Genomic DNA, 55,974 nt, shown 5'->3' with positions numbered 1-55,974 from the left:
CAGCCAGTCCCCAACAACATCACCGGCTGGCGCCTAGACCGCGCCAGCCCTGCAAATTGACGCGCGCTTGTCAGAGGGAGCCGAGCTTGCCCAGGTCCTTCGCAACTAGGTAGTAGAAGGTAACCCGGCTCTTGGTGTTATCGGCCGCCATCGCCTTGCAGGTCTTTTCGATGGCTGCGTCGGCCTTGCCGGCATCGGCGATGCCGAGCTTCTTGGCGACCCAGTTGTCCCTGACACGACCGAGTTCCTTTGGGTCGGTGCAGGATACCAGCGAGGAATCACGGTTCCTGAGCGCGATGCCCAGGTGCTTTACGATCTTTTCGACCGCATCCGCACTGGCGCCAGCGTCGTATTTCTTCACGTCTGCAAGATAGTCGGCCATCAAAATTCCCCTCGTCGGCGCCACGGATCCGAACGATGAGGGCTGTGGCGCGCTGCTGCAACTTGTGCGCTAGGTCGGTAACTCCTCACCGTGGCAAAGCTTCGGTTGAGACCGCGCCCAAGTCAACCCTTAGGAGATGCGGTTTTGACACGGGGACAAAGTGCCATTGCGGCCTTTCATTTCTTGCGATGGCCCCCTATATTCGGTGTGTCGGCTTGACCGACTATGGCGATAAATGGGCGATGAAATAAGCCGTTCGGACCCGGGGGCGGTACCCGGCGCCTCCACCAAAAGCCGCTGTCGGCGACAGAGCGGTTTTTGCTGGGGGCGAAATAGGATCGACGAAGGTGTAAAGATCGTACTTTTGCCCGGCATGGTACCACCGTCATCGGGCTAAACCTGTAGTTGCAAATGACAACTATGCGGAAGCACGTCTCGCCGCGTAAGCGGTGCGATAGCTTCAAATCAAGCCCTAGAGGTTCGCACTTCTAGGCGGGGTTCGGAGGTACCTGGCAACAGAAACCTCCACTTCTCCCCTCCTTCGATATGCGTCACGCGCAACGGCAACTCCCGCTGGCCAGACCTTCGGATGGCCAATGGCCGCGAAGGCGCCCCGCCGCGTGCCCTTCTCTAGGGACGAAACATGCAAAACGATTCCGATCGATTCTTCGTGCTGACCGGCGGTCCCGGCTCCGGCAAGACCACTTTGATCGAAGCCCTGCGCCGGGCAGGCTTTGCCACCTCGCTCGAAGCCGGGCGTGGCATTATCCGCGACCAGTCCGACATAGGCGGGACTGCTTTGCCCTGGCGCGATCGGGCGCTGCTTGCCGAACTGATGCTGTCGTGGGAGATGCGCTCGTATCAGGCTGCGCGCGAACAGACCGGGCGCCCTGTCTTTTTCGACCGCGGCGTGCCGGACACGCTTGGCTATCTCAGGCTGAGCGGCCTGCCGGTGCCCCGGCATGTCAGCTCCGCCGCCGAGCGCTTCCGCTACAATCCGCGCGTCATCGTCGCTCCGCCCTGGCCGGAAATCTTCGCGCATGATGAGGAGCGCAAGCAGACGCTTGAGGAGGCCGAGCGCACCTGTCATGCGCTGATCGGCGTCTACACGGAACTGGGTTATGAACTTGTCCCGCTGCCTTTGGCGCCGGCCGAGGAGCGGCTGCGCTTTGTGTTGGCCGAGACGGGATTGGCATGAAAAAGGCCGGGTGAACCCGGCCTTTTTCATTTGTTTGTGGTCGCTTATTCCGCCGGCGCCTCGACGGCTTCGCGCCAGCGGCCGAGCGTGACTTTGGCCAGCGTGAACGAGATCACCGCGCACAGCGTTATGCCGGCCACCATCGGCAGCGGCGTGCCGTCGAAGAACACGCCGGCAACACCCATGGCGAGTGCGCCGATGGCGAAATGCAGCGTGCCCATCAGCGCCGAAGCCGTGCCGGCGATCTCGCCATGCTCTTCCATGGCCAGCACCGAAGTGGTCGGAATGACCAGGCCGAGGAAGCCGTAGCCGACGAACAGCAGTGCCGCCATCACGTCGAGCCGGTCGATGCCGGTCGCCATCACCGCAAACAGCACTACCATCGTCGTGGCATAGCCGGTCACCGCGACGCGCACCACGCGCCGCAGCCCGAAGCGCTCGGCCAGCAGTCCCGTCATTTGCGACATGCCGATGAAGGCGACCGCATTGATCGAGAAGAACACGCTGTAGACCGAAGGCGACAGGCCGTAATGGTCGATCAGGATGAACGACGAACTCGACAGATAGACGAAGAAGCTCGCAATACCGAAGCCGGCGATCGCCGTCAGGCCGAGGAAGTTCCGGTCGCCCATCAGCAAGCGATAGGCCGACAGCGCGGTACCGAAGGAGGATCCGGCGCGGTCTTCCACCGGCCGAGTCTCCTTGAGCGAGGTCGCCAAAAGGATTGTGGCCAGCAGAGCAGCGCCCGTCACCGTCCAGAACACGGCGCGCCAGCCGAAATTCTCGATGATCACGCTGCCGGTCAGCGGCGCCAGGATCGGCGACACCGAGAACACCAGCATCAGCAAGGACATCAGCTTGGCGGCCTCATTGCCGGTGTGCAGATCGCGCACGATGGCGCGCGGAACGGCCATGCCGGCGCTGGCGCCAAGGCCTTGCAGGAAGCGGAAAGCGATGAGCCATTCGATGGTCGGCGCCATTGCCGAACCGATGCCGCCGACCATGAACAGCGCGAGGCCGCCATAAAGCGGCAGCTTGCGGCCGACCATGTCGGAGATCGGCCCGACGACGATCTGGCCAAAACCCATCGACAGGAAGAAGATCAACAGGCTCATCTGCACGGCAGCGGTGCCGGCATGCAGATCGGCGCCGATCGACGGCAGCGCCGGCAGATACATGTCGATGGCAAACGGGCCGATGGCGGACAACAGGCCGAGCACGACCGCAATGCGGAGGAATTTGGGACTCATGATAAAGGTTTCTTTCAATCTGGTTGCCGCCGCCGGGCGACGTCTAACCCTAGGACGTTCCATCCCATGAGGTTCCGACACTCCACGAGCGAATTCTATTCGTCCCATCGTGAAATCTGTTAATCTTGTGTCCACAAATTTAGACACTCTTGTCTAAATCGTCAATCGCCTCTATATAGTTTTTCATGAAGCTGCACGTTTCTCCTGACATTTTCCCGCCACGTGGCCATGAGGCCAAGCGCCTGTCGATCGTCGACTCCGCCGCCACCGTGTTTTGCCGCGAAGGTTTCGCCGGCGCCAACATCGATCTGATCGCTGCCGAAGCCGGCGTCTCGCGCCAGACCATCTACAACCATCACGGCGACAAGGAGAAACTGTTCGTCGCGGTGGTTCGTGATCTGACCGAACGCTGCAATGCCGGCATCTTCGCCACCATTGCCACCTTCCCCGATCAGCCCAACGATCTTGAGGCGGATCTGATCGGCTTTGCCGTGCGCTTGAACCAGAACTGCATCTGCAACCGCGACGGAAAATTCCTGCGCAAGCTTATCCAGACCGAAGGCGAGCGCTATCCCGAACTGTTTGCCGAATGGCACGAACAGGGACCGGGCAGGACATGGCCGGCAATCGCCGCGCGCTTTGCCCGCCTCGCCTACGGCGGTTACCTGTCGATCGCGGACCCCGACGTGGCGGCACGCCAGTTCCTCGGCCTGGTCAATGCCGAACTGCAGACCACCTTCATGCTCGGCGGCACGCCGCGCGAGGACGAGGTGGTGCAATCGGCGACGAATGGCGTGCGCACCTTCCTGCGCGCTTTCGGCAAGCGCCCTGCCCCGAGCAGCGCCAAGAAACACACTGCGCTGGCTAACGCATAACATTTGCGCTTGCCGGCAAGCCGCCTTGCCGATCAAATCGTTGGCAATAGTCCTCGCTTCGACGCGGCGGCGCGTCTATATCAGGTTTACGCCGCCCTCAAGCTTGATTACAGCTATGCGGACGATTCAACGGAACCCGACCGCCACATGGCCGACGACCACATCCGCTACGATATTCTGGCCCAGGAGGCGTTGCGCGGCGTCATGCGCAAGGTCCTGGCCGAGGTCGCGCGCACCGGCCTCCCCGGCAACCACCACTTCTTCATCACCTTCCTGACGGGCGCGCCGGGCGTGCGCGTGTCGTCGCGGCTGCGCGAGCGCTATCCCGAGCAGATGACCATCGTCATCCAGTTCCAGTATTGGGACCTGAAGGTGACCGACACCGGCTTCGAGGTCGGCCTGTCCTTTTCCGACGTGCCGGAAAAGCTCGAAATCCCGTTCTCGGCCGTACGCGGCTTCTATGATCCGTCGGTCAACTTCGAGCTCGAATTCGACGTCAAGACGGACGGTGCAGCCGAGGAACCAGCCGCCCAAGCCACGCCCGAGCCGTTGACCATCGTCTCCGAGAAAAAGCCGAAGGCCGAGAAGAAGGCCGCCGCCGAGGCGGAGAAGAAGCCCGCGGCGGCGGACGCCGCCACCAAGGGCGCCGAAGTGGTCTCGCTCGACGCCTTCCGCAAGAAATAGGCCTTCGGATCACGCCATGGCCGACATCGTCAATCTCCGCCAGGCTCGCAAGCAGAAGGCGCGGGACGAGAATGTGCGCGTCGCCGAACAGAACCGGGCGTTGTACGGCCGCTCCAAGGCAGAGAAGCAACGCGACCGCCTGGTCGCCGACAAGGCCGAGACCTTCGTCGCTGGGCACCGCCGCGAGCCATCCGGCGCCGAAGACCACCAGTGAGCGCGGTTGAAAAGCGTTCGGTGACCATTCGCGGTCACCGCACCAGCTATTCGCTCGAAAAGCCCTTCTATGCCGACCTCGTCGCGATCGCGGCCGCCCGGCAATTGACGCTCGCCGCTCTTGTCGCCGAAGTCGACGAGACGCGTCCGCGCGACACCAACCTGTCCTCGGCGCTGAGGCTCCATGTCCTGGAGTGGGCGAAGCGCGGAACGCGTCTCTAAAGGCCCTCGACCACGTCTTCCGTTTTCCTGCGTCTGGTGCGGAAGCCAAGCAAGGTCGAACGCTCGCGCTCTTCGGCCTGTTTCCTCGACCGCACGCGCATAAGATCCTTCCAGCCGACATAGCCGACCAGTTGCGACCCTTCGCGGGTGACGACCGGCAGATGGGAGACGTTGGCCGTCAGTAGCTTGTCGGAGAGGCCCTCCAGATATTCATCCGGATAGGCGAGCGTCACCTTGCTGCCGGCCAGCAGCGCACCAAGCGTCGTGGTGCGGTGGGTACCGGCACGGCGCCAGCGCAGGATCGCCGGCGGATCGATGAGGCCGAGCACATGCCCGTTCTCATCCACCACCGGAAAGCTCGGATGCCGTGTCTCTGGCGCGGTCAGGAAGGCTGCTGCGCCATGCAGAGTCATCGTCGCCGGCACGCTTTCGACCTTAGAAGTCATCACCTCACGCACCCTCGTCAGTGCGAAAGGGTCGACACGGTATTCGCGCACGAGGTGGTGCCCTCGCCTGGCGATCTTCTCGGTCAGGATCGACCGCTTCATCAGGAGCACGGTGACGGCGTGCGCCGCCGCGCAAGCCGCGATCAGCGGCACCAGAACATGGGTGTTGCCGGTCAACTCGACCGCGAAGAAAGTAGCCGTCAGCGGTGCACGCATGGTGCCGCCCATGGTGGCGGCCATGGCCAGCAGTGCCCAGAAGCCCGGGTCCGCCGCCGGCAGAATTCCGGCGAGCACCGCCCCCATTGCGCCACCCATGATCAACAGCGGCGCCAGTACGCCTCCGGATGTCCCCGACCCGAGCGCCACCGACCAGATGATGGCCTTGACCACAAGCAGGATGAGTGCGGCGGTGGCAAGCGTGCGGCCGTCCAGCATGTCGGCGATGTTGTCATAGCCGACGCCCAGTGCGTGCGGCTCGATCAGCCCGCCAATGCCGACCACCAGACCGCCCAGCATCGGCCACCACATCCAGTGAATGGGCAGCTTCTGAAAACCGTCCTCGCAGGCATAGACCATCTGCGTCAGCAGCCCCGACAACAGGCCCGCCGCGACACCGATCGCCGCCCAGCCGGCAAGACCGACAAAGGACACCTCCATACCGCCCTGGAACGGAAAGATCGGTCCGGGCAGATGCAGCATGGTGCGTTCCACCTCGGCGATAACAGCCGCGACCGCGACGGGAATGAAGCTGCGCGGGGTCCATTCGAAAAGCAGCAGTTCGACAGCCAGCATGATGGCGGCGATCGGTGTTCCGAAGACCGTCGTCATGCCCGCTGCCGCACCTGCCACCAGCAGCGTCTTTCGTTCATTGTCGCTGACCGGCAGCATCTGTGCGATCAGCGAGCCGATCGCGCCGCCTGTCATGATGATCGGACCCTCGGCGCCGAACGGCCCGCCGGAGCCGATCGAGATCGCTGACGACAGCGGCTTCAGGATCGCCACCTTGGCGTCGAGTTTTGAGCGTCCCAGCAGGATCGCCTCGATGGCTTCCGGAATGCCGTGGCCGCGAATCTTCTCGCTGCCGAAGCGCGCCATCAGGCCGATGATCAGCGCGCCGATCACCGGCACGATGACAGCGGCAAGCCCAAGCGGCGTATCCTCGAGTTTCAGATCGGCAAGCGAGAACTGGCCGAAATAGGCGATGTTGGTGGCAAGTCGGATCAGCTTCAAAAGTGCGATGCCGGCAAACACGCTGGCTGTAGCCACCACCACCGCAATGGCGGCAACGAGCAGCACCCTGACGTCCGTGGTGAAATCTCGCAGATGCTCCGGGTTCGAGTGATGGGTCTTCATGGCAAAATCTGCTTCCTGGCGGCGGGCCGTATGTCGGATATACGGCAAGGTCGATAAGGCCAGCCGGATTTGTCGGTGGCTATGTATCGTAACACGATACAAATATTCAAGCCGGTTTCGCTCGAAAACCGTTTGAGCTTTCGCGGAAAACGAACAAATGTCCGGTATGTCGCAGCCACAAAAATCACGCCCCGCCATCAGCCAAGCCGACTACCAGCGGCTGTCGGAGTTTCGCTACCTCATCCGCCGCTTCCTCGAATTCAGCCAGATCCAGGCGGAAGACGCCGGCCTGACCCCGCGCCAGCATCAGGCGCTGCTTGCAATCAAGGGATTCCCGGGCGGCGGCCCGGTGACGGTTGGCGACCTCGCGGAACGACTGCGCATCCGCCACCACAGCGCCGTCGAACTGGTCAACCGCCTCGGCGAGGCAGGACTGGTCGCAAGGGATCAGGACAAGGACGACCATCGCCGCGTGCTGCTGCAACTGACCGGGCGCGCCGACGATTGCCTGGCCGAGCTGTCGGCGGCACATCTCGACGAGCTGTCACGCATCGAACCGATGCTGCGGCGGCTGCTCGACAGCAAGTGACACTCGGGCGTCTTTGCGAGCGACACGAATTATTTCCCAGTGCCCGAATCCTTTCGTCTCACGACAGCGTCTCGAAGGTGAGCAACCGCAAAGGCGCAGGGCAACCAAGAGGAACAACCGCGATGAAACGCCACCTGATACGTTACAAGACGAAACCGGAACGGACCGACGAGAATGAACGGTTGGTCAAGGCCGTGTTCCAGGAGCTGCGGGAAAAATCGCCGGAAGGCGTTCGCTATATGACATGGCGGTCTGACGACGGGACCTTTGTTCATCTGGTCGAGACGGAAACCGAGGCCCATTCCGACATAATCACCGGGCTGGCGGCATTCGAGGCCTTTCAGAACGGCATCAGGGATCGCTTGATCGAGCGTCCGCAGCGCGAGGAAATGACCGTGGTGGGCCACTACCGGATGCTGGACCAGTAACGGCGAACAGAGGCGTATGAACATTCCTAGCGAGATCCACGAACCTTTTGCCCGCCTGTTCGGCGAAATGCGCCCCAAGCTGCACCGTTACTGCGCCCGCATGACCGGCTCGGTGATCGACGGCGAGGACGTGCTGCAGGAAGCGCTGACCAAGGCGTTCGAAGCGCTGCCCAACGCCGGCCCGATCGCCAACCCGGAAGGCTGGCTGTTTCGCATTGCCCACAATGCCGCCCTCGATTTCCTGCGCCGGCGAGCCCGTGAAAAGGCCTTTGCGGATGAGGACCCGGACATGATCGTCGACCCGGTAAATCCCATAGTCGAGCGTCAGGCAGCGGCGGCCGGCCTGCATACCTTCATGCGCCTTCCCGTCACACAGCGAAGCAGCGTCATCATGATGGACGTTCTGGGATATTCGTTGCAGGAGATCAGCGACATGCTCGACACCAGCATCCCCGCCATCAAGGCGGGCCTGCATCGCGGCCGCGGCCGGTTGCGCCAGCTTGCCGATGAGCCCGACGACCGCCCGGCTCCCAGGCTCAGCGCGCCTGAGCGCCTGCTGCTCGATGCGTATATCGATCGCTTCAACGCCCGCGACTTCGACGCCGTGCGCGACATGCTGGCCGACGAGGTGCGGCTGGAGCTGGTGGCCAGGACGCGGCTGAATGGTCGCAAGGAGGTCGGCACCTACTTCCACAACTATTCTCAGGTGCGGAATTGGTGTTTCGTGCCGGGCTTCGTCGAAGACAGGCCGGCAGTCCTCGTCCGCGATAGCGATGATCCGGCGGCGCGGCCATCCTATTTCATCCTGCTGGGCTGGCGGGGCGGCAGACTCTTGACCGTCCGAGATTTCCGCCACGCCCGCTACGCGGCAGAGAGCGCACAACTGCTTGTCCTCTGAATCGGCTGCTTCGCGGATCGTCCATCAGGAAGGCGTTGGGGTCCTACTGCAGCGACTTCAGCAGATTGTTGAGCGTGAACGGATTGGACTTCGGCTTGGCCGGCGGCGGATTGTCGTTGGCCTCCGGCAGCGGCGCATGCTCCACCTTCGGAGCCTGCTGCACAGCCTTGCGTTCAGCCTCGAGCTTTGCCTTTTCGATGCGCATCGCCTCTTCCGCCTTCTGCCGCTCCTGCTCGTTGGCCTGTGCCTTGGCCGCTTCGTCGGCGGCCTGCTGTTCGGCAGCGGCCTTGGCGTCCGCATCCGCCTTGGCTTTGGCATCCGCGTCCGCCTTGGCTTTCGCCTCCGCGTCTGCCTGAGCTTTGGCTTGGGCGTCGGCTTCGGCTTTCGCCTGGGCCTCCGCTTCGGCCTTGGCCTTGGCGTCAGCCTCGGCTTTCAGCCGTGCTGCTTCCTCCTGCTTGCGCAATTCCTCGGCGGCGTTGTCCCGTTCGGCCTGCAGCGCCGCGTAATAGCGCACCTCGCGCCGCAGCCGCTGCTTCTCGAGCAGAGCGGCCTGCATCGCCTCGACGCGCTGCTGCTCCTTTTCCAGCGCGCGCTGAGTCAGGAACTGTGCCAGCGGCTCGCTGTCGAACTGCCGCTTCACGGCGCCGAACGGCCCCTCGGCGGTGAAATTCATGATCGGCTCGGAGCCGATCAGTGCCTCGTCGCCCGGGCGATAGGTGATCGCCCCCTTGGCGGAAACCATGGCTGTGTTGAGGTCCGCCGTAATGTCGGCAGACAAGGTCGCCGCCGGATTGTCCAGGTTGATCGGCGGCGCCCTCAGCATGCCGCCGGCAACCGTGAAGGCGATGTCGGTGTCCTTGGCGGCAAGACTTCCACCGGCGGCGATATCAGGCGCGAAGCCGGCGGTCTTGGCCGCATCGATATCACGTCCGATCGCATCCGCCTTGGCGAGGAACGCATTGAACGCATCGGGATTGACGCCGGCGACCCGCAAGCTCTTCAGCGTCGCCGTGCCGGAGCCGGACAAGGCGGCCACCATCCCCTCGACCGACTTGCCGCTGCTTGACAGCGCCGTCGAGAAATCGCCGTTACCGCTGATGCCGGCATCCGGCAGCACGGTCGCTAGATCGGCACCCGCCAGTTTCATCTGGCCGGTGAAAAGTCCGGTGCCGTCATTGTTCTTCAGCTCGAACAGGCCGGTCAGCGCCCCGCCGAGCAATTTCGCCTTCAGGTCCGAAACGCGGATGCCTTCCTGGTCGAGCTTCAGCGAAAAGGCGGCATCATACGCGGTGGCGAACCGACCGGCGGCGAGCGCTGCCGTCGTCAGGTCGAGGTCGGCGGTGAACGGCAAGCTGGATTTCTGGCTGAACGGTGTGGCCGGCCACACCCCACTCTTGTCAGCCCCGTCCTTGTCGGCAAGAAAGGCGGAATCGCCGAACAGCGCCACCGCCATCGGATCGAGGTCGAGTTCGTCGAGCGCCAGCGCGCCGGCGAGATGCGGCACGCCACCCTTGCCGTCGACCCCCTCCTTCACATCGATATTGACGTCGCCGGACACCGCCGCTTCGTTGATGGCGCCGTTGAGCTCGTCCAGCACCAGCAGCCCGTTGCCATAGTCGCCTTGCGCCGAGAGCGACGCCGACATGCCAGCCCCCATGCCCGGCAGGCCGATGCCTGATGTCATCAGCCACGGCTCGATGTCGGCCGCGTCGAGGTTGAGCTTGCCCTTGGCGGCAAGGCCTTGCGACGTGTCGGCGACGGTTCCGTCGAAGCTTGCCTTGAAGTCTTCGCCGGCGAGGCTGACCGTCGTCGCCAGGCCCCCGCCAAGCGTGCCCTTGGCCTGGACGTCCGTGCTTGCCTCGCCCAGCATGCCGAGCGGCAGCGCCGGCAGGCCGTAGAGGGCCAGCAGCGCGGTGGCATCAGGGTTTTTGGCGTTGAAGGTCAGCGCCACCGGCGCTTCGAGAAGCTTGTCCACCGCCCCCTTCCCCGACAGCGACGCCGAAAAGGCCGAGCCGCCGGCCTTGCCTTGCCCGCTCACCGCCAGGCCCGTGGTGCCGTCGCCATTGTCGGCCGCACTCGCCACCAGGTCGACGCGCGCATCCTGGAACAGCTCGGGATAGGCGGCGGCACGGCTCGCCAGTCCCTTGAGCACGGCACTGTCGGGATAATGCTGGGCGGCGACGTCGATCAGCGGCTTCAGGTCGACGGCAACCACCGAGGCATCAAGCTTGCCGGTCGGGCTCGCCGGGAAATCCTTGATCCTGCCGGTGGCGCTGATCGAGGCACCGGCCAGCCCGCCCACCGACAGCCGGTCGATTTCGAGCAGCCCGTCGCGCAGCCTGAGCGCGGTGTCGACCGTGTCGGCGGTCAGTCCGCCGGCATTGACCGGCCCGGCCTTGATCTGGAAATCGAGGTCACGGTCGGCAAAGCGGTTGGCGCCCTTGTCGCTGACGAAGATCGAGGCAAAGGCCGCCAGCCCGTCGACATCGAGTTCGCCGCCTTCGAGCCGCATCAGCACCGACGGCTTGGCATCGTCGGGCTGGCTGGAATCGATGCGGCCGGAAAACTTCGCCTTGCCCAGGATCAGTTCGAGATCGCTGAAGGCCTGGCGCTTCGCCGAGAGGTCGACCTTGGCCTTGAAGCCGGCGGCGGGCAGACGGCGGATCGCCTCGTCGACATCCTTCGACAGCCAGGCGGCAAAGCCCGAGGGTTGCGCCACGGCCAGCAGCAACGAGCCGTTGAAGCCGAAATGGCCCTCCACGTCGAGCACGAGCATGCCATCGGCTTCCAGCGTGGTGCGGCCGGGCAAGGTCGCGGCAAGCGATTTCACCGACCAGCCACCATCGACCGGCTCGGCGGAAAGATGAACGTCGCGCACCGTGGTGTCGCCGGCCACCACCGCCGGCAGCTTGACCTCGAGGGTGCCGGGTATGGTCGGCTTCGGCAGGTCGAGCAGCGCCTGCTCAAATGCCGCGATGCGTTGATCCAGTGTCAGGCCGGCGCCGGCCTCGGCGCCCACCGCCTCGTCGAACTGCACCTGCGCGCCATTGGCCTCGATGGCGAAGCTCGGCTTCAGCCCGAGATCGACCGAGGCCTTGCCGTCGGCGGTGTAGGGATTGTCGAGCGGCCCCGTCTCGAAGCGGAATTCGTTGACGCCCAACTTCTGGTGGTCGAGGGAAAACTTGCCGTTCAGCCGAAAGCCCGGATCGGGCTTGCCGGCGCTGACTTTCACCGTCTCGCCATCGGTGCCACGCAGCTCGGCACTGTTCTTGTCGGCACCGGAGATCTTGAACTGGCCGGAGTAGACGGCGGCCCCATTGACGATGCCGGCATTGCCGTCGGTCTCGATGACCAGCGGATAGGCGTCCGGATCGGCCTTCAGCCGCAGCCGCATCTGCCCGGTGCCTTCGGCCTTGCCGGTGGACGCCGCGACCGTGGTGCGCAAACCGTCCAGCCGCAACGTGCCGTCCAGGCGCCATGGGCCGGCCAGCGACTTGGCCGAGATGGTCGAATTGATCTCGGAAAACAGATGGCTGCGGCCGCCGGCGGCATGGCGCAGTTCGATCTGCCCTTCCGTCACCGTCAGCTTCTCGATCGAGACCTGGTTGGGGTCGAAGGGCGAGGACGGCCGCATCGCCCAGTCGACCGTGCCGTCATTGGCAATATCGATGGTCGCTTTCGGCCGCACCAGTCGCATGTCGAAGATCAGCACTTCGCCACGCAGGAAGGGCGCCAGTTCCGCATCCATCGAAAACGTCTCGACGGTCATGGCCGGCTGGCCATTGGGGCCGCCGGCAACGGCGACATTCGAGAAGGTCACCGAGGGGAACGGCAACAGCCTTGCCGTGGCGTCGCCCTGCACGGTCACCTTGCGGCCTAGAATGGCACTCGCCTCGCGCTCGAAGTCGGCGCGGTAGCCGGTCCAGTCGATAAAGTACGGCACCACCAGCGCCGCACACAGCACCAGCACAAAAAGGCCACCAAAGATCACGAACAGGCGTGCGAGCATCAGCTCCGAACGGGTTGATTGAAATTCTGCCGCACTCTACCCGCATCCGCGTGTCGATAAAGAGGCAATTCATCCAGTGTTGCGCGATCCCGGATGATCTGAAACAAATCCTCGCAAAGCGGAGAATTCGGATGTCTGGGAAGAACTGGGATCGCGTGCCGATCGATGCGCAAAGTGTCGACGCTCCGCTGTCGCTTTCGGCGGTCTTTCTTGTCGTCACCGTCGCCAAAGAGCAGAGCGCGCTCGCCAAGGTTACGTCTGTGCTCGGCGAACTCGACGACCTGGTCAAAAATGTCGGGTTCCGCGACCTTGGCGGCCGCCTGTCTTGCATCGCCGGCATCGGCCGCGATCTCTGGGATCGTCTCTCTCCAGATCGGCGGCCGCTGGAGCTAAAACCGTTCGCGCCGATCAAAGGCGCGGTCCATTCGGCGCCGTCGACGCCGGGCGACCTTCTCTTCCACATCCGGGCCGAGCGGCCTGACATGTGCTTCGAGTTCGAGCGCATCTTGCTCGACAGGCTCGGTTCCGCCGTCACCGTCGTCGACGAAGTGACGGGCTTTCGCTATTTCGATGCGCGCGACCTACTCGGTTTTGTCGACGGCACCGCCAACCCGACCGGCCTCGATCTGCCGGCCTCGGCACTCATCGGCGATGAAGATGCCGACTTCGCCGGCGGCAGCTATGTCGTCGTCCAGAAATATCTGCACGACCTCCAGGCGTGGGCGCGAACGCCGACACCCCTTCAGGAAGAGATCATCGGCCGCACCAAGATCGACAACATCGAAATCGACGATGACGACGCGCCGCGCAAATCGCACAAGTCGCTGGCCACCATCGAGGATGCCGATGGCAACGAATACGACATATTGCGCGACAACATGCCCTTTGGCCGGCCGGGGCAGCAGGAGTTCGGCACCTACTTTATCGGCTATTCCAGGTTTCTCTGGGTGATCGAGAAGATGCTGCAGCGAATGTATATCGGTGAGCCGCCGGGCGCTTACGACCGCCTGCTTGATTTCTCGACGCCGCACACCGGCACGACGTTCTTCGCGCCAACCCGCCCCATGCTGCAGGCCCTTGTCGAGGGTGCACAGGAGAAGTAGGCAACCGTTCGATTGGTCGCTGGATTGGATCCCTTCAGTCTATCCTCGGCAATAGCTTGCCCGGATTCATGATGTCCAGGGGATCGAGCGCCTGCTTGATCGTGCGCATGATGTCGACGCCATGGCCGAGTTCGTGGCGCAGGAAGCCGATCTTGCCCTGGCCGATGCCGTGCTCGCCGGTGCAGGTGCCGTCCATGGCGATCGCCCGCATGTTGAGACGCGCGACGAATTTTTCCGACAGTGCGATCTCTTTGGGGTCGTTCACATCCATCAACACCAGCACGTGGAAATTGCCGTCGCCGGCGTGGCCGACGATCGGCGCGATCAAGCCCATCTCGGCGATGTCGGCTTCGGTTTCCATGACGCATTCGGCAAAGCGCGAAATCGGCACGCAGACATCGGTCGACAGCCCCTTGGCACCGGGCCGCAGCGTCAGCGACGACCAGTACGCGTCGTGCCTGGCCTTCCACAGTTTCGTGCGCTCCTCGGCAACGCTGGTCCACAGGAACGGTCCGCCACCGTTTTCCTCGGCGATCATGCCGAAGGTCTCGGCCTGCTCGGCAACGCCGGCATCGCTGCCGTGGAATTCGACGAACAGGCACGGGCTCTCGGGATAATCGAGCTTCGAATAATTCTTCATCGCCCGCATCTGCAGTGCATTGACCAGTTCAATGCGCGCCACCGGAATGCCCATCTGGATCGTCGCGATGACCGCGTTGCAGGCCGCCTCGACGCTTGGAAACGGGCAGACGCCGCCGGAGATCGCTTGCGGGATGCCTTGCAGCTTCAAGGTCAGGGAGGTGATGATGCCGAGGGTGCCTTCCGAGCCGACCAGCAGCCGCGTTAAATCATAACCGGCCGAGCTCTTTTTCGCGCGCTTGCCGGTCGTCACCGTCTCGCCGTCGGCCATCACCGCCGTCAGCGACAGCACGTTCTCGCGCATCGTGCCGTAGCGCACCGCGTTGGTGCCGGACGCCCGTGTCGCCGCCATGCCGCCGAGCGAGGCATTGGCGCCCGGATCGATCGGAAAGAACAGGCCGGTGTCGCGCAGATGCCGGTTCAAATCCTCGCGGGTGACGCCGGGTTCGACCGTGCAGTCAAGATCCTGCGGATTGACCGCCAGGATGCGGTTCATGCGCGATGTATCGACCGATATGCCGCCACCCGGCGCGTTGGTGTGGCCTTCCAGCGAGGAACCGACGCCGAAGGCGATGACCGGCACGCGGTGCGCGGCACAGGCGCGCACGATCTCCTGCACCTCGGCAGTCGTCTCGGGAAAGGCGACGCCGTCAGGCGCCTGCGTCGGAATATAGGTGGTGGTGTGCGCGTGCTGGGAGCGGATGGCCTGCCCGGTCTGGAACCGCTCGCCAAGCCGCTGCTTGAGGATGCCAAGCACCGCAGCGATGCCCTCTTCGTTGCGTTCGACCGGGTTGAGGTCGCTCAGAGCCATGAATTCCTCCGCGAATGGACCAGCGCCCACCCTTGTTATGCATTTATGGATGCTGCCCAGAGCAATTCCAGAAAAAGTGTGAAGTGGTTTTCCGTCGGGAATTGCGTCAAACAAAGAGAGAGCGGTTCAGCGTTTCCATGAAGCGATGAACCGATCTAGTCTCACCAGCCACGCTCTGTCCAGCGCCAGAACAAGGAAGTTTCGATGCCCATCCCCGCCCCCTTCGTCTCCGAACCCATGGACATCGAGAAGGACTGGATCGACTACAACGGCCATCTCAACATGGCCTACTACAACGTCCTGTTCGACCGCTGCTCGGACCAAGCGTTCGAGGCGATGGGCATGGGGCTGGATTACGTGAAGGAGCGGCGGCTCACGATTTATACGGCCGAGGTCCATGTCTGCTACGTCCAGGAACTGCATCTGGATCACAAGGTCCGCATCTCCCTCCAACTCATCGACCATGACGACAAGCGACTGCGGACCTACCAGGAAATCCGCCATGTCGACGGCTGGCTCGCCGCCACCTCCGAGATCCTGTCCCTGCATGTCGATATGTCCGGACCGAAGGTCGCGCCCTTCCCCGCCGATGTGCTTGCCAAGGTCGAAGCCATGCGTGCCGCCCATTCAGCACTGCCGATGCCGGAGCGCGCCGGCCGTTCGATCGGCATCAAACGCAAATAGAGCGACGATCGGACCTCAAAGCCACACCGGCAATCCAAAATCGCAAAACCCTGGAATCCGCGGGCACCAGTGCTTGAAGCGGCTCAGCGCCGGCGTTAACCTTACCGAGGTTTTAACGGGAACAAGCCATTTGAGCCGTTGCGCGACTCAGCGGGTCGGTCGAAAACGATCCGCATCGAGGTAGCGACACGGGCGGCGGGGCGAAGCCGGTTCGAGGAACGTGCATGAAAACCGACATCAAGGTCGAGGTGGACAGGCTGGCCGCCGATCCGCGCATCACCGACTACGATTTCTGGCGTTCCCTCAAGAACGTCAACAACGAGATCTTCCACATCGCCAACAGCAACGAGCCGATCCCGTTCGATATGATCCGCTGGCGCGCCATCCTGAAGCAGGCGCGCATGAAGCGCGGCCACGCTTAGAACCCACGAATCCCTTACATCAAGCCTGGCGCTTTACCGCCCCTAGCGGTGAACGCGCCACCACCGGCGACGACTGGATGATCGCCGTGTTGGTCATCGCATAGGGAATGATCCGGTCGATCACCCGCTCGAGTTCGGCCACCGAGCCGACATGCGCCAGCGCAATAAAACAGTCCTCGCCGGTCACCCGGTCGCATTGCGCGATCTCCGGCAGCTCGCGGATGATTTCGGCCACGACCGCCAGTTGCCCCGGTACCGGACGGATGCGCAGCCATGCCGATAGCGGCAGGCCAAGTGCCGTGGGGTTGATCCTGACCGAATAGGCCTCGATGACGCCGCTTTCCTGCAACCGCTTGATGCGCTCGGCCACGCTCGGCGCCGACAGGCCGACCGAGCGCGCAAGCTCCGCCGTGCTGATCCGCGCGTCCTTTTCCAGCAGACGCAGGATCTTCATATCCGTGGCATCGAGGTCGGCGCTTTCAGTTCGAAGGCGTCTCATGGAAAACTCCTTTCTTCCGGTCGAATCATAGCCGGAGGAGCCAAACATCATCCATATAAACAGGTAAATCTGCCTGCGATACTGATCCTATGGATGATCAAACGCAAGCTCTCGCGGCAGACCCTGCCCTTGGCAACCCCACCCTCGGCAGGCTGGCGGAAAAACTGCCACCGCATGTCTGGTTCGGCGTCAGCGCCGTCTTCCACTATCTCGGGCCGGGATTCGCCGTGCTACTTTTCCCGCATGTCGGCGTGCTCGGCATGGCATGGCTGCGCATCGCCACCGCAGCACTGATCTTCGCGCCGCTGACCCGCCCACGGCGAACCTTCGCCCGCGCCGATCGCTCGACGCGGCTGCTGTTGCTGGCCTTCGGCGCCTGCCTGGCGGTGATGAACTGTTCGTTCTACCTGGCGCTCGACCGCCTGCCGATCTCGCTGGTGGCGGCGATCGAATTCGTCGGCACCATCGGCGTCGCGGTGATCGGACTCAGGAGCCCGCGCAATATCGCCGCCCTTGCCGTTGCCGTCACCGGCACCTTGCTGCTCATCGATGTCAAATGGTCTGATGATCCCATCGGGCTGTTCTGGGCCTTCCTCAACGGCGTGCTGTTTGTCGGCTACATCTTACTCGGCCACCGCATCGCCGCTTCAGGCGCAGGCAGTGGTATCGCGAGCCTTGGCGCCGCCATGGCGATCGCCTTCATCGTCGTGCTGCCGATCGGCCTCACCGACGCCCTGCCCGCCTTTTTCACACCACCGCTGCTGCTCGCCGCCATCGGCGTCGGCATCTGCTCGTCGGTTATCCCCTACATCTGTGACCAGCTCGCTATGTCACGTTTGCCGCGCGCGAGCTTCGCGCTGATGCTGTCGCTGCTGCCGGTCACCGCGACGCTAATCGGCGTCGTCGTGCTGCACCAGATTCCGAGTTTTGTCGATTGCCTCGGCATCGCGATGGTGGTTGCAGGCGTCGCCTTCCACAAACCGGCATCACGAATTAGGCACTAGAAAAGTCTTTTGTTTCAAATCTTCGCAAGGGCTTGACGCCAATCTTCAACAGCGAAGAACTCGCGACAAGATCGCTCATGATTGAACCAATTCCGCATCTGAGCCGTTGTCCCCCACGAAACCGGCTTGGAGTTTGACGATGGATTGGAAAGGAACCAGGGAACCGGCCGACGCATGGCACATGACGGACGATTTGCATGCCGAGCACGGCAAGGGCGATCCGTTCGCGGCAGCCATTCGCGCCACCCGCATGTCGATGATCATCACCGATCCCCGACAACAGGACAATCCGATCGTGTTTGCCAATGACGCGTTCCTGCGGCTCACCGGCTATGAGCGGAACGAGGTCATGGGCAAGAATTGCCGCTTCCTGCAGGGGCCGAAGACAGACGACTCCGCAATCGCAAAGCTGCGCGCCGCGATCGACGAGCGAGCCGATATCAGCGTGGATATTCTGAACTACCGCAAGGACGGTTCCACCTTCTGGAACGCGCTCTACATCAGCCCCGTTTCCAACGACAAAGGCGAATTGCAGTTCTTTTTCGCCTCGCAGCTCGATGTCTCGGACCGCAAGCGCTCGGAGCATCGCGTCACGGCCGACAAGGAACGATTCGAGAAGGCGGTGAAGGAACGCACCAGCGAACTCGAAGCAGCCCTCGAGGCGCAGACCACCCTGCTGCATGAGGTCGACCATCGCGTGAAAAACAATCTGCAGATGATCTCGTCATTGATCGTCATGCAGAGCCGAACCATAAAGGATGAAGCGACCAAGCAGTCGCTGACCACCATGCTGGAGCGCATCGAGGCCCTAAGCACCGTGCATCGCCGGCTCTACCAGTCGAAGGATGTCAGCAGGTTCGACGTTTCTGACTTCGCAAGGGACCTGATAACCGACCTGCTGACGGCCTCGGGGCGCTCGGAAATCAAGTCCACGCTCAATCTCGAACCCATCGTCATTTCGGCTGAGAAGGCCGCGCCGGTTGCCTTGATGGTCAACGAGCTAGTCACCAACGCGCTCAAGCACGCGTTCAAGGAAAAGCCCGACGGGACGATGGCGGGCCGCATCGGCATCAAGATGAGTCAGCCAGACGGCCATTTCAACATCGAAGTGTCAGACGATGGCGTCGGCATGGCCGACGCCAGTGGCGAGGCGTCTTTCGGCATGCGGCTGATCAAGTCGCTGGCCCGTCAGTTGCGCGCCGACATCGAATGGCGCGACGCCGGCCCCGGCACCAGGGTCGTCATCTCGATGCCCAACGAACCGCAGCAAAAAGGGAATGTGTCATGATTGAACCGCTCAAGGTCCTCATCGTCGAGGACGAGGCGCTGCTGGCAATGGAACTGGAAAGCCTTGTAGAGGAGGCCGGCCACAGCGTCGTCGGCTGGGCAACCTCGTCGGCCGAAGCAAAGAGCATGGTTGATACGACGGATGCCGATATCGCCTTTGTCGACATCCATTTGACCGACGGCCCGACTGGCGTCGAGGTGGCCGAGTATATCGGCGAGAAGAACAACTCCATGGTCGTGTTCATGACCGCCAATCCGAAGCGCATTCCCGATCATTTCGCTGGTGCGGTCGGGGTCATTGCCAAGCCTTACACGATGAACGGGCTGAACTCGGCCTTGCGCTATCTGCAGGAGGGTGTGCGCCGCCCGCCCCCCAGTTCGGTGCGACCGGCCGGCTTCACCCTGTCGCCGGCCTTCGAAACCGTCTGGGCACCCTCGACTGCCTGACGGCTACTTCAACTTCTCCTTGAAGAAGGCGATCGTGCGCCCCCAGGCCAGGTCGGCCGCCTTCTTGTCGTAGCGCGCTGCCGACGTATCGTTGTTGAAGGCGTGATTGGCGCCTTCATAGACATAGACCGTGTATTCGACATGCGCCGCGTCGAGTTCCTTCTTGAAGGCGTCGATGCCGGCATTGATGCGCTCGTCCAATCCGCCATAGTGCAGCAGCAAGGCCGCCTTGATCTTCGAAACATCGGCGGCCTTCGGCTGCATGCCGTAATAGGCAACGGCAGCACTGAGATCGGGCGCGTCGACGGCCAGCGTGTTGACCGTGCCGCCACCCCAGCAGAAGCCGACGGCGCCGACCTTGCCATTGCCATCCTTGTTGCTCTTGAGGAAAGCGACCGTTGCCACGGCATCGGCGGCGGTCTGCGTCGAATCGAGCTTGGCGAACATGTCGCGCGCCTTGTCTTCATCGTCAGGCGTGCCGCCGAGCGGCGACAGAAAATCCGGCGCCAGCACCACGAACCCTTCCAGCGCCACGCGCCGCGCCACATCGCGTATATGCGGGTTGAGACCCCTGTTCTCATGCACGACGATAACCGTGCCGAGCTTGCCCGTCTGGTCCGCCGGCTTGACCAGGTAGCCCTTCATCTCGCCACCGCTGCCGGGGTAGCTGATGTCCTCGCCCTTCACCCGCGGATCGTTTTCGGCGACGATTGCCGCTTGCGCGGAATTTGCCGCCAGCAGCGGCGCGATCGCGGCCGCCGCCGCACCTGATCCGGCAAGCCGGGACAACTGCTCCATGAACCGGCGGCGATCGAGCGTCAGATGCGTGTATTCGTCATAGGCATCGATCATCGCCTGGGTAATGGCAGGCTTGGTGTTGGCGTCCGGTTTCGTCATGGATGTGCTCCTCGGCTTCGGAAAGTCTCGTTGCGGCGCAAGATAGGGTCGAGACTTGCATGGTCCAGTCACGCTTGGGTGACGGTGCTCGCCAGGCAGGCCACGAGGGGCGCGATCCCCAAGGCCTATCTCCTGGTTTCGGCGCGAAAGCCGTGACGCGGAAGCACCCGCCTTAATCACATTTTGGTCATTTTCGACAATCTTGATGCTGCTGCCACAATATAAGGGAAAGCTGCCGGTGACGGTCTCGTCCCTGCCCTGCAGTCGCGCTCATTCTGACCAAGAAGGAACAACACCCATGACCTTCTCCACCCCGATCTTCGCAACGGCTTTCGCGCTCGCCACTGCTGCCCTGCTGGCACTCCGGTCGGCTGCTTCCGCCAGGCAATCGATGGTCAAGGTGCGCAGCAATCAGCGCCATCCGGCAAACACGAAAACCCAGGGTTGAGGTGAGACCATGAACGTCCAGGACATCGTCAACACCGTCTCGCAAAAAGCGGGCCTCGACCAGGCGACGACGGAAAAAGTCGTGGGGACCATTTTCTCGGTGCTCGAACACGAGGCGGAAGGCACCAGCGCCTCGGCTTTCTTCGCCAAGATTCCCGGCGCGGATGATCTCGCCCACCAATATGACGTCATGGCCGCCGCCCCGGCCGGCGGTGGCGGTTTCCTGTCGTCGCTTCAGGGCGCGCTTGGCGGTGTTCTCGGCGAGAAGGCCGGTGCGCTGATCAACGGCCTCGCCGCGCTCAAGGCATCCGGCCTCGATATGGCACAGATCCAGAAGGCCGGCGAGACGCTGGTCCAGCAGGCCGAAGCCGCCGCCGGACCCCAGCTGACCAACCAGGTGCTCGGCTCGGTGCCCAGCCTGAAGAGCCATCTGGGGCTCGGCTAGCCCCTACTTCGGCAGCGCGTAGGCCATCACATAATCTCCCGGCTTGGTCCCGACCGAGCCGTGACCACCGGCGACAATGACCACGAACTGGCGGCCATCGGCCACCGTATAGGTCATCGGCGTCGACTGACCACCGGCCGGCAGCCGCGCCTGCCACAGCTGCTTGCCGGATGTCAGCTCATAGGCACGCAGATAGTCGTCGACCGCCGCACCCAGGAAGGCAACGCCGCCAGCGGTGATCATCGGCCCGCCAATGCCCGGCACCCCGACCTTCAGCGGCAGCGGCAGCGGCGTCATGTCGTAGACGGTGCCGTTGCGGTGCTTGTAGGCGATCTTGCCGGTCCTGAGATCGACGCCGGCGACATAGCCCCAGGGCGGCGCCTGGCAAGGAATGCCGAGCGGCGAGAGAAACGGTCCCATCACCACTGCATAGGGCGCGCCCTCGTTGCGGTTCAGTCCCTGCTCGCTGCCGCGACCCTCGTCCGGGGGCGGCACCTGGTCGCGCGGAATGAGCTGTGACTTGAAGGCCAGATAGGTCGGCATGCCGAACAGCACCTGCCGGACCGGGTCGACAGCGACACCACCCCAGTTGAAGGTGCCGAAATTGCCGGGATAGATCAGCGAGCCCTGGACGGAAGGGGGTGTATAGCGACCCTCATAACGCAGGCCCTGGAATTCGATCCGGCAAGCCAACTGGTCGAACATGGTGAGGCCCCACATGTCGGCGCCGGTGAGCGGTTTCGGCATGAAGGTGAGATCGGAGACCGGCTGCGTCGGCGATGTGTGATCGCCCTCGATCGCGCCGCCGGGCGCCGCCACCTCGTTGACCGCGATGACCGGCTCTCCGGTGCGGCGGTCGAGCACATAGAGGTCGCCCTGCTTGGTCGGCCCGACCAGCGCCGGGACGATCGTGCCGTCGGGTTTGGTGATGTCGATCAGGCTCGGCTGCGCCGGCACGTCCATGTCCCAGAGGTCGTGATGTACGGTCTGCCGCACCCAGCGCACCTGCCCGGTGTTGAGATCGAGCGCGGTGATCGACGACGAGAACTTCTCGACATTGTCGCTGCGCCCGGCGCCGAGCTGATCCGGCGTCTGGTTGCCGAGCGGCACGTAGAGCAGGCCGAGCTTCTCGTCGGCGCTCGGCGTCGACCACATGTTGGGCGAGTTGGCGGTATAGGTCTGGCCGGCTGCCAGCGGCGTCGTCTGTTCCGGATTCCCGGAATCCCAGTTCCATAGCAGCTTGCCGGTGCCGACATCGTAAGCGCGGATGACGCCCGACGGCTCCTGCGTCGAATAATTGTCGTTGACCGCACCGCCGACGATGATCTTGCCGCCCGAGATCAGCGGTGCCGAGGTCGAGTAATAATAGCCCGACTTCGGATAGGGCATGTTGGTCAGAAGGTTCAGCGTGCCGCCCTCGGCGAAAGTCGGACAGACCTGCCCGTTGGCGGCATCGAGCGCGATCAGCCGCGCGTCCGAGGTCGGCAGGTAGACGCGCGCAGCACAGGGCTGCCCGGCGGCGATTGCGGTATCGGCATAATAGGACACGCCGCGGCAGGTCTGGTGCTGGCGGTCCTTGTCGAGCTTGATCTTGGGATCGTAGCGCCATTTCTCCTTGCCGCTCGCGGCGTCGATGGCGATGGCGAAATTGTGCGGCGTACAGATGTAGAGCATGTCACCGATCTTCAGCGGCGTCACCTGATAGGTGGTCTCCACGACGTCGTCCGGTCCCTTCACGTCGCCGGTGCGGTAGGTCCAGGCCGGCTGTAGCTTGGCGACATTGTCCGGCGTGATCTGGTCGAGCGGCGAATAGCGCTGGCCGAATTGCGTGCGTCCGTAATAGTGCCACTCGCCGGCCGGCACATCATTGCCGAGGTTGGCGTTGGCGATCACCTTGTCGGTGGAGAGTTCGCCGGCAATGTCCTTCGGATCTCCTGTCATCGAATAACCGGCGACGGCAAGCGATGCCAGCACGGAAAGGATGAGCGGCGCTCGCGCGTCAGGGCCGGCAAGACCCCGCCTCGCCCATGGCGTCAGCAGCCACAACGCCACCAGCACGATGATGCCGCCGCGGGGCCCAAGTTCCCACCAGTCGAAGCCGGTTTCCCAGACCGCCCAGGCCAGCGTGCCGACCACGATCGCCGCGTAGAGCCACAGCGCGGTGGATCTGCGCCGGTAGAGTAGCCAGGCGGCGATCAGGAAGGCGAGGCCGGTGATGATGTAATACCAGCTGCCGCCCAGCATCGCGAGACGGATACCACCGCCGCCGAGCGCAAGACCGATGAGCAAGAGAATGAGGGAGGTGATGGTGACAGCCAAGATGATACTCCTTCGACTGTTGCGCGCTCTCGCGGCGCGGCCATGGGCAACCCGGCGTTACCTTCCTGCCCTGAACGCAACTTTCTCCTGCCTGCCGCGCCTGTCAAGTTGGCCACACGCCACGGTGGCAATCCATCTTGCCTGGATCAGGGTTTTCCAGCAGTCTCGGCGCCTTGATGACGGAGGAGGCGCGCTCGTTCGGCCATCGATTTTTCGTCGCCCTCGGCTACCGCAAGGCCTGAACGGCGATATCAGGCACTTTACCGGAACAAAACGTAGACACTTCTGGTCTTTCGCTCCCGAATCACTACATTCGGGGCAATGTCCGGCTTTTCCGAAGACATGCCTTTTTTCGACGAACCCAATGCGCGGCCCACGGCCCCGTCGGGCATTGCCGCACGCGCCATGGCCGCCCGCAGCGGTCACAACAACGCACCCGACTATCTGAAGGGGCTGAACCCGGAACAGCGGCTGGCGGTGGAAACCACCGAAGGTCCGGTTCTGGTGCTGGCCGGCGCCGGCACCGGCAAGACCCGCGTCTTGACCACCCGCATCGCCCACATCCTCGCCACCGGCAAGGCCTTCCCGTCGCAGATCCTGGCGGTGACCTTCACCAACAAGGCCGCGCGCGAGATGAAGATCCGCATCGGCGTTCTGATCGGCGAAGGCAATGTCGAGGGCATGCCATGGCTCGGCACCTTCCACTCGATCGGCGTCAAGCTGCTGCGCCGCCATGCCGAGCTTGCCGGCTTGAGATCCGACTTCACCATCCTCGACACCGACGACGTCGTGCGGCTGATCAAGCAGCTGATCCAGGCCGAAGGGCTCGACGACAAGCGCTGGCCGGCCAAGCAGTTCGCCCAGATGATCGACGGCTGGAAGAACAAGGGGCAAGGTCCGGCCGATATCGCCGAGGGCGACGCGCGCGCCTTCGCCAACGGCAAGGGCCGTGAACTCTACAAGGCCTATCAGGAGCGGCTGAAGACGCTGAATGCCTGCGACTTCGGCGACCTTCTGTGCCACCCGATCCGCATCTTCCGCGCCAATCCGGACGTGCTGAAGGAATACCACAAGCGCTTCAAATACATCCTCGTCGACGAGTATCAGGACACCAACACAGCGCAATATATGTGGCTGCGGCTGCTGGCGCAGCGGCCTGATGCGGGACGCAAGCCTTCGGCGACTAATCTCCAATCGGCCGAAGGCCGCAAGGACGACCGTCCGTCCGAGCCGTTGCGAGGCCCCCGCGGAGGGCCCGCGCCGGCAGGCGCGGAACAGCCCGTGAGCGTGAATATTTGCTGCGTCGGCGACGACGATCAGTCCATCTATGGCTGGCGCGGCGCCGAGATCGACAACATCCTGCGCTTCGACAAGGATTTTCCGGGCGCCACCATCATCCGGCTGGAGCGCAACTACCGCTCGACCGCGCACATACTGGGCGCCGCCTCCCACCTCATCGCCCACAATGAGGGCCGTTTCGGCAAGACGCTGTTCACCGACCGCGACGAGCCGGAGGACGGCAAGGTGCATGTCCACGCCGCCTGGGATTCCGAGGAGGAAGCCCGCGCCGTCGGCGAGACCATCGAGACCTACCAGCGGCAAAAGCACAATCTCAACGACATGGCGATCCTGGTCCGCGCCTCCTTCCAGATGCGCGAATTCGAGGACCGCTTCGTCACGCTCGGCCTCAACTATCGCGTCATCGGCGGCCCGCGTTTTTACGAACGCATGGAAATCCGCGATGCACTGGCCTTTTTCCGCGTCGTCGCGCAAGGCGCCGACGACCTCGCCTTCGAACGCATCGTCAATGTGCCGAAGCGCGGCCTTGGCGAAGCCACCATCCGCCAGATCCACGACACGGCCCGTGCACTGCGCATCCCGATGCTGGAAGCCGCCGCCAAGCTGGCTGAAAGCGACGAACTGAAGCCGAAGCCGCGCGCGGCTCTGCGCGAGGTGTCAGCCAATTTCGAGCGCTGGCAGAAGGCGCTGGAAACCACGCCGCACACCGAACTCGCCGAGACCATTCTCGAAGAGAGCGGCTACACCGACATGTGGAAGAACGACCGCTCGGTCGAAGCGCCCGGCCGGCTGGAGAACCTGAAGGAGCTGATCCGCTCCATGGAAGAGTACGAATCGCTGCGCTCCTTCCTCGAGCATGTAGCACTCGTCATGGACGCCGAGCAGAACGCCGGGCTGGACGCCGTCAGCATCATGACGCTGCATTCGGCCAAGGGCCTCGAGTTCGAGACCGTCTTCCTGCCCGGCTGGGAAGAAGGCCTGTTCCCGCATCAGCGCGCGCTCGATGAAGGCGGCCGCTCCGGGCTGGAGGAAGAGCGGCGGCTCGCTTATGTCGGCCTGACCCGCGCCAAGAAGAACCTGCATCTGTGGTTCGTCTCCAACCGCCGCATCCACGGTCTGTGGCAGTCGACCATCCCGTCGCGCTTCCTCGACGAACTGCCGGAAGCCCATGTCGAGGTCGCCGAAAGCGGCAACTCCTATGGCGGCTACGGCAATTCCTATGGCGGCGGTTCTTTTGCCTCCGGTCGCGGCGGCCAGGGTGCAGGACGGCAGAACCCCTATGGCGCCTCGCGCTTCGACACTGTCGGCGCCGACACCGAAAAATCCGGCGCCTTCTCCAACACCTATGCCACACCGGGCTGGCAGCGCGCGCAGGCCAACCGCACCGAGGCCACCGACCGCAACTGGGGCTCGCGCTCCGGCCATCAGGTCGAGCGCATCGGCTATGGCGAGACGGACAGCGGCTACGGCGCCGGCCGCACCTCGGTCAAGGGCCGCACCATCGACGGCGAACTGGTCGCCAAATCCGTCGCCGACAAGCCGTCCGCCTTCAACGTCGGCGACCGCGTCTTCCACCAGAAATTCGGCAACGGCAACATCTCGGCCATCGAAGGCAACAAGCTGACCATCGACTTCGACAAGGCCGGCCAGAAGCGCGTGCTGGACGGGTTCGTCGCGGCGGTGTGAGCGTCCGCTTGCCCCATTGTCCTACAAGCGACCATTCTCTGGCGGAAGCCCCCCTACCTTCGTCATCCACGGGCGGAGCAGGAGCGAAGCGACGTCGCGGAGACCCGAGGATGACGAAACGATGAGCGTCTGCGCCAATCGTCAAGGCATGCGGTCCGCCGACAGAACAGCCCCTTACCTATACCGCGCCTGGTTCCACTTATGGCCGAGCAGCGACAGGATGATGATCAGCCCGTTGAAGAACTGGACGTAGAAGCCGCTCAATCCCGCCGCGACGACACCGGTCTGGATGAACGACACGGTGACGGCGCCGATGGCGCCGCCGACCACGGTGCCGATGCCGCCCCAGGTCGGCGTGCCGCCAACGAACACCGAGGCCAGCACCGGCAGGAGATAGCCGTCGCCGGCGGTCGGCCACCAGGTGAAGTTGATCATCACCGAGAAGGTGCCGGCGATCGCCGCACCGATGCCGACGAAGACGAACACTTTCACCCGCACGCGCTTGACGTCGATGCCCATCTGCTGGGCGCTGTCGGGGTTGTCGCCGACCACCCTGACCTGCGCGCCGAAGCGGTGGCGGTTGTAGAGCATTGCCGACAGCACGACGAAGGCGATGGCCCAGAAAATCTGCACCGGGATGCCCCACACCTGACTGGAGAAGATCTTGTAGGCCCAGCTGTCGCTGAGGCCGGTCAGCGCCATCGACTTGCCCTCGTTGATGATCTGGATCAGGCCGCGCAGCAGGAAATTCATGCCCAGCGTCGCGATCAGCGACGACAGCCCGCCATAGACCACCAGCGAGCCGACCAGGAAGCCGAGCAGCATGCCGGTGATCAGCGCCGCGACGATGCCGAGGAATGGATCGTAGCCGGCCTGCACGAACAGCGCGAAGACCCATGAGGCAAAACCCATCGTTGCCGGAAACGACAGGTCGATCTCGCCGCAGGTGACAACGAAGACCAGCGGCACCACCACGAACAGCGCCACCGGCAACGTCGTCAGCACCGAGCGGTAGAGATACCAGGTGGTGAAGACGGTCGGGTTGGCGATCATGAACACTGCCATCATGACGATGAACACGCCGAGCGTGCCGAGCGACGCGCGGTTGTCGAGGATGAAGCCGCGCATCCAGTGATCGGATGGGTGCTTCCACTCCGTCTGGGGGCTGGGGCGAGGAATGCCGGCGGACGGCTCGTGCAGATCGGGCGCCATGGTCTTGCTCATCGTGCTCTCTGCTCCGCGTCGCCGGCGTCGTGCAGCCCGGCCAACCCGCCCGGGTGTGCGACGTCTTCCATGAAGTTGATGAGGTCCTCGGCCGAGTTGACCTTGCTGCGGTCGGTCGTCAGTGCGACCTTGCCGCGATCCAGCACCACGAAGCGGTCGGCGATGTCGAAGACATGGTGGATGTTGTGGCCTATGAACAGGATCGAGCGGCCGCTTGCCCGCACCTGGCGCACGAAATGGAAGACCTTGGCGGTTTCGGTCAGCGACAGCGCCGTCGTCGGCTCGTCGAGGACGATCAGCTCCGCCTGCTTGTAGATGGCGCGGGCGATCGCCACACCCTGGCGTTCGCCGCCGGACAGCTGGCCCACGATCGACTGTGGCGTGAATACCTTCGAGGTGAAGCCGATCTCGCGCATCAGCCGGCTCGCCTCCTCGATCTCCTTGTTGACCTTGATCCAGCCGAGAAAGCCGGTGAGCTCGCGGCCCATGAAGATGTTGCGCACGATCGTCTGCTGCACGGCCAGCGCCCGGTCCTGGAACACCGTCTCGATGCCGGCCTCGCGCGAGCGCGCCGCGCTCCACCCGGTCACCGCCTTGCCGCGCACGAGGATCTCGCCGCTGGTCGGCTTGACCACGCCCGACAGGATCTTGATCAGGGTCGACTTGCCGGCGCCATTGTCGCCGATCAGGCCGACGACCTCGCCGCGGTCGACGCTGAGATTGACGCCGCCCAGTGCATAAACCTGGCCATACGATTTGCTGATGTCGCGCAGTTCGATAAGGCGTTCGGCCATCGGATCCTCGCTTGTTTGTCGCCAGCGGTCCCGCCGGCCGGGGCCTGATCCCGGCCGACGGCTTGGGAGGTCAGCGCAGCGCCTGCTTGGCAAGCTCGGCGACGATCTGGTAGTTCTCCGGCGTGACGAAACCGGCGCCGGTGTCGACATTCATCGGCGCCAACCCCAGCACCACCTGCTGGCACAGGCTGAGGATCGGCAGATAACCCTGCAGGAACGGCTGCTGGTCGGCCGTCAGTTGCACCCAGCCGCCCTTGAAGGCCTCGACGATCTGCGGGCTGGTGTCGAAGCCGAAATTGAAGATGTCGCCGGGCTTCCGCCCCGCGGCCTGCATGTAGGTCGGCACATTGCCGAGCATCTGGCCACCGGGGTAGCCGACCGCCTTGACGTCGGGATTGTTGAGCAGTGCCGCGGTGATCACCGGAATCGCGAGATTCGGATCAGCTGCCCATTCGGTTGCGGAGTTGATTTGAACAACATCGACGCCGGCCTCTTTCAGTGCGGCGACTGTCCCACGCTCGCGTGCGCCCCGGCTCTCATTCTCGAACGGGCCAATCATGATCGCCTTGTCGCCGGACTTCAGCTTGCCGAGCTTGTACGCCTCGGCGCCGAGCGCGCGACCCTGCTGCTCCTGCTGGGCACCGACATAACCACCGCCGAACGCCGCCGTTACCGTCGGCACCGGCACGTTCTGGTACATCATCTTGATGCCGTCCTTGTGCGCCTGTTCGGCGAGCGGCATGATCGCCGCATCGCCCGGATGGCCCATCATGGCGATGCCGCCGGGCTTGACCGCGACCGCCTCACGCAATTGCTGCACCATCTTTTCGATGTCCCAGCCCGAGAAGATGTAGTCGACCTTCGGCCCGAGATCGGTCGCCGCCTGCTTGGCGCCATTGTAGACGATGGTGCCGAAAGCGTCGCCCTCGGCGCCGCCGACGAAAAAGCGGATATGAACATCCTTGCACCATTGGGCGTCGAGCGCCTGCGCGGGCAAGGTGGAGATTGCGGCGGCAAGCGCCGTGGCGGCGGCCACGACGGTCGAGCGCGGAAGTGTCTTTCTGATCGCGATGCTCATGCACGTTCCTCCCATTGTTTCCCTCGTCAGCCGAGGGGCTTTCTGACGATTGCTTCGGCAGTACCACTTGCGGCCGGCTCCTCCCGCCGGCCTGTGCTCTCACACCGGATTAGGCAGGTAGCTGGCGCCTCCCCGGCATTGCTTCAGATACTCCAGCGCCCGCACCTGCCCTGTGATCTCCAAATCTCCGCGATAGACCGGGTCGTGCCAGCCCTCGATGTCGATGGCGCCCTTGTACCCGGCCAGCCGTAATTCGCTGATCACCCGCGTCCAGTCGCTGTCGCCGAAACCCGGCGTGCGCATCTGCACGAAGGGCAGCCTGCCGAACACGCCATGCTCGCGGATAACATCCCAGCGCACCGTCGCGTCCTTGCCGTGGACGTGGAAGATGCGCGGCGCCCATTTGCGAATCTGCGGCATCGGATCGATCAAATAGACGAGCTGGTGGCAGGGCTCCCATTCGAGGCCGAGATTGTCGTCGGGCACTTCGTTGAACATCAGTTCCCAGGCGTCGGGATTGTGGGCGATGTTCCAGTCGCCGCTGGCCCAGTTGCCGTCCATCGCGCAGTTCTCGAAGGCGATGCGCACGCCCTTGTCGGCGGCACGCCTGGCCAACGGCCCCCAGACTTCCTTGAAACGCGGCAGGCTGTCGGTCAGCTTCTTGCCGCGCAGGCGCCCGGTGAAGCCGCTGACCGTCGAGGCGCCGAACAGATGCGCGTGGTCGATGACCGTTTCCCAGGTTGCGAGCACCCCGCGATCGACCTCGCCGTCTTCCAGCGGATTGCCGAACACGCCGAGCGAGGACACGATGACGTCGGCATCGCCGATCGCCTCGCGGATCTGGCCGGCGAGCTGCGGCAGGTCCTTGCCGCCCAGTGTCTGCCAGAAGAAGGGCTGGATGCTCTCGAAGCCGAGCGGCAGGATCTGTTTGATGTAGGCGGCCGGATCGTCGAGGTTGGCCCGCACCATGGTGCCGATCCGGATGTCGAGAAGCGGGTTTGGCGTCATTGTGCTTCCTCTGCAATCGGCACCCGGCGGCCGGTTTCGGCGCTCTCTATGGCGCCAAAAACCATGGCCAGGCTTTTGATGTTGTCGGCACCGCGCGTTTCCGGCTCTCTGCCGGTCTCGATGGCGTGCATGAAATCCCTGATGATGCCGAGATGGCCACCGATGCGGTCGGCCGGATCGAGCGGCGGCACTTCGATCGGCTGGGTCTTGTCGATCAGGCCATCGCGGCCCGGCGCCAGCACCTCAGCCTTCAACGCATCGTTGCCGTCCCAAATGAGGCTACCGCGCTCAGCGACGATGCGCCAACTGCCTTCCCAACTGGTGCGGAAGCCGTCGGCGCACCAGGAACCGGCATAGGTGAAGACCTTGCCGCCACCGAGATCGAAGACGGCGCTGGCCGACGATCCCTGCCGGTACCAGGAATTGGCCGGCTCCCATTCCTGGCAATAGACGCCGGACGGCTCGCCGGCGACCATGTAGCGGGCGGCGTCGAATGTGTGGATCGCCATATCGAGCAGCAGGACATGGGCCATCTCATCGCGAAAACCGCCGAAATGCGGCGCGATGAAGAAGTCGGCATGGATGCTGGTCGCGGCACCAATGGCGCCAGAGTCCAGAAACCTTCTGATGCGCCTGACATTGGCGACATAGCGACGGTTCTGGACGACGGCATGGATGCGTCCGGCCTGGCGGGCAGCCTCGACGATGGCGCGCGCATTCTCCGGACTGTCGGCGAGCGGTTTTTCCGTCAGCAGATGGCAATTGTGGGCAAAAGCCGAAAAAGCGACGTCGCGCCGGGCGGCGGGAACCACCACATCGAACACCGCTTGCGGTTTGGTCTGATCGAGCACGGCGTCGAGACTGCTGCCGATGACGACATTGGTGAGGTCGTATTCTTGCGCCCTCGCCCGCGCCCTGTCGGCGTCGAGGTCGACAAGGCCGACAATGGCGAGCCCGTCGATTTGCCTGACGGCATCGAGCCAGGCCTTGCTCATCGCTCCGCAGCCGACCAGGACGGCATTGATCATCCAGCGCTCCTCCTCCGCTCGGTCCCTCCAGACCGATCGTCACGGCATCCACGGCAGGACCGTAAACGTTTTTCCGTAAACGTTTACGAGAACACACCCGAAGGCGTAGAATGTCAATTGGTCGATCGCGAAAATCGTCTTGTCGCCTTGGCCTGAGCGGCTGCCGGTGCTAGCCAAGCAAGGGGAGAACAGTCACTTGGCGTCCAGCATTCACGACCTTGCCCGTCACCTGAACATTTCCATCGGCACCGTGTCGCGGGCGCTGAACGGTCGCGCCGACGTCAATGCCGACACGCGCAAGCGCGTGCTCGAAGCGGCCAGGACGCTCAACTATTCGCCGAACCAGTCCGGCCGCAGTCTGCGGCAGGGCGCCACCCATTCGATCGCCTTCATGCTGCAGCCGCATCCGGGCGACCAGCAATATGGCGAACCATTCTTCATTCCGTTCCTGATCGGGCTGCAGGCCAGGCTCGCCGAAAGCGGGCTCGACCTGATCGTGGTGATGGGCGCGCCAGGCGACTACCAGCAGGAGCGCCTGCGCCGTGTCGTCGAGACGCGCCGCGCCGATGCGGTGCTGCTGGCCTGGACGCGGCGCGAGGACGAGCGCATCGACTATCTCACCCAGGCCGGCTTTCCGTTTGCCACGCTCGGCCGCAGCCGCTCCGGGGCAGAATCCTACCCTTCCCTCGACCTCGATTTCGAGAAGGCCGGAGCCGACGCGGTCGACCGCCTTGTGGCGCGCGGCCACCGCCGCATCGCCGCCGTCCGCCCGTCGCTCGATCTCAACTTCGGCTATCTGTTCCTGGCCGGCTACCGCAAGGCCTTGCGGCGACACGGCATCGAGGTCGACCCCGAGCTGATCGCGTCCGGCTTCATCAACGAGGCCGGCGGCTACGAGGTGACGCCGCAGGTCATGCGATCCAAGGACCCTCCGACCGCCATCATCTTCAACAATGATGCGATGGCGCTTGGCGGCTGCAAGGCGCTGGCCGAGATGGGGATCAGGCCGGGTCATGACATGGCGGTGACCGTCATCGTCGACACACCGCTCTGCCGCTATTTCTCGCCGGCGCTGACCGCCTTCCGCCCGGCGCTGGAGCCGATGGGACAGCGGCTCGCCGAAATGCTGCTGGCCTCGATCCCGGCCTTCGCCGGCCCGGAAGGTCCGCGGATCATCCGCGAAGTCTGGCCGCTGGAACTGGTCGCGCGCGACAGCGATTGAAGGTGCCGGATCGACCGTGAAATTTGCCCGGCCAGGCCTCAAGGTGTGTCGAGAGTCAGGCCGAGCCGGAGTCGAAGACGGGCGCGAAGCGACCAAACAAGATGGTTTTCGAGAACCGGAGCGGAGCGTACTTTTCGGACGTGAGCACCGGAAGTGCAGAAAACCTTCGTTTGCAGGTCGGCATTACCCGAATGCCGACACACCTTAGTCCACCTTCTTCTCGCCCCGTTCGCCGGCCTTGACGATGTCGCCCGTGGTGAACAGGATTTCCTTCAGTTCCGCCCGCCAGTCCTTCTTTTGGCGCAACAGGAATTCGAGGTCCATGCCGAAATGCTTGAACTCCTCGCCTTGCGCGTTCTTCATGATGGCGCGCGCCTGAGGATCCTTCTCCACCGAGATGCGCTGTTCGTACCAGCCGATGGCTTCCGCCTCCTCGATCAGCGAGGTGATCATGCGGGCAAAGGTCCGTACCTTCTGCGTCAGCTCTTCAGGCGGTTCGTGATACTGGTCGAATCCCATGTCGTCCTCCGTTGGCCATTCCCATGAATGCCCGGGAGCGACGCCGGTTCCCCGCCATTGCTGCAATTCCGCCAACGCTCACGACACCGGCGCGGCTCCACCCTCTTGCGTGCGCCGCGTTATGAACTCATCCAGCACGCCTGATGTGGCGACGGCCGAAGCCGGCGGCACGAAATCGGCAAGTGTGCGCCTCCAGACGCCGGCGGCGCGCTCGCTCGCCGTCGTCGACCTGCTTTGCGTCCAGTTGCCGAAATTCGACCAGTCGGCCACCAGCGGTTCATAGAAAGCCGTGCGATAGCGCGCCATGCTGTGGCCGGCCGAAAAGAAATGGCCACCCGGCTGCACCTCGGCAATCGCTTCGAAACCAATCGTATCGGTGTCGCCGGGGGGCGCGGCGCAGAGTTCAGCCACCGTCTGCAACGCCTCGATATCGGTGATCAGTTTCTCGAAGGAGACACTGAGGCCGCCCTCCAGCCAGCCGGCGGCATGGATGCACATCGTCGCCCCGGCCAGCACCGAACCCCACAGCGCGAACTGCGTCTCGCGTGCGGCCTGCGCATCGGAGATGTTGGCCGCGCTGCCGCCGCCGGTCATGTGCAGGCCGATGTCCTGGCCGGATTCGGCTTCAATCTCCCGGTAGAGATTGATGGTGTAGTCCTGCAGCGCCACCACATTGGGGTCGGCGTTGAGCGCATGGAAGCTGCCGCCGCGTGCCAGGTCGAACCGGCCGTCAGTTCGGCACGCTCGATCAGCGCCACATCGCTCCAGCCAAATCGCGTCAGATGGTAGAGGACCGAGGCCCCGACCACGCCACCCCCGATGACGACTGCGCGGTAGTGCGACTTCAAGGCTTCCCCTCCACGGCTAGTCCGAAGGCCGGACCATATCCGCGCCCGAGACTGACGGAGTGTTCAATTCTCTCCGGCAAGCGCCCGTTTTTGTCGTCGCGTGGAGAAGTCGGCGGGCATGCATCGCGCACTGTCACGCAAGCATCATGTTCGCGCCGTAGACCGCGTTTCGGAGAGGCGCGCGCGGCATCATCGATGTCGCACCTCTTTCAGCTTTTCGTCCTGCGGCCGCTCCGGCACGCTTTGTCACAAAGAGGATTGTCCATGAAACACCTGTACCGAACCGCGACGCTCGGCGTCGCGCTGGCCTTGTTCACCGCCTTGACGCCGGCGCTCGCAGACAGCACCGCGACCGTCGGCGGCCTCGTCAACAAGGGGCTGGTCGGGGTCGGCCGCATCCCGGCCGCTCAGCGCGACAAGTTCGGCGAGACGTTCGGCTCGGGCTCCGGCATGTCGATCGACACATCCGGCTGGACGCATGACGCCGCCGGCTACAAAGGTTCGCTCTGGCTGCTGCCGGACCGCGGCTACAATGTCGTCGGCACCACCGACTATCGTCCGCGCCTCAACACGATCGGCATCGAGTTCGCCCCGGTCGCACCGGGTGCGGCACCCGCTGCCGGCCAAGAGCAGACGGGCGTCAAGGCGACGCTCGCCGACACCACGCTTCTCACCGACGACAAGGGCGCTGACGCCACCGGCCTCGATCCGCTCAACGGCGTGCGCGCGGCAAGCGGCGACATGCCGACCCTGCCCGAAGCCAACGGCAAGCTAGCGCTCGACAACGAAGCCATCGTGCGGCTGCCAGACGGCTCGATGTTCATCTCCGACGAATATGGCCCGAACATCTACCGGTTCTCCGCCGACGGACATCTGTTGTCGGCCACCCAGCCACCGGCTGCGCTCGTGCCGATGCGCCACGGCGCGCCGAACTTCGCCTCGGACAATCCGGGCCCGGGTGCCGCCGAACCCGATCCGAAGGATCCCGATACCGGCCGCCAGAACAACCAGGGCCTCGAAGGCATGACGATGACGCCGGATGGCAAGTTCCTGATTGCCGTGTTGCAGTCGGCAACAAGGCAGGATGGCGGCGATTCCGGCTCGACCCGCCAGAACACCAGGGCTCTGGTCTATGACGCCTCCGACCTCGGCCATCTCAAGCTGGCGCATGAGTATGTCGTGCCGCTGCCGGTGTTCAAGGATGCCAAGGGCAAGACCAAGATCGCCGCGCAGAGCGAGATCGTAGCGCTCTCCGACAAGGCCTTCCTGATGCTGGCGCGCGACAGCGGCAACGGCCAGGGGCTGAAGGGCGACACCTCTCTGGTGCGCCAGATCTTCGTCGTCGACGTCTCGGCCGCGACCGACATCGCCGGCGGCGCCTTCGATGCCGCCGACAAGCCGCTGGCGCCCAAGGGCGTGCTCGACCCGTCGGTGACGCCGGCCAAGCTGAGGCCGTTCATCGATATCAACGACAAGGGCGAACTCAGCCGCTTCGGCCTGCACGATGGCGCGCCGAACGACAAGAACAACCTGTCGGAGAAGTGGGAGGCGATGTCGGTGGTCAGCGTTCTCGATCCGAAGCTGCCCGACGACTACTTCCTGTTTGTCGCCAACGACAACGACTTCCTTGCCCAGGACGGCTTCCAGGTCGGCGCGCCCTACAAGGCAGAAGACGGCGCCGATGTCGACACCATGTTCCTGGTCTATCAGGTCACGCTTCCCGGCCTCGCCAAGAAGTAACGCCCCCTGCCCAGGCGGGCGCGTTTGACGCGTCCGCCTGGGCAGATCGTGAAGGCACTTACTTCAACATCTCCGCGTCCCTTGGCACACCCGCATCGATCGGTTCGGCTGTCCTGTTCGACACCGCGCTGATCTTGCCGGCGGCCGACAGGTTGGGGCGCACGAAGACCGGCGCGACGCCGTTGACCCGGCTGTAGAGGTCGATGATGTCCTGGTTCATGAAGCGCACACAGCCGGACGAAGCGTTCTTGCCAATGGAATCCCATTCCGGCGTGCCGTGCAGCCGGTACATCGTGTCTTTGCCGTCGCGGAACAGATACAGCGCGCGAGCGCCGAGCGGGCTCTGCGGGCCGGGCGGCATGCCGTCCTTGTATTTTGCCAGTTCCGGCCGGCGCTGGATCATTTCCGGCGGCGGCGTCCAGACCGGCCACTTCTTCCTCGCCTGAACCACGGCGCTGCCGGTCCATCCGAAACCGGCCTTGCCGAGGCTGACGCCATAACGGATCGCCTTGCCGCCGTCGCGCACCAGATAGAGGAAGTGCTCGGAGACATCGACGACGATCGTACCGGGTTTTTCTCCGGTCGGATCGGACACGATCTGGCGCACGAACTTCGGATCGAGCTCAGCGACCGGGATTGCCGGCAATTGATAGCCCTCATCGACGCGCGCCGCATACATGCTTGCGGTATCACCGAAAGCCGGATCGCTTGGCGGTGCCGCCACCGGCGGCGGCGCCACGTCCGTCGTGGAGCACGCCGAAAGAGCCACGGAAGCCGCGCCCAAGGCGGATGCACCGAGGAACGCGCGCCGGCTCAGGCGCTCAGAAAACAGCGGAATATCGGACATGAACCCCCCGGTCTATCCAAGATCTGTAGGAATGCGGCCCCACGCACCGAGGATCAATATCCCATTCCGGAAGCTTTGAGAACATGATTAGATCAAGGCATGAACTGTTCCGTTGAATCGGCAATCATCGCGGACCGGACTTGAAACAAACCTTCGCCGAGCTGCCAGCCATGGATGAAAAAATGCCCACGCGCCGGCGCGCCGGCGACCTGACCAGTGGCCCGATCCCGCGCACGCTTTTGCTGTTCGCCCTGCCGGTGCTCGGCTCCAACGTGCTGCAGTCGCTCAACGGGTCGATCAACGCCGTCTGGGTCGGCCGTTTCCTCGGCGAATCGGCACTGACCGCCACCTCTAACGCCAACCTGGTCCTGTTCCTGATCCTCGGCACGGTGTTCGGCATCGGCATGGCGGCCACCATCCTGGTGGCGCAGTCGGTCGGCGCCCGCGACCTGCCCGAAGCGCGCCGCATCGTCGGCACCAGCGCCACCTTCTTCTTCCTGGTCTCGATGGTGTTCGCGGTCTGCGGCTGGATCTGGGTCGATGCAATCCTGGGCGCGCTCGGCACACCGGCCGACGCCTTGCCGCTGGCGCGCTCCTATCTGCGCATCATCTTCGTCGCTGTGCCGATGATGAACCTCTTATCCTTCGTCATGACCGTGCTGCGCGGTGCCGGCGATTCGCGCACGCCGTTCTTTTTCATGGCGCTGGCCGTCGTCCTCGACATCGTGCTCAACCCATTGCTAATCCGTGGCATTGGCCCGTTTCCCGAGCTCGGTATCGCGGGCTCCGCCACGTCCACGCTGATCGGCCAGACGGTGAGCGTGATCGCCATCCTCATCGTGCTTTATGTGCGCAAGCATCCGCTGAGGCTTGCCGGCGCCAACCTCGCCCTGCTGCGTCCCGACCCCACCTTGCTGCGCATCGTCGTCTTCAAAGGCGTGCCGATGGGCCTGCAGATGATCGTCATCTCCGTGGCTGCATTGACAGTGATGGGCATCGTCAACTCCTACGGCTCGCAGGTCGCCGCCGCCTACGGTATCGCCGCGCAGCTGTGGACCTACATCCAGATGCCGGCGCTCGCCATCGGTGCCGCGGTCTCCTCGATGGCGGCGCAGAATGTCGGCGCCGGGCGCTGGGACAGGATCGGCCGCATCGCCGCCTCCGGCGTCGGCTTCAACCTGGTCCTGACCGGCGCACTGGTTGCCGTGCTGTCCGTTTTCGACCGCCCGGTGCTGAGCCTGTTCCTGAGCAGCGACAGTGCTGCGATCGACATCGCCGTCCACATCAACACTATCGCGTCGTGGTCGTTCATTCTGTTTGGCATCACCATCGTGCTGTTTGCCACGGTGCGCGCCACGGGTGCCGTGATGCCGCCGCTGATCATCCTGGTGATCTCGGTGCTGGTCGTACGCACCGGCTTTGCCTATTTCATGCGCGGCGTGATCGGCGAAGAAGCGCTGTGGTGGAGTTTTCCGGCCGGTTCGATCAGTTCCCTGATACTGGCCGCCGCCTACTACCGCTTCGGCCGCTGGCGCAGCATGCACATGATCGAGGACAGGCCGGCCGCCGGCGAGCCGCCGGACACCGGGCTTGGCGTACCGCGCGGACGCGCGAACATGACGCCCGAGACACCCAACGGGCTGAACGATCCGGCGCGCGGCCACCTCTCGTTCGCCCAGCCACATGGCGGGTAGCGGCACGTCCCGCCATCGCGTAGATTTTGCCCGAAAATCGGGGGGGATCCATGGGCAAAGGCAGGGTCGAGGCATTTACCGACGGCGTCGTGGCCATCATCATCACCATCATGGTGCTTGAGCTGAAAGTGCCGCATGGCGAGGATTTCTCCGCCTTGGTGCCGTTGTGGCCGATCTTCTTCTGTTACGTGCTGTCCTTCATCAATGTCGGCATCTACTGGAACAACCTGCACAACATGTTCCACACCGTGCAACGGGTCGACGGACGCGTGCTGTGGGCGAACCTCAATCTGCTGTTCTGGCTGTCGCTGATGCCGGTGACGACGGCCTTCATGGGCGAGAACCATTTTGCGCCGGTGCCGGTCGCCGTCTATGGCGCCGACCTCGCGCTATGCGCCATCGCCTACACCATACTGGCCGCCGCGCTGCATCGCCTGCACGGCAATGACACCGCCTTTGCCAAGGCCCTCGGCAATGACCGCAAGGGAAAGATCTCGCTCGCCTTCTACCTCGCAGCCATACCGCTCACCTTCGTCAGCCAATGGATTGGCGTCGCGATCTATGTGCTGGTCGCAACCGTATGGCTCGTGCCGGATACGCGTTTCGCTCGGGTGATCGAAAAGTAGCCGCTATTTGCGGTAGTGTCTCAGTTTGAAATTTGACCTTGCCGTTGACGCATCCGGACTCCTATACGCTTAGCGGAAAGTATGTAGGAGACGTAGGGTCATGGGCGTGACGACCAGCAAGCCTGAGCATCTCGCTACCGCTTTTGCGAACGCTTGGAACCGGCATGATATGGATGAGTTTGCATCTCTGTTCGTCGCTGATGCTAATTTCGTCAACGTCGTAGGTGTTTGGTGGAAGAACCGATCCGAAATCGAAGCGGCGCACCGAGCTACTCATGACACCATGTTTCGGGATAGCCGATTGGAAGGCGATGTCTCGTCGGTTGTGAAATTGGCTCCGGGCCTTGCTTCCGTTCATTACACTTGGACCCTAACGGGAGCATCTGCCCCGGACGGGTCCCCGGCAGGGCTTAGGAAAGGCATATTGCTTCTGATTGCCCAAGAAGGGCCCTCGGGATGGCGTATAAAGGTGGCTCAGAACACTGATATTGTTCCTGGCACAATCGCCCCAGCCGGGTCGGAAATGTAACTCATGCCGACCGACCTAAAGGCAAGAAGCGCGCCGCCAACATGACACCAGAGCGGCGCGCCGAGGCTGAGACACTACCCTACTTGCGCATCGCTTTCAGCTTTTCCGCCACCGATGCGGCAAGGTCGGCATAGCGTTCCTCCAGCCGTTCAGCGGCCTTGATGATCGAGAAATCATGGCCGAATTTTTCCAACGCCATGCGCAGTTTCTCAACGAACTCGGCTTGTTTCTCCAAGGCGGAAAAGAGTGTTTTCACCTGCGCTTCGCTGATGTCGGGATTGGCCAGCATCTGCGGCACCTCACGGCCCATCTGGTCGCCGGTGGCGGTCTGTTCTTTTAGGATTGCGACCCAGTCCGTCAATCAGGAAATCTCCATTTGTCCCGGCAAAAGTCTGTTTTGCCACGGCAAAAAGTCTTTTTGCCGTGGCAACATGCGCAGCCTCGACCGGACTGGTCAACCCGACAAGGCGAGCAGAGGCTTGCGCAAGCCTGTTCCAGCGCTAAGTTCGGCGCCATCAAGAGAAGGAAGCCATCGCGCATGATCACCGACACCGAAATCCAGACCTCCCTGCCCGCGCTTGACCGAGGCAACGCCGCCGTCATCACCGGCGCCGCCAGCGGCATCGGTCTTGCGGCCGCCAAGCGGTTTGCGATGATGGGCATGAAGATCGTGCTGGCCGACATTGGCGGTGCGCGCCTTGACGATGCCGCGCGCGCCGTCTCTGCGATTGCCGGCGACGATGCCGTGCTTGCCGTCGCCGCCGACGTTTCGAAGGCGGATGAGGTGGACCGTCTCGCAGAACGGGCGTTCGGCGCCTTCGGCGGTGTGTCGCTGCTGATGAACAACGCCGGCGTCGGCGACAACCCCGGAAAGCCCTGGGAAAACCGCGATGCCTGGAAACGGCTGCTGGACATCAATTTCTGGGGTGTCGTTCATGGCGTCGAGGCCTTCACGCCGCGTATGCTGGCCTCGGCCAGGCCGGGCCTGATCATCAACACCGGCTCCAAGCAAGGCATCACCACGCCGCCAGGCAACCTTGCCTACAATGTCTCCAAGGCCGGGGTGAAGACCTTCACCGAAGGTCTGGCGCATGCGCTGCGCAGCGAACCCGATGCCCGTGTCTCGGCCCATCTGCTGATCCCCGGCTTCACCTTCACCGGCCTTACCGAAGGCGCGACGGAAAAACCGGCCGGCGCCTGGACCGGCGAACAGGTCGTTGATTTCATGCTGGAAGCCCTGACCAGGCGCGATTTCTACATCCTGTGCCCGGACAATGAGACGGCGCGGCCGCTGGATGAAAAGCGCATGGCCTGGGCGATCGGCGACATCATCGAGAACCGCCCTGCTTTGTCGCGCTGGCATCCGGACCACAAGGATGCGTTCGCCGCGTTCATGAAGGGCTGATCGTCAGGCCGCGTTCTTCTTTGGCCCGCGCTTCGGGGCCGCGGCCTTCTTCGCCGCCATGGCGGCGATATGGTCGTCGTGCCGCTTGGCCGCACGTTCGCATTTGTCGCGGATTTCCTCGACTTCGGATTCGGTCAGGTGCTCGATGCCGATGAAGTGGTTGTGGCCCTCGCTGACCCGGATCAGTTCGTCGAGCTTGGCCTGGATCGCCGCACCGTCGCGATTCTGGGTGTTCTGGATCAGGAACACCATCAGGAAGGTGATGATGGTCGTGCCCGTGTTGATGACGAGTTGCCAAGTGTCCGAAAAGCCGAACAACGGACCGCTCACCGCCCAGATCACGACGATCAGGCAGCAGGCGGCGAATGTCGGCGCCAGGCCGGTTATATGGGCGACCCGGTTGGCGATCTTGGTGAAAAGCTTTTCCATCTTTCGAAATCCCTCAACGCTGCGACGCGATGAGAAACAACCGGCGACCGTTCAGGTTCCCAGCGCGAACAAATACGTCAGCCACAATTGAATACACGCATCAAGAGAACAAGGCAGAAAACACACCTTATGGGTTGAATGTCACAGTAACCCTGCAGGCAAGAGAGCCTGTTCCTTCCGCTTCACAGCGGTTTACCTCCAGCCCCTTCCGCTGCGCCACCCCCGCATGGCGGAAGGGGTTTCAGTCCGGAGCATGGCTTCCCGAAAGCGCCGCCCGGCTACAGTCGCGTTTGTGGGAGCTCAGGCTGCGTCGCTTTGCCAGTGGTCGAGGAAGGCTTCGATCGGCATTGCCTGCATGTCGGGAACCGCTCTGGCGAGCTTTTCGACCGGCCAATCCCACCAGGCGAGAGCTTCGATCCGCGCCGCAATATCCGGAGCGAAGCGCGGCCGGAGCGCCTTCGCCGGCACACCGGCGACGATTGCATAGGGCGGCACGTCCTGCGTCACCACTGCGTTGGCGCCGACCACGGCGCCAACGCCGATGGTAATCCCGGGCATGATCACCGCGCCGTGGCCGATCCAGACATCATGGCCGATGGTCACGGCTTTCGCCTGCCGCCGCTCGCGGAAGGCGGCGTCGATGCCCAGCCAGCGGAAATACTCGTTCGGCCGGTAGCTGAGCTTGTGCTGTGTGAGCCGCTCGATGGGATGCTCCAGCGCATTGATCCGGCTGTTGGCGGCGATCGAGCAGAATTTGCCGATCGTCGTGTAGATCGCTTCCGAGTGGCGTTCGAAATAGGAGAAGTCGCCGACCGTGACCTCGCGCAGCACCACCCGCTCACCGATCGAGGCATAGCGGCCGAGCTTGCACGCTTTGAGCTCCGCGGTCGGATGGATGCGCGGCTCGGGGTCTTTCGGGACGAGATTTTCGGAACGGTCCATGCCGGCGGCTTTACGTCAGGGCAATTGTTCCCGCAAGTCGAGAGCAATTGCCCATCAGACCAATTGCGCGAGGAAGTTCGACCCGCCTATTGCGGCTTGCCCTTGGTCCATACCACGTTCTGGCCGTAGAGCGGCACGGTGCTAAGCGACATTTTGGCCGAGCCGTTCTGCACCTGGCGCGAATGCGAGAGATAGATCAGAGTCTCGTTCGCCTTGTCGTAGATGCGGTTCACCACCTGCTTCTTCCAGATCAGGCTGATGCCTTGTTTGAACACTTCCTCGCCGGCCTCGCTCATGTCGATGTCGCCGATGGTGATCGGGCCGGTCTGGCGGCAGGAGATCGAGGAATCGGACGGATCCTCGAACCAGTTTCCCTTGTGCAGGCGATCGATGATGCCGCGGTCGAAATAGGAGACGTGGCAGGTCACGCCCCCCACCTTCGGATCCTTGATCGCCTCGACGATGATGTCGTTGCCGAGCCAATCGACGCCGACCTTGCCGACTTCCTCGGCGCCAGCAGCGCCAGCGCCAAGGACAACGCACACGGCCAGCGCGCCGCCGATAAGTTTTCGCCCAATCAATCCTCGCAAAGGAGCCTCCTGCGGTTCGAGTTGCCGGTCACAGGTGGGGCGAGCAGCCCGGCTTTGCAAGCAGATACGTCAACACCACCGCGGTTGCGGCAACGCGGCACTTTGCCTGCACGGGGCCGAACCGCTAAGACTGTCGCACGGGCGCGGCACTGAGCCGGCGCGACGATTTCTGCAGACGGACTTTTCTGATGATGCGTTCTATCCTGGTCGGAATTCTCGTCCTGATGGCGGCCGGCATCGGCTGGCTGACCTTCGACTGGTACCGCGGCCACTATGGCGGCGAGCCCTTCGGCGCCGCCTTTACCCTGGTCGATCAGAAAGGCGCGCCGATCACCGAGGCCGCCTTCAGGAGCCAGCCCAGCGTCGTCTTCTTCGGCTTCACCCATTGCCCCGAGGTCTGCCCGACCACGCTGTTCGAACTCGCCGGTTGGCTGAAGACGCTCGGCGACGACGGCAAGAATCTGCACGCCTATTTCGTCTCGGTCGATCCGGAGCGCGACACGCCCGACGTCATGAACGCCTATGTCAGCAATTTCTCCGACCGCATCACCGGCATCACAGGCGATCCGGACAAGGTTCACGCGATGGCCAAGTCGTTCGGCATCTACTGGAAGAAGGTCGACACCGGCGACGGCGACTACACGATGGACCACACCGCCTCGGTGCTGCTGCTCAACGCCAAGGGCGACTTCGCCGGCACAATCGCCTATGGCGAAAGTTCGGAAACGGCCGTCGCCAAACTGAAGCGTCTGGCGGCGAAAGGCTGACACAGGAACCCATGACCCAGACGCGGCTGCATTTCATCACCGGAAAGATCGAGTCCATCAGCATTTTCGCGGCGCTCGAGGCGGCCTTCGAAGAAGAAGGCCTGCCGATCGCCGTCCTGGAGGTCGACGAGGACAAAGACATCCACGAAGTGTCGCTCTATGCCGATGGCGACATCGAAATGGTCGAAAGCCGCTTGAAGGACATCCTTGCCGGGCTCTCCCTGTCGAAGCCGATCGAGCGCGAGGCCCTGCCCGACATCGACTGGGTGGCGCATTCGCTGGAAGAGCTGAAGCCGGTGCGCGCCGGCCGTTTCTTCGTCCACGGCGCGCATGACCGCCGCAAGCGCCACAGCGGCGAGCTCGCCATCGAAATCGAGGCCGGCCTCGCCTTCGGCACCGGCCACCACGGGACCACCGCCGGCTGCCTGGAGATGCTGGAAAGAGTGGTGCGGCGCGAGCATGCGCGCAATGCGCTCGACCTTGGCACCGGCAGTGCGGTGCTGGCGATTGCCGTCGCCAAGCTGGCGCATATTCCGGTGCTGGCGACCGACATCGATCCGGTGGCGGTAAAGGTGGCTGCCGCCAACGTGCGGCTCAACCACGTCAAGACGCTGGTGGAGACAGTGACCGCGCCGGGCTTCCACCACCCGATCTTTGGCAAGCGCGCGCCTTTCGATCTCATCGTCGCCAACATATTGGCACGGCCGCTGATGCGGCTGGCGCCACAAATGGCCGGTCATATCGCGCTTGGCGGCTCCATCGTGCTGTCAGGCATCCTCGAACGACAGCGCGACGCCGTCGTCGCGGCCTATGTCGGTCAGAACTTCCGCCATATCAGAACCTTGCACCGCGAGGGCTGGGTGACGATCCATCTCAAGCACTGAGGCAGACAGGCCGGCAACGACCCGGCTTGGACCAAGTTCCGCCGGTTGTCAGTCAAGCGATGCTGTAGCAGGTTGCGCCCAGCCGGAAATCGATTCCGATTTTCGCGACCGTACGCTACGGTTGCGCTGACTGCAGGAGGCCCACCATGTTCCAGACCTTCGATTCCGCGGGCGACCCGGCCGTCGGCAAGCCACGCGTGGCGCTGCTGCGCCAATGGCTTGAAGCCAACGGGCTTGATGGTTTCATCGTGCCGCGCGCCGACGAGCACCAGGGCGAATATGTCGCCGACCGTTCGGCGCGGCTGAAATGGCTGACCGGCTTCAGCGGCTCGGCCGGTGTGGCCATCGTACTGCGCGACCGCGCCTTCGTCTTTGTCGATGGGCGCTACACGCTGCAGGTGCGCAGCGAGGTCGATCTCGACGTCTTTTCGATCGAAAGCCTGGTCGACAATCCGCCGGCCGTCTGGCTCAAAGACAATCTTGGCAAGGGCGCACGGCTCAGCTTCGATCCATGGCTGCACACGATCAGCGAGGTCAAGGCGTTGCAGGCCTCGGCCGACAAATCAGGCGCCGTGCTGGTGCCGCTCGACAAGAACCCGATCGACATCATCTGGAAGGATCAGCCCGAGGCGCCGGTGGCGCCAGTCGAACTTCATCCGATCGGTTTTGCCGGCGAGCTCGCCAAGGACAAGCTGGCGCGGCTGGCAATTGCGATCGCCAAGGACGGTGCCACCCATGCCGCGCTGACCGACCCCTCCTCCATTGCCTGGGCCTTCAACATCCGTGGCGGTGACGTGCCGCACACGCCGCTGGCGCTCGGCTTCGCCATCCTCGCCGCCGATGGGTCGCACCAGCTTTTCATGGATAAGCGCAAATTCTCGCGCCAGGTCGCGGCCTACCTCACCCAGCTCGCCGAGCCGCATGAGCCCGGCAAATTCGAAGCGGCAATCGTGGCGCTTGCCAAGAGTGGCGCGAAAATCGCGCTCGACCCGGTGCTGGCGGCCGACAGGCTGCGCATGCTGGTCGAAGCCAATGGCGGCACCGTGATTACGGCAGTTGACCCTGCCCGCATCCCGCGCGCCACCAAGAACCAGGCCGAGATCAACGGCTCGCGCGCCGCGCATCGCCGCGATGGCGCGGCTGTGGCGAAATTGCTGTGCTGGCTGGATCGGCAAAAACCCGGTTCGCTCGACGAGATATCAGTCGTCACCAGGCTGGAGGAGTCGCGGCGGCAGACGGGCGAGGAAACCCAGATGCCGCTGCGCGACGTCTCCTTCGACACCATTTCCGGTGCCGGCCCGAACGGCGCCATCATGCATTACCGCGTGTCGCGCGCCACCAGCCGCAAGCTGCGGGCCGGCGAACTGTTCCTGCTCGATTCCGGCGCACAATATCAGGACGGCACCACCGACATCACCCGCACCGTGCCGATCGGCCAGCCGATCGAGGAAATGCGCGAACGCTTCACGCTGGTGCTGAAAGGCATGATCGGCATCTCTACCTTGCGCTTTCCCGCCGGCACGCGCGGCTCGGAAATCGATGCCGTCGCGCGCATGGCGCTGTGGAAGCACGGCTGCGACTTCGCCCACGGCACCGGCCATGGCGTCGGCTCGTATCTGGCCGTGCATGAAGGCCCGCAGCGCATCGCTCGAACCGGCACCGAAAAGCTGCTCGAAGGCATGATGCTGTCCAACGAGCCGGGCTATTACAAGGAAGGCTCCTACGGCATCCGGATCGAGAACCTGATCCTGGTGACGCCGGCGGAGGAGATCGAGGGCGGCGACATCGCCATGCACGGCTTCGAGACGTTGACGCTGGCGCCGATCGACAAGCGACTGGTGCGGTCGGATCTGTTGACGCGCGAGGAGCTGCATTGGTTCGACACATATCACGCGCGCGTGCTGGCCGAGATCGGGCCGATGCTCGACGGCGAAACGCTGGCCTGGCTGGAAAAGGCGACAGCGCCGCTGCCGCACGACGCCAAGATTTGAAATCAGTCTTGGAAGGGCGGCGCCGCCCCTCATCGCCCTGCCGGGCACTTCTCCCCGTATAGTGACGGGGAGAAGGATGCCGTCATCGACGATTTCGCCAACCGCCAACGTTGCAGAAAAGCGCCGAGGTTGAGACAGCTCCCTTCTCCCGTCACTATACGGGGAGAAGATGCCGGCAGGCAGATGAGGGGCAGCGCTAACGGCTCAAGTCGATCGCGCCCAGACCCTAGCCCACAAATTGCCGCGCCAAAATCAACACCGCCGCGCCCGCCAGAAACATCGCCATCAGCCCACCGCGCAGTGACACGACGGCGGTGACGACCAGAGCTGCCCATTCCGCCGGCCCGGCATTCAACAGTTCGGGCGCCACCAGCGTCGTCAGCACCGCCGCCGGCACGGCGTTGAGACCGGCTTCCACACGCGGATGGATGGTGTCGAAACGGGAGATGACCAGATGTCCGCCGATGCGGGTGAGATAGGTGGCGATCGCGCCGGCGATGATGATCCAGAATGTCGTGCTCATGGCCGTGCCTTCACGCCGCTGTGGTGAGGTGGCAGGATGACCGCCAGCAGCACGCCGGCAATCGCGCCGATCGAGACATGCCAGGGCGAGCCCACCGTCTTGTAGGCGACGATCGAGGCGGCGCCACTGGCAATGACCACCGGCAGCCACAGCGGCCGCTTGCGGAAGCCCAGGACAAGACCGAGGAAATAGATCGGCAACAGGAAATCGATGCCCAGCGCATGCGTGTCGGGGATCAGCTTGCCGAACACCGCGCCGAGCGCGCTTTCGATTATCCAGAACACATAGACCGGCAGGCCAAGTCCCAGATACCAGGCAAAGCCGACCGTCTGGCCGGATTGCGCGCGCGCCTCGGCCACCGCGAACTGCGGATCGGTGAGGATGAAATAGCCGAGCGCCTGCTGGATGATGGGCCAGTGCGCGATGCGCCGGCCGATGCCGGCGGAATAGAGCACGTGACGGAAATTGACGGCAAAGATCGACAGCACGATCAGCCACGGCGCCACATGCTGGCCGAACAGCTGGATGCCGACCATCTGGCTGGCGCCGCCATAGACCAGCGCGCTCATCAGGAAGGCCTCCAGGACCGAGAAGCCATTGTCGACGGCGAGCGCGCCGAACAGCACCGCAAACGGCGCCGACGCCACCACGACAGGCATCGACAGCCGCACACCCTGCCAGAAATCGCTTTTCGCGCCGCTCTCGGAAATTACGTCCGTCGCCATCGACCACTCCTGATGCAGGTCGCCCAAAAGTGCGTAGCGGTTTTGGGACAACGACATGCACAACAACAAGGGAATGGCGGTATGTAGGTGGCACAGCCTGCGCTGTCACACGAATTCGCTTGAGCCAAATGATCAGCGGAAATGATCGACAAGGCGCCTCGTCGAAGGGCTAGCCGGCGAGGGTCTTGCCCTCGATCGCCCTGCCCCAGTCGAGCAGCGGCTTGGCGCGCAAGGTGAAATCGACGAGTTCGTCGACCAGATCAGCCGTATGGATTCCCGCCGGATCGATGACATGCTGGACGACAAAATGTCGGTGGCGGATGGCGGCGACCAGGTCAGCATCGCTGATATGCTCGAAGCCGCGTGGCGTACGTTTCATGCGGCCTTCCGTCTCGAGTTCAAGACGGTTCCTCTTCAACGCCGCCACCATGGCGCGAAACGTGTCCGGTCGCGTCGCGATGGCTTTGCGCAGCGCCAGCAGCAGCGCTGCCTCGGGTTGCCACCAAGCGACGCCGGCAAAGCAGCGCTCAAGCCCGATATGCACATAGAACACGCCCTGCTCCATCTTGGTGCCGTCTGGCGACAGGATGGCCGACAAATGCCTGTTGTAGGGCCGTTTGTCCTTGGCGAAGCGCACGTCGCGATTGATGCGGAACAGCGACTTCTTGCGGTCGCCGCGCAGGCCGAGGCCTGCCTTTGCGAAGCGCTCGGTCAGCGTGTCGACGAGATCACTGAGGGGATCGCGCAATTCCTGTTCGAACAGGTCGCGGTTTTCCAGGAACCATTCGCGGCTCTGGTGGAAGTCCAGCGCCTTCAGGAACGGAATGGCCTTTGGCCCGAACCCTTTGAATGCGCCTTCCATCACGCCTTGCCGATCCGCGCCAGCCAGGCATCCTCGTCGATCACCTCGATGCCGAGCTCGCTGGCAAGCTTGAGCTTGGAGCCGGCACCCGGTCCGGCCACCACCAGATCCGTCTTCGCCGAAACCGAGCCCGCGACCTTGGCGCCGAGGCGCTCCGCCATTGCCTTGGCTTCGGAGCGTGTCATCTTCTCGAGCGAGCCCGTGAACACGACCGTCTTGCCGGCGACCTCACTGTCGGTCGCGACGTTGACGATATACGGCTTCGGCTTGACTTGCGTGAGCAGCGCATCAAGCACGTCGTCATTGCGCTCATTGCCGAAGAAGTCGCGCAACGCATCGATCACTGTATCACCGATACCGTTGACCGATGGGAAAACGCTGTGCGGATCGGCTGCCGCCGCTGTCTCCTTGCCGACGCGGATCAGCTCCTCGATGGTCGAGAAGGTCCGGGCAAGCACGGCGGCCGTCGTTTCGCCAATATGGCGGATGCCGAGCGCGAAGATGAAGCGGTCCAGCTCCGGCTCGCGGCGCGAGTCGATGGCGGCGAACAGCTTGTCGAGGCCCTCATAGTTGCGATCCTCGACGCTGCGCACGTTCTTGCGCGTCTTGCCCGATGCAGCCTCGCGCTGCCTGGCCTGCTCCTCACGCCGCTCGGCCAGCGCCCTGGTGACGGCCGGACGGCGATCCTTGAGCGTGAAGATATCGGCGGCGGTCTTGATCAATCCCGCATTGAAGAAGGTGTCTATGTTCTCCGCCCCGAGGCCTTCGATGTCCAGGGCACCGCGTGACACGAAGTGGCGCAATCCTTCCACCGCCTGCGCCGGACAAATCAGTTCGCCGGTGCAGCGGCGGCGGGAATCTTCCTTGCCGGTCTTCTCATTGATCTCGCGCGTCGCCGGCGAGCCGCAGATCGGACAGGTTTGCGGGAACTCGTAGGGCACGGCATCGGGCGGCCGCTTGTCGATGACGACACTGACGATCTGCGGAATGACATCGCCCGCCCGCTGGATCACGACCGTATCGCCGATGCGCACGTCGATGCCGTCGCGGATCGGCTGGCCAGTGCTGTCCAGGCCCTTGATGTAGTCCTCATTGTGCAGCGTGACATTCTCGACCACGACGCCGCCAACCGTGACCGGCGCCAGCCGCGCAACCGGCGCCAGCGTGCCGGTGCGGCCGACCTGGATGTCGATCTTCTGCACGGTCGTCATCGCCTGTTCGGCCGGAAATTTGTGCGCGACGGCCCAGCGCGGCTCGCCGGTGACGAACCCCCATCTGCGCTGCAGCTCCAGCTGGTCGACCTTGTAGACGACGCCATCAATGTCGTAGCCCAGCGACGAGCGCTGCTCCTCGATGAGGCGATACTGGGCGACCAGATCATCAACCGATTTCGCCCTGACCATCAGCGGACTGATCTTGAACCCCCACTCGGCGAATTTCTGCACCGAATCATATTGGGTCGGAGCCGGATCCGCTGTCGTGTAGCCCCAGGCATAGGCGAAGAATTTGAGGTTGCGGCTGGCGGTAACGGACGGATCCTTCTGGCGCAGCGACCCGGCCGCCGTGTTGCGCGGATTGACGTAGTCCTGGCCGCCGACCGCGGCCGAGCGCTGCTTCAGCGCCTCGAATTCCGCGTAGGTCATGTAGACTTCGCCGCGTATCTCAATGATTTCGGGCCAGCCCGAGCCCTTCAGCTTCGCCGGGATGTCGGCGATTGTCCGCAGGTTGGCGGTGATGTCTTCGCCGACAGTGCCGTCGCCGCGCGTTGCGCCCTGCACGAACACGCCGTTCTCGTAGCGCAGCGAAGCCGACAGGCCGTCGATCTTCGGCTCGGCCGTGAAGGCGATGTCGAGATCCTTGTCGCGATCGAAGAATCGCCGGCCGCGTTCGAGGAAATCGGTGACGTCCTCGTCGGTATAGGCCTTGGCGAGGCTGAGCATCGGCACCGCATGACGCACCTTGGCAAAGCCTTCCGCAGGTGCTGCACCTACCCTGCGCGATGGCGAATCCTCGCGCACCAGCGCTGGAAAGCGCTCCTCGATGGCAAGGTTGCGCCGTGCCAGGGCATCATACTCAGCATCGGTGATAACAGGCGCATCTTCGGTATGGTAGCGCCGGTCGTGCTCGGCGATCTCTTCCGCCAGGCGCTTCAGTTCGGCTTCGGCCTCGCTCTCACTGAGCGAATCGACAGGTTTTTCAGCCATGCTTTCCTTCCCCGGACGGTGGCCCGCCACAATAGATCAGGATTTTGGGAAAAGCATTCCTGAACAGCGGGATGGAGCCATATCCTGACTCGATCCCTGACACCCGTTTTTCTTATGCCGCCGTGGTATTCTCGCGCAGCAGCCGCTCGGCGGCGGCACGGGCCTCGTCCGTGATGGTGGCGCCGGCCAGCATGCGCGCGATCTCTTCCTGCCGCGCCGGCCGGTCCATTTCGGCAATGCCGGTGGCGACATGGTCGGTGGTGCCGGATTTGGAGATCAGGAAATGCGTCGCCGCGCGCGCCGCCACCTGTGGCGCGTGCGTGACCGAGAGCACCTGCACACGCTTCGACAGCCGCGCCAGCCGTTGGCCGATGGCATCGGCGACAGCGCCGCCCACGCCGGTGTCGATTTCATCGAACACCAGCGTCGGCGCCGAGCCACGGTCGGCCAGCGCCACTTTCAGTGCCAAAAGGAAGCGCGAGAGCTCGCCGCCGGAAGCCACCTTCATCATCGGGCCGGGCCGCGTGCCGGGATTGGTGCGCACCCAGAACTCGATCTGGTCGATGCCCTCTTCCATGCGGCTTTCGGCCTCGCTTTTCATTTCCACAATAAAGGCGGCGCGTTCGAGCTTCAGCGCCGGCAATTCGGCCATGACCGCCTTGGTCAGGCCGACCGCAGCCGCATGACGAAGCGAGGACAGCTGCGCGGCGGCAATGTCATAGGTCTCACGCGCGGCAGTGGCCTGCTTTTCCAACCCGTGCAGGCGCTCCTCGCCGGCATCGAGATCGGCGAGATCGGCCGACATCGTATCGCGCAGCTGCGCCAGGTCGTCGACGGCGACGCTGTGCTTGCGCGAGGCCGCGCGCAGCGAAAACAGCCGCTCCTCCGCCTTCTCCAGCCGCTGCGGATCATATTCGGTGGCTCGCAGTGCGGCCTCGACGCCCGATTGCGCAGCGTCGAGCGACAGCATCGCCTCATCCAGCGACTTGACCACGTCGTCGAGCAGGCCGGGCGCCTCCGTCACCTTGCGCTGCAGCCGTCTGAGCAGGCTGGCCAGTTGCGGCAAGGGCGAGGACGGGCCGGACAGCACATCCTGCGCATCATGGATTTCCGATGCGATCTTCTCGGCCCGCATCATCGATGCGCGCAGTTCGGCAAGATCGGTCTCCTCACCCGGCTGCGGATCAAGCTTTGTCAGCTCCGCCACCGCCGCACGCAGATAGTCGGCCTCGCGCGCGGCCGCCGCCACCTTGGCGCGGTGGCGCGACAGCTCCTGCTCGCAGGCGCGCCAGTGCCGCCATGCCTCGCCCGTCGAGCGAACGGCGCCGAGATGGCCGCCGAAAGCGTCGAGCACCTCGCGGTGCGCGCCGGGATCGACCAGCGCGCGTTCGTCGTGCTGACCGTGGATTTCGACCAACGCGCGGCCGACATCGCGCATCAAGGTGACGCTTGAAGGCTGATCGTTGACGAAGACGCGGGTGCGGCCATCCGCCGTCTGCAGGCGGCGCAGGATAATGTCGCCGTCATCCTCTATGGCGTTTTCGGCAAGCAGCGCGCGCACCGGATGGTTGCGCGGCACGTCGAAGACGGCGATGACTTGGCCTTGCGCCGCGCCATGGCGCACCAGCGACGCGTCGCCACGCGCGCCGAGCGCCAGCGACAAGGCATCGAGCAGGATGGATTTGCCGGCGCCGGTTTCGCCGGTCAGCACCGAAAGACCCGGCTGGAAGTCGATATCCAGCTTCTCGATCAGGACGATATCGCGGATCGACAGTCTGGAAAGCATCAGAACCCGAATCTAGAACGGCACGCGACCATTTGGAGTCGCAGCGCCGCACTATCTTTTTGTTTGAGCGTCGGATCAATCCGAAAAAGCGCTGCGCACGCTTCGGTCCGAATGCTCCAGAGCAATTCCAGGAAAAGTGTGAAACGGTTTTCCTTCCGGAATTGCTCCAAAACAAAGAGTTGGAGCGGTTCGCAGTTTCCCCGAAACGGTGAACTGCTCCAAGCAGGTTCCGCAAAAGTGTCGTGCGGTTTTGCGACAAGAACCTGCGACAAACCAGGAAAACCAAGCGGACGCGCGTTGGCGAAGCCCGCGAAGTCTGCTTGGGATCAGGCGCCGGTGATCATCTTTCCGGCCTTGGATATCCACGACCCGGCATTTTCGCGCGGTGCAAGCCCATTGCTCTGCAAGAGCTTGTAGGAATCCTTGTACCACGGACTGTCAGGGTAGTTGGTGCCGAGCACGGCGGCAGCGGTCTGCGCCTCCGAGGTCAGGCCCATCGCGTAGTAGCTTTCGGTCAGGCGGGCGAGCGCCTCCTCGACATGGCGCGTGTTGGAATAGCTCTCGACCACGGTGCGGAAGCGCTTGACGGCGGCGATGTATTCGCGGCGCTCGAGGTAATAGCGGCCGATCTGCATCTCCTTGCCGGCCAGCTGATCGTTGGCGAAGCGGATCTTTTCCTTGGCATCGTCGACATATTCCGATGTCGGCCAGCGCGTCACCAGGTCCTGCATCGTCTGAACGGTTTGGCGCGCTTCCTTCTGGTCCTGCGTCACGTCCTTGATCTGACGGTAGTAGCTCAAGCCGATGATGTACTGTGCGTAGGCGGCGTCATCGGTTGACGGATAGAGCGTGAGATAGCGCTTGGCCGAGCCGATCGCCTCGTCGTAGTGGCCCTGGCGGTAGTCGGCGAAAGCGCCCATCACCATCGATTTGCGGGCCCACTCCGAATAGGGGTGCTGGCGGTCGACAGCGTCGAACTTGCGGCTTGCCTCTTGCAGCCGGCCAGCATTGAGATTGGCCAGGCCCTGATTGTAGAGAACATCGGCCGGCTCGGTCTGGTCGACATAGGTCGACAGGTCGATATCTTTCTCCGACGACATGCAGGCCGATAGAAAGAGCGATGGAACAACCACCGAAAGCGCCAGGAAAACAGCCCTCTGCGGCGCTTTCAATTGACCAACTCGCTTGAAGAACATGATTGGATTCCGCCCTTTCGGCGTTATTTTAATGCCCGTAGCATGCCATTGTTTCAAAACTGGTCCCCACTTTTGAACGACATGCCCTAATCGACGGCAGCAGCCATAAACCATAACCGCCTTATCCGGCAACGCTATCTCCGGCCAATCGCGCATTTTTAAGGCGGCCGGACACAGCTTGAACATCAGTGCAATTTCACCGACAGGTGGTGCATTCATGCAACACCGGCCGCCCGCCATGGAACCCGAGAAAAATGAAGAAAATCAGATCATCCAGGGCGCATAGAGCGGCGCATTGACGGCATTCATCTCGGCGCTGCGGCCACGCTCGCGGCGCGTCGTCTCGACGATTTCGAACGCGGTGCGGTCCGACAGCAGGCGGCGCAGAGCCGCGGCATTCATCCTGTGGCCACCGCGATAGGAGCGGAAGCAGCCAATGAAACGGGCGCCGGCCAGCGCCAGGTCACCCATGGCGTCCAGCGTCTTGTGGCGCACGAATTCGTTGGGATAGCGCAGGCCGCCCATGTTGATGACGCGGTTGTCGTCACCAATCACCAGCGAGTTCTCCAGCGAGGAGCCGAGCGCGTAGCCGGCGGCCCACAGACGCTCGACATCCTTCATGAAGCCGAAGGTGCGGGCGCGCGCGATGTCGCGGCGGAAGATATCGGCATTGAGGTCGGAGGCGAACAGCTGACGGCCGATCGCCGGGCTCTCGAAGTCGATCTCGATCTCGAAACGGGTGCCGTCATAGGGCCTGAACTCCGCCCAGGAGGCGCCGTTCTCGATGCGGACCGGCTTGATGACCCTGATATAGCGGCGCTTGACCGAGAGCGTCTCGATGCCCGCCTGGTCGATGGCTTCGACGAACGCCATGGCGCTGCCATCGAAGATCGGAACCTCGGAGCCATCGATCTCGATGGCGACATTGTCGATGCCGAGCCCTAACAGCGCCGCCATGATGTGCTCTACCGTGGCGATGTGCTCGCCAGCGGGATCGCCAAGCATGGTGCACAGGTCGGTAGCGCCAACTTCCGACACCAGGGCGCGGAACTCGTGGCCCTGCTCCGCACCGTTGAAAAGCTGGAAAACGATGCCGGTGTCGGCATCCGCTGGCAAAAAGCTGATGGAAACTTCCTTGCCGCTGTGGACGCCGATGCCAGTAAGCGACGCGCGCGTCTTCAATGTCGTCTGATAGTCGTGCAAGACAATCCCCATAAGCCCGTAATGCCTAGGTCCGCTTCTCCAGCCCTAGGGCGCGGCTCTTGTGTGAATCGGCAGACAGGGCGACTTCCCCCGAAATCCCGGCAAACCGACGATGGTAGGCAGCGAAGATAATGTCCCGTCAGGGAGACTCCAAATCACGGTTTCTTACTCTGTGTAACCGCGAACTGGAGTGGGCACGACTTGGTAAGCGATTGAAATCACACCATTTAAAACGTTAACAGGCAAGCGATTCCTCGCTTGCCTGTTAACAAATGTTACAGTCGGTTTACCAATCAGTTGGCCTGGCGGCGCAGGAACGCCGGAATCTCCAGCTGATCGTCTTCGTGAGTCGACCTCACTTGCGGTGTCAGGCGGCCCTGATCGTCGAGCTGACCACGGCGCGGCGCGTAGAGCTGCGCGTCCTGACTGGCGAGACGACGCACTTCGGGCGCTGCCTGGCGCAGCTTGGGCTCGCGCGGCTGCGCTGGCTGCAGCCGTGCAGGCTCTTCTTCGCGGCGGGTCAGGCCGTTGGTCAGGCGCTTCAGCAGGCCCATCGGTCCGCTGTTGTTCTCGTGGTCGACCGGGCGGCTCTTGGCATCCACCTCGGCCTTGACGACGGGCGGAAAGTCCTCGACGCGCGGCATACGCTGCGGCGCCATGGCAACCGGCTGCGGGGCTTCGCGCTGCAGCATTTCGCGCGGCTGCGGAGCCGGCTGCATCTGCTGGACCACCGGCTGCGGCATCGGCTGTGCTGGCGGCGCCTGGAAGATCTTG

General features: G+C 63.6%; 53 protein-coding genes, 1 other RNA gene and 1 pseudogene (1 of these 55 only partly in view). 27 read left to right on the top strand and 28 right to left on the bottom strand.

Annotated elements, in window-relative coordinates:
• Positions 1 to 70 precede the first annotated feature (70 nt).
• A complete protein-coding gene (locus ASD99_RS04940; RefSeq protein WP_056583014.1) occupies positions 71 to 382 on the bottom strand; it encodes a DUF2853 family protein in 312 nt (103 codons plus the stop codon).
• Positions 383 to 552: 170 nt separating this feature from the next.
• Here ASD99_RS04940 and ssrA point away from each other — a divergent pair.
• Both ssrA and ASD99_RS04935 read left to right on the top strand, forming a co-directional pair.
• Positions 553 to 912, top strand: a transfer-messenger RNA (tmRNA) gene (gene ssrA, locus ASD99_RS31830).
• A gap of 113 nt (positions 913 to 1,025) precedes the next feature.
• Positions 1,026 to 1,580, top strand: a complete 555-nt coding sequence (locus ASD99_RS04935; protein ID WP_057142913.1) for an AAA family ATPase — start codon at positions 1,026 to 1,028, stop codon at positions 1,578 to 1,580.
• Positions 1,581 to 1,624: 44 nt separating this feature from the next.
• On the opposite strand, the gene ASD99_RS04930 is transcribed toward ASD99_RS04935, so the two are convergent.
• Positions 1,625 to 2,830, bottom strand: coding sequence for a multidrug effflux MFS transporter (locus ASD99_RS04930; protein ID WP_057142912.1), 1,206 nt, complete (start codon positions 2,828 to 2,830; stop codon positions 1,625 to 1,627).
• A gap of 185 nt (positions 2,831 to 3,015) precedes the next feature.
• Between ASD99_RS04930 and ASD99_RS04925 the strand changes: the two genes are divergently transcribed.
• From ASD99_RS04925 to ASD99_RS04910, 4 genes are all read left to right on the top strand, one after another.
• Positions 3,016 to 3,705 carry a TetR/AcrR family transcriptional regulator gene (locus tag ASD99_RS04925; RefSeq protein WP_057142911.1) on the top strand — a complete coding sequence of 230 codons (690 nt, stop codon included), beginning with the start codon at positions 3,016 to 3,018 and terminating at the stop codon, positions 3,703 to 3,705.
• 147 nt (positions 3,706 to 3,852) lie between these two features.
• Complete coding sequence (locus ASD99_RS04920) at positions 3,853 to 4,389, top strand: SspB family protein (protein ID WP_056583103.1); 537 nt, start codon at positions 3,853 to 3,855, stop codon at positions 4,387 to 4,389.
• 16 nt (positions 4,390 to 4,405) lie between these two features.
• Complete coding sequence (locus ASD99_RS04915; RefSeq protein WP_056583006.1) at positions 4,406 to 4,603, top strand: DUF4169 family protein; 198 nt, start codon at positions 4,406 to 4,408, stop codon at positions 4,601 to 4,603.
• On the top strand, positions 4,600 to 4,824 hold the full coding sequence (locus ASD99_RS04910) for a ribbon-helix-helix domain-containing protein (protein WP_056583003.1): 225 nt from the start codon (positions 4,600 to 4,602) through the stop codon (positions 4,822 to 4,824). Before ASD99_RS04915 ends, ASD99_RS04910 begins: the two co-directional genes overlap by 4 nt.
• On the opposite strand, the gene ASD99_RS04905 is transcribed toward ASD99_RS04910, so the two are convergent.
• Entirely contained in the window at positions 4,821 to 6,623 is a 1,803-nt protein-coding gene (locus tag ASD99_RS04905; protein WP_082525275.1) for a chloride channel protein, read from the bottom strand. The genes ASD99_RS04910 and ASD99_RS04905 overlap by 4 nt on opposite strands.
• A gap of 157 nt (positions 6,624 to 6,780) precedes the next feature.
• On the opposite strand from ASD99_RS04905, the gene ASD99_RS04900 reads away from it, so the two are divergent.
• The 3 genes from ASD99_RS04900 (at position 6,781) to ASD99_RS04890 (ending at position 8,538) form a co-directional block, all read left to right on the top strand.
• A complete protein-coding gene (locus tag ASD99_RS04900) occupies positions 6,781 to 7,212 on the top strand; it encodes a MarR family winged helix-turn-helix transcriptional regulator (protein WP_056582999.1) in 432 nt (143 codons plus the stop codon).
• Positions 7,213 to 7,334: 122 nt separating this feature from the next.
• On the top strand, positions 7,335 to 7,640 hold the full coding sequence (locus ASD99_RS04895; RefSeq protein WP_056582998.1) for a hypothetical protein: 306 nt from the start codon (positions 7,335 to 7,337) through the stop codon (positions 7,638 to 7,640).
• 16 nt (positions 7,641 to 7,656) lie between these two features.
• Positions 7,657 to 8,538 carry an RNA polymerase sigma factor gene (locus tag ASD99_RS04890; RefSeq protein WP_057142910.1) on the top strand — a complete coding sequence of 294 codons (882 nt, stop codon included), beginning with the start codon at positions 7,657 to 7,659 and terminating at the stop codon, positions 8,536 to 8,538.
• A gap of 43 nt (positions 8,539 to 8,581) precedes the next feature.
• On the opposite strand, the gene ASD99_RS04885 is transcribed toward ASD99_RS04890, so the two are convergent.
• Positions 8,582 to 12,547, bottom strand: a complete 3,966-nt coding sequence (locus ASD99_RS04885) for an AsmA family protein (protein ID WP_057142909.1) — start codon at positions 12,545 to 12,547, stop codon at positions 8,582 to 8,584.
• Between the two features lie 131 nt (positions 12,548 to 12,678).
• On the opposite strand from ASD99_RS04885, the gene ASD99_RS04880 reads away from it, so the two are divergent.
• Positions 12,679 to 13,650 (top strand): Dyp-type peroxidase, encoded by a 972-nt coding sequence (locus ASD99_RS04880; RefSeq protein WP_057142908.1) that lies wholly within the window; start codon positions 12,679 to 12,681, stop codon positions 13,648 to 13,650.
• 34 nt (positions 13,651 to 13,684) lie between these two features.
• Here ASD99_RS04880 and ASD99_RS04875 read toward each other — a convergent pair whose 3' ends face one another.
• Entirely contained in the window at positions 13,685 to 15,100 is a 1,416-nt protein-coding gene (locus ASD99_RS04875) for an FAD-binding oxidoreductase (RefSeq protein ID WP_057142907.1), read from the bottom strand.
• Between the two features lie 204 nt (positions 15,101 to 15,304).
• Between ASD99_RS04875 and ASD99_RS04870 the strand changes: the two genes are divergently transcribed.
• Positions 15,305 to 15,784 carry a thioesterase family protein gene (locus tag ASD99_RS04870; protein ID WP_056582986.1) on the top strand — a complete coding sequence of 160 codons (480 nt, stop codon included), beginning with the start codon at positions 15,305 to 15,307 and terminating at the stop codon, positions 15,782 to 15,784.
• 224 nt (positions 15,785 to 16,008) lie between these two features.
• A complete protein-coding gene (locus ASD99_RS04865; RefSeq protein ID WP_056582983.1) occupies positions 16,009 to 16,206 on the top strand; it encodes a hypothetical protein in 198 nt (65 codons plus the stop codon).
• 19 nt (positions 16,207 to 16,225) lie between these two features.
• On the opposite strand, the gene ASD99_RS04860 is transcribed toward ASD99_RS04865, so the two are convergent.
• The gene (locus ASD99_RS04860; protein ID WP_057142987.1) at positions 16,226 to 16,705 is read right to left on the bottom strand and encodes an Lrp/AsnC family transcriptional regulator; all 480 of its coding nucleotides are present in this window, start codon (positions 16,703 to 16,705) and stop codon (positions 16,226 to 16,228) included.
• An 89-nt stretch (positions 16,706 to 16,794) separates the two neighbouring features.
• Here ASD99_RS04860 and ASD99_RS04855 point away from each other — a divergent pair, with 89 nt between their 5' ends.
• From ASD99_RS04855 to ASD99_RS04845, 3 genes are all read left to right on the top strand, one after another.
• The gene (locus ASD99_RS04855) at positions 16,795 to 17,709 is read left to right on the top strand and encodes an EamA family transporter (protein ID WP_057142906.1); all 915 of its coding nucleotides are present in this window, start codon (positions 16,795 to 16,797) and stop codon (positions 17,707 to 17,709) included.
• Positions 17,710 to 17,848: 139 nt separating this feature from the next.
• Entirely contained in the window at positions 17,849 to 18,997 is a 1,149-nt protein-coding gene (locus ASD99_RS04850; protein WP_057142905.1) for a histidine kinase dimerization/phosphoacceptor domain -containing protein, read from the top strand.
• Positions 18,994 to 19,443 carry a response regulator gene (locus ASD99_RS04845; protein ID WP_056582976.1) on the top strand — a complete coding sequence of 150 codons (450 nt, stop codon included), beginning with the start codon at positions 18,994 to 18,996 and terminating at the stop codon, positions 19,441 to 19,443. Before ASD99_RS04850 ends, ASD99_RS04845 begins: the two co-directional genes overlap by 4 nt.
• A gap of 3 nt (positions 19,444 to 19,446) precedes the next feature.
• On the opposite strand, the gene ASD99_RS04840 is transcribed toward ASD99_RS04845, so the two are convergent.
• Complete coding sequence (locus tag ASD99_RS04840; protein WP_057142904.1) at positions 19,447 to 20,340, bottom strand: dienelactone hydrolase family protein; 894 nt, start codon at positions 20,338 to 20,340, stop codon at positions 19,447 to 19,449.
• Between the two features lie 298 nt (positions 20,341 to 20,638).
• Between ASD99_RS04840 and ASD99_RS34040 the strand changes: the two genes are divergently transcribed.
• Both ASD99_RS34040 and ASD99_RS04835 read left to right on the top strand, forming a co-directional pair.
• Positions 20,639 to 20,788, top strand: a complete 150-nt coding sequence (locus tag ASD99_RS34040; protein ID WP_082525274.1) for a hypothetical protein — start codon at positions 20,639 to 20,641, stop codon at positions 20,786 to 20,788.
• Positions 20,789 to 20,797: 9 nt separating this feature from the next.
• The gene (locus ASD99_RS04835; RefSeq protein ID WP_056582972.1) at positions 20,798 to 21,232 is read left to right on the top strand and encodes a hypothetical protein; all 435 of its coding nucleotides are present in this window, start codon (positions 20,798 to 20,800) and stop codon (positions 21,230 to 21,232) included.
• A 3-nt stretch (positions 21,233 to 21,235) separates the two neighbouring features.
• Here ASD99_RS04835 and ASD99_RS04830 read toward each other — a convergent pair whose 3' ends face one another.
• Entirely contained in the window at positions 21,236 to 23,551 is a 2,316-nt protein-coding gene (locus ASD99_RS04830; RefSeq protein WP_057142903.1) for a glucose/quinate/shikimate family membrane-bound PQQ-dependent dehydrogenase, read from the bottom strand.
• Positions 23,552 to 23,872: 321 nt separating this feature from the next.
• Between ASD99_RS04830 and ASD99_RS04825 the strand changes: the two genes are divergently transcribed.
• Positions 23,873 to 26,536, top strand: a complete 2,664-nt coding sequence (locus tag ASD99_RS04825) for an ATP-dependent helicase (RefSeq protein WP_057142902.1) — start codon at positions 23,873 to 23,875, stop codon at positions 26,534 to 26,536.
• A gap of 174 nt (positions 26,537 to 26,710) precedes the next feature.
• On the opposite strand, the gene ASD99_RS04820 is transcribed toward ASD99_RS04825, so the two are convergent.
• The 5 genes from ASD99_RS04820 to ASD99_RS04800 all read right to left on the bottom strand — a co-directional run bounded on the left by ASD99_RS04820 (position 26,711) and on the right by ASD99_RS04800 (position 31,668).
• Positions 26,711 to 27,760 carry an ABC transporter permease gene (locus ASD99_RS04820; RefSeq protein WP_057142901.1) on the bottom strand — a complete coding sequence of 350 codons (1,050 nt, stop codon included), beginning with the start codon at positions 27,758 to 27,760 and terminating at the stop codon, positions 26,711 to 26,713.
• Complete coding sequence (locus tag ASD99_RS04815; RefSeq protein ID WP_056582964.1) at positions 27,757 to 28,554, bottom strand: ATP-binding cassette domain-containing protein; 798 nt, start codon at positions 28,552 to 28,554, stop codon at positions 27,757 to 27,759. The genes ASD99_RS04820 and ASD99_RS04815 overlap by 4 nt, the downstream gene beginning before the upstream one ends.
• A 70-nt stretch (positions 28,555 to 28,624) precedes the next feature.
• Positions 28,625 to 29,632, bottom strand: a complete 1,008-nt coding sequence (locus ASD99_RS04810; RefSeq protein ID WP_056582961.1) for a substrate-binding domain-containing protein — start codon at positions 29,630 to 29,632, stop codon at positions 28,625 to 28,627.
• Between the two features lie 99 nt (positions 29,633 to 29,731).
• Positions 29,732 to 30,640, bottom strand: a complete 909-nt coding sequence (locus ASD99_RS04805) for a sugar phosphate isomerase/epimerase family protein (protein WP_057142900.1) — start codon at positions 30,638 to 30,640, stop codon at positions 29,732 to 29,734.
• Complete coding sequence (locus ASD99_RS04800) at positions 30,637 to 31,668, bottom strand: Gfo/Idh/MocA family protein (protein ID WP_056582958.1); 1,032 nt, start codon at positions 31,666 to 31,668, stop codon at positions 30,637 to 30,639. Before ASD99_RS04800 ends, ASD99_RS04805 begins: the two co-directional genes overlap by 4 nt.
• Before the next feature lie 196 nt (positions 31,669 to 31,864).
• Here ASD99_RS04800 and ASD99_RS04795 point away from each other — a divergent pair, with 196 nt between their 5' ends.
• Positions 31,865 to 32,890 carry a LacI family DNA-binding transcriptional regulator gene (locus tag ASD99_RS04795; RefSeq protein ID WP_056582956.1) on the top strand — a complete coding sequence of 342 codons (1,026 nt, stop codon included), beginning with the start codon at positions 31,865 to 31,867 and terminating at the stop codon, positions 32,888 to 32,890.
• A gap of 204 nt (positions 32,891 to 33,094) precedes the next feature.
• Here ASD99_RS04795 and ASD99_RS04790 read toward each other — a convergent pair whose 3' ends face one another.
• Together ASD99_RS04790 and ASD99_RS04785 are read right to left on the bottom strand one after the other, a co-directional pair.
• On the bottom strand, positions 33,095 to 33,409 hold the full coding sequence (locus ASD99_RS04790; RefSeq protein ID WP_056582954.1) for a hypothetical protein: 315 nt from the start codon (positions 33,407 to 33,409) through the stop codon (positions 33,095 to 33,097).
• Positions 33,410 to 33,487: 78 nt separating this feature from the next.
• Positions 33,488 to 34,257: pseudogene (locus ASD99_RS04785) on the bottom strand (trimethylamine methyltransferase family protein).
• Positions 34,258 to 34,521: 264 nt separating this feature from the next.
• On the opposite strand from ASD99_RS04785, the gene ASD99_RS04780 reads away from it, so the two are divergent.
• On the top strand, positions 34,522 to 35,997 hold the full coding sequence (locus tag ASD99_RS04780; protein WP_057142898.1) for an esterase-like activity of phytase family protein: 1,476 nt from the start codon (positions 34,522 to 34,524) through the stop codon (positions 35,995 to 35,997).
• A 58-nt stretch (positions 35,998 to 36,055) separates the two neighbouring features.
• Here ASD99_RS04780 and ASD99_RS04775 read toward each other — a convergent pair whose 3' ends face one another.
• Positions 36,056 to 36,844: a L,D-transpeptidase gene (locus ASD99_RS04775; protein ID WP_057142897.1), complete on the bottom strand. Its 789-nt coding sequence runs from the start codon at positions 36,842 to 36,844 to the stop codon at positions 36,056 to 36,058.
• A 170-nt stretch (positions 36,845 to 37,014) separates the two neighbouring features.
• Here ASD99_RS04775 and ASD99_RS04770 point away from each other — a divergent pair, with 170 nt between their 5' ends.
• The 3 genes from ASD99_RS04770 to ASD99_RS04760 all read left to right on the top strand — a co-directional run bounded on the left by ASD99_RS04770 (position 37,015) and on the right by ASD99_RS04760 (position 39,693).
• Positions 37,015 to 38,538: an MATE family efflux transporter gene (locus ASD99_RS04770; protein ID WP_057142986.1), complete on the top strand. Its 1,524-nt coding sequence runs from the start codon at positions 37,015 to 37,017 to the stop codon at positions 38,536 to 38,538.
• Positions 38,539 to 38,588: 50 nt separating this feature from the next.
• Positions 38,589 to 39,164 (top strand): TMEM175 family protein, encoded by a 576-nt coding sequence (locus ASD99_RS04765; protein WP_056582950.1) that lies wholly within the window; start codon positions 38,589 to 38,591, stop codon positions 39,162 to 39,164.
• Positions 39,165 to 39,264: 100 nt separating this feature from the next.
• Complete coding sequence (locus ASD99_RS04760; protein ID WP_057142896.1) at positions 39,265 to 39,693, top strand: SgcJ/EcaC family oxidoreductase; 429 nt, start codon at positions 39,265 to 39,267, stop codon at positions 39,691 to 39,693.
• A 79-nt stretch (positions 39,694 to 39,772) separates the two neighbouring features.
• On the opposite strand, the gene ASD99_RS04755 is transcribed toward ASD99_RS04760, so the two are convergent.
• Positions 39,773 to 40,054: a hypothetical protein gene (locus ASD99_RS04755; protein ID WP_023668298.1), complete on the bottom strand. Its 282-nt coding sequence runs from the start codon at positions 40,052 to 40,054 to the stop codon at positions 39,773 to 39,775.
• Between the two features lie 177 nt (positions 40,055 to 40,231).
• Between ASD99_RS04755 and ASD99_RS04750 the strand changes: the two genes are divergently transcribed.
• Positions 40,232 to 41,098, top strand: a complete 867-nt coding sequence (locus ASD99_RS04750; RefSeq protein ID WP_057142895.1) for an SDR family NAD(P)-dependent oxidoreductase — start codon at positions 40,232 to 40,234, stop codon at positions 41,096 to 41,098.
• A gap of 3 nt (positions 41,099 to 41,101) precedes the next feature.
• On the opposite strand, the gene ASD99_RS04745 is transcribed toward ASD99_RS04750, so the two are convergent.
• The 3 genes from ASD99_RS04745 to ASD99_RS04735 form a co-directional block, all read right to left on the bottom strand.
• Positions 41,102 to 41,527: a low affinity iron permease family protein gene (locus ASD99_RS04745; RefSeq protein ID WP_056582944.1), complete on the bottom strand. Its 426-nt coding sequence runs from the start codon at positions 41,525 to 41,527 to the stop codon at positions 41,102 to 41,104.
• Positions 41,528 to 41,827: 300 nt separating this feature from the next.
• Positions 41,828 to 42,469: a DapH/DapD/GlmU-related protein gene (locus ASD99_RS04740; protein WP_057142894.1), complete on the bottom strand. Its 642-nt coding sequence runs from the start codon at positions 42,467 to 42,469 to the stop codon at positions 41,828 to 41,830.
• A gap of 86 nt (positions 42,470 to 42,555) precedes the next feature.
• On the bottom strand, positions 42,556 to 43,059 hold the full coding sequence (locus ASD99_RS04735) for a CreA family protein (protein WP_056582940.1): 504 nt from the start codon (positions 43,057 to 43,059) through the stop codon (positions 42,556 to 42,558).
• Between the two features lie 188 nt (positions 43,060 to 43,247).
• Here ASD99_RS04735 and ASD99_RS04730 point away from each other — a divergent pair, with 188 nt between their 5' ends.
• The 3 genes from ASD99_RS04730 (at position 43,248) to ASD99_RS04720 (ending at position 46,701) form a co-directional block, all read left to right on the top strand.
• Positions 43,248 to 43,826 carry an SCO family protein gene (locus ASD99_RS04730; protein ID WP_056582938.1) on the top strand — a complete coding sequence of 193 codons (579 nt, stop codon included), beginning with the start codon at positions 43,248 to 43,250 and terminating at the stop codon, positions 43,824 to 43,826.
• Positions 43,827 to 43,837: 11 nt separating this feature from the next.
• A complete protein-coding gene (locus tag ASD99_RS04725) occupies positions 43,838 to 44,710 on the top strand; it encodes a 50S ribosomal protein L11 methyltransferase (protein WP_057142893.1) in 873 nt (290 codons plus the stop codon).
• Positions 44,711 to 44,856: 146 nt separating this feature from the next.
• Positions 44,857 to 46,701 (top strand): aminopeptidase P family protein, encoded by a 1,845-nt coding sequence (locus ASD99_RS04720; RefSeq protein ID WP_057142892.1) that lies wholly within the window; start codon positions 44,857 to 44,859, stop codon positions 46,699 to 46,701.
• 226 nt (positions 46,702 to 46,927) lie between these two features.
• On the opposite strand, the gene ASD99_RS04715 is transcribed toward ASD99_RS04720, so the two are convergent.
• From ASD99_RS04715 to ftsZ, 8 genes are all read right to left on the bottom strand, one after another.
• Positions 46,928 to 47,224 (bottom strand): AzlD family protein, encoded by a 297-nt coding sequence (locus tag ASD99_RS04715; RefSeq protein ID WP_057142891.1) that lies wholly within the window; start codon positions 47,222 to 47,224, stop codon positions 46,928 to 46,930.
• Complete coding sequence (locus ASD99_RS04710; RefSeq protein WP_057142985.1) at positions 47,221 to 47,949, bottom strand: AzlC family ABC transporter permease; 729 nt, start codon at positions 47,947 to 47,949, stop codon at positions 47,221 to 47,223. Before ASD99_RS04710 ends, ASD99_RS04715 begins: the two co-directional genes overlap by 4 nt.
• A 169-nt stretch (positions 47,950 to 48,118) precedes the next feature.
• On the bottom strand, positions 48,119 to 48,811 hold the full coding sequence (locus ASD99_RS04705; RefSeq protein ID WP_056582931.1) for a DUF2461 domain-containing protein: 693 nt from the start codon (positions 48,809 to 48,811) through the stop codon (positions 48,119 to 48,121).
• On the bottom strand, positions 48,811 to 51,015 hold the full coding sequence (gene ligA / locus ASD99_RS04700; RefSeq protein WP_057142890.1) for an NAD-dependent DNA ligase LigA: 2,205 nt from the start codon (positions 51,013 to 51,015) through the stop codon (positions 48,811 to 48,813). Before ligA ends, ASD99_RS04705 begins: the two co-directional genes overlap by 1 nt.
• Positions 51,016 to 51,127: 112 nt before the next feature.
• Positions 51,128 to 52,801, bottom strand: a complete 1,674-nt coding sequence (recN, locus tag ASD99_RS04695; protein ID WP_057142889.1) for a DNA repair protein RecN — start codon at positions 52,799 to 52,801, stop codon at positions 51,128 to 51,130.
• 326 nt (positions 52,802 to 53,127) lie between these two features.
• Positions 53,128 to 53,997, bottom strand: coding sequence for an outer membrane protein assembly factor BamD (locus ASD99_RS04690; RefSeq protein ID WP_056582925.1), 870 nt, complete (start codon positions 53,995 to 53,997; stop codon positions 53,128 to 53,130).
• A gap of 264 nt (positions 53,998 to 54,261) precedes the next feature.
• Complete coding sequence (lpxC, locus tag ASD99_RS04685) at positions 54,262 to 55,212, bottom strand: UDP-3-O-acyl-N-acetylglucosamine deacetylase (RefSeq protein ID WP_056582923.1); 951 nt, start codon at positions 55,210 to 55,212, stop codon at positions 54,262 to 54,264.
• Between the two features lie 281 nt (positions 55,213 to 55,493).
• Positions 55,494 to 55,974, bottom strand: the end of a protein-coding gene (ftsZ, locus tag ASD99_RS04680; protein ID WP_056582921.1) for a cell division protein FtsZ. Its footprint extends 1,202 nt past the window's final position; the window shows 481 of its 1,683 coding nt (coding positions 1,203-1,683); its start codon lies off the right edge, out of view; the stop codon is at positions 55,494 to 55,496.

This window comes from Mesorhizobium sp. Root695, assembly GCF_001428185.1.
Taxonomy (GTDB): Bacteria; Pseudomonadota; Alphaproteobacteria; order Rhizobiales; family Rhizobiaceae; genus Mesorhizobium.
This window is presented reverse-complemented; position numbering and strand designations above follow the sequence as displayed.

Coding starts and splice junctions, on each gene's coding strand:
- ASD99_RS04940 (WP_056583014.1), bottom strand. CDS start 382: ATGGCCGACTATCTTGCAGACGTGAAGAAATACGACGCTGGCGCCAGT.
- ASD99_RS04935 (WP_057142913.1), top strand. CDS start 1,026: ATGCAAAACGATTCCGATCGATTCTTCGTGCTGACCGGCGGTCCCGGC.
- ASD99_RS04930 (WP_057142912.1), bottom strand. CDS start 2,830: ATGAGTCCCAAATTCCTCCGCATTGCGGTCGTGCTCGGCCTGTTGTCC.
- ASD99_RS04925 (WP_057142911.1), top strand. CDS start 3,016: ATGAAGCTGCACGTTTCTCCTGACATTTTCCCGCCACGTGGCCATGAG.
- ASD99_RS04920 (WP_056583103.1), top strand. CDS start 3,853: ATGGCCGACGACCACATCCGCTACGATATTCTGGCCCAGGAGGCGTTG.
- ASD99_RS04915 (WP_056583006.1), top strand. CDS start 4,406: ATGGCCGACATCGTCAATCTCCGCCAGGCTCGCAAGCAGAAGGCGCGG.
- ASD99_RS04905 (WP_082525275.1), bottom strand. CDS start 6,623: ATGAAGACCCATCACTCGAACCCGGAGCATCTGCGAGATTTCACCACG.
- ASD99_RS04900 (WP_056582999.1), top strand. CDS start 6,781: ATGTCCGGTATGTCGCAGCCACAAAAATCACGCCCCGCCATCAGCCAA.
- ASD99_RS04895 (WP_056582998.1), top strand. CDS start 7,335: ATGAAACGCCACCTGATACGTTACAAGACGAAACCGGAACGGACCGAC.
- ASD99_RS04890 (WP_057142910.1), top strand. CDS start 7,657: ATGAACATTCCTAGCGAGATCCACGAACCTTTTGCCCGCCTGTTCGGC.
- ASD99_RS04885 (WP_057142909.1), bottom strand. CDS start 12,547: ATGCTCGCACGCCTGTTCGTGATCTTTGGTGGCCTTTTTGTGCTGGTG.
- ASD99_RS04880 (WP_057142908.1), top strand. CDS start 12,679: ATGTCTGGGAAGAACTGGGATCGCGTGCCGATCGATGCGCAAAGTGTC.
- ASD99_RS04875 (WP_057142907.1), bottom strand. CDS start 15,100: ATGGCTCTGAGCGACCTCAACCCGGTCGAACGCAACGAAGAGGGCATC.
- ASD99_RS04870 (WP_056582986.1), top strand. CDS start 15,305: ATGCCCATCCCCGCCCCCTTCGTCTCCGAACCCATGGACATCGAGAAG.
- ASD99_RS04865 (WP_056582983.1), top strand. CDS start 16,009: ATGAAAACCGACATCAAGGTCGAGGTGGACAGGCTGGCCGCCGATCCG.
- ASD99_RS04860 (WP_057142987.1), bottom strand. CDS start 16,705: ATGAGACGCCTTCGAACTGAAAGCGCCGACCTCGATGCCACGGATATG.
- ASD99_RS04855 (WP_057142906.1), top strand. CDS start 16,795: ATGGATGATCAAACGCAAGCTCTCGCGGCAGACCCTGCCCTTGGCAAC.
- ASD99_RS04850 (WP_057142905.1), top strand. CDS start 17,849: ATGGATTGGAAAGGAACCAGGGAACCGGCCGACGCATGGCACATGACG.
- ASD99_RS04845 (WP_056582976.1), top strand. CDS start 18,994: ATGATTGAACCGCTCAAGGTCCTCATCGTCGAGGACGAGGCGCTGCTG.
- ASD99_RS04840 (WP_057142904.1), bottom strand. CDS start 20,340: ATGACGAAACCGGACGCCAACACCAAGCCTGCCATTACCCAGGCGATG.
- ASD99_RS34040 (WP_082525274.1), top strand. CDS start 20,639: ATGACCTTCTCCACCCCGATCTTCGCAACGGCTTTCGCGCTCGCCACT.
- ASD99_RS04835 (WP_056582972.1), top strand. CDS start 20,798: ATGAACGTCCAGGACATCGTCAACACCGTCTCGCAAAAAGCGGGCCTC.
- ASD99_RS04825 (WP_057142902.1), top strand. CDS start 23,873: ATGTCCGGCTTTTCCGAAGACATGCCTTTTTTCGACGAACCCAATGCG.
- ASD99_RS04820 (WP_057142901.1), bottom strand. CDS start 27,760: ATGAGCAAGACCATGGCGCCCGATCTGCACGAGCCGTCCGCCGGCATT.
- ASD99_RS04815 (WP_056582964.1), bottom strand. CDS start 28,554: ATGGCCGAACGCCTTATCGAACTGCGCGACATCAGCAAATCGTATGGC.
- ASD99_RS04810 (WP_056582961.1), bottom strand. CDS start 29,632: ATGAGCATCGCGATCAGAAAGACACTTCCGCGCTCGACCGTCGTGGCC.
- ASD99_RS04805 (WP_057142900.1), bottom strand. CDS start 30,640: ATGACGCCAAACCCGCTTCTCGACATCCGGATCGGCACCATGGTGCGG.
- ASD99_RS04800 (WP_056582958.1), bottom strand. CDS start 31,668: ATGATCAATGCCGTCCTGGTCGGCTGCGGAGCGATGAGCAAGGCCTGG.
- ASD99_RS04790 (WP_056582954.1), bottom strand. CDS start 33,409: ATGGGATTCGACCAGTATCACGAACCGCCTGAAGAGCTGACGCAGAAG.
- ASD99_RS04780 (WP_057142898.1), top strand. CDS start 34,522: ATGAAACACCTGTACCGAACCGCGACGCTCGGCGTCGCGCTGGCCTTG.
- ASD99_RS04775 (WP_057142897.1), bottom strand. CDS start 36,844: ATGTCCGATATTCCGCTGTTTTCTGAGCGCCTGAGCCGGCGCGCGTTC.
- ASD99_RS04770 (WP_057142986.1), top strand. CDS start 37,015: ATGGATGAAAAAATGCCCACGCGCCGGCGCGCCGGCGACCTGACCAGT.
- ASD99_RS04765 (WP_056582950.1), top strand. CDS start 38,589: ATGGGCAAAGGCAGGGTCGAGGCATTTACCGACGGCGTCGTGGCCATC.
- ASD99_RS04760 (WP_057142896.1), top strand. CDS start 39,265: ATGGGCGTGACGACCAGCAAGCCTGAGCATCTCGCTACCGCTTTTGCG.
- ASD99_RS04750 (WP_057142895.1), top strand. CDS start 40,232: ATGATCACCGACACCGAAATCCAGACCTCCCTGCCCGCGCTTGACCGA.
- ASD99_RS04745 (WP_056582944.1), bottom strand. CDS start 41,527: ATGGAAAAGCTTTTCACCAAGATCGCCAACCGGGTCGCCCATATAACC.
- ASD99_RS04740 (WP_057142894.1), bottom strand. CDS start 42,469: ATGGACCGTTCCGAAAATCTCGTCCCGAAAGACCCCGAGCCGCGCATC.
- ASD99_RS04730 (WP_056582938.1), top strand. CDS start 43,248: ATGATGCGTTCTATCCTGGTCGGAATTCTCGTCCTGATGGCGGCCGGC.
- ASD99_RS04725 (WP_057142893.1), top strand. CDS start 43,838: ATGACCCAGACGCGGCTGCATTTCATCACCGGAAAGATCGAGTCCATC.
- ASD99_RS04720 (WP_057142892.1), top strand. CDS start 44,857: ATGTTCCAGACCTTCGATTCCGCGGGCGACCCGGCCGTCGGCAAGCCA.
- ASD99_RS04715 (WP_057142891.1), bottom strand. CDS start 47,224: ATGAGCACGACATTCTGGATCATCATCGCCGGCGCGATCGCCACCTAT.
- ASD99_RS04710 (WP_057142985.1), bottom strand. CDS start 47,949: ATGGCGACGGACGTAATTTCCGAGAGCGGCGCGAAAAGCGATTTCTGG.
- ASD99_RS04705 (WP_056582931.1), bottom strand. CDS start 48,811: ATGGAAGGCGCATTCAAAGGGTTCGGGCCAAAGGCCATTCCGTTCCTG.
- ligA (WP_057142890.1), bottom strand. CDS start 51,015: ATGGCTGAAAAACCTGTCGATTCGCTCAGTGAGAGCGAGGCCGAAGCC.
- recN (WP_057142889.1), bottom strand. CDS start 52,801: ATGCTTTCCAGACTGTCGATCCGCGATATCGTCCTGATCGAGAAGCTG.
- ASD99_RS04690 (WP_056582925.1), bottom strand. CDS start 53,997: ATGTTCTTCAAGCGAGTTGGTCAATTGAAAGCGCCGCAGAGGGCTGTT.
- lpxC (WP_056582923.1), bottom strand. CDS start 55,212: ATGGGGATTGTCTTGCACGACTATCAGACGACATTGAAGACGCGCGCG.